Origin of the sequence: Marinobacterium rhizophilum DSM 18822 (genome assembly GCF_000378045.1) — a bacterium.
Taxonomy (GTDB): domain Bacteria; phylum Pseudomonadota; class Gammaproteobacteria; order Pseudomonadales; family Balneatricaceae; genus Marinobacterium_A; species Marinobacterium_A rhizophilum.
In genome coordinates, this window is sequence record NZ_KB899095.1 from 137,544 (window position 1) to 195,214 (window position 57,671).

At 58.9% G+C, this 57,671-nt stretch carries 44 protein-coding genes (2 of these 44 cut by a window edge); 27 read left to right on the top strand and 17 right to left on the bottom strand.

The features are described 5' to 3' along the window. From F451_RS0109560 to F451_RS0109570, 3 genes are all read right to left on the bottom strand, one after another. Window positions 1–1,294, bottom strand: partial view of a sodium-dependent transporter gene (locus F451_RS0109560; RefSeq protein ID WP_020681146.1) — the 5' portion only. It extends 128 nt beyond the left edge of the window; only the first 1,294 of its 1,422 coding nucleotides appear in the window; its start codon is at window positions 1,292–1,294; its stop codon lies off the left edge, out of view. A gap of 145 nt (window positions 1,295–1,439) precedes the next feature. Next, window positions 1,440–2,522, bottom strand: coding sequence for a Glu/Leu/Phe/Val family dehydrogenase (locus F451_RS0109565; RefSeq protein ID WP_020681147.1), 1,083 nt, complete (start codon window positions 2,520–2,522; stop codon window positions 1,440–1,442). A 22-nt stretch (window positions 2,523–2,544) separates the two neighbouring features. Next, the gene (locus F451_RS0109570) at window positions 2,545–6,057 is read right to left on the bottom strand and encodes an indolepyruvate ferredoxin oxidoreductase family protein (protein WP_020681148.1); all 3,513 of its coding nucleotides are present in this window, start codon (window positions 6,055–6,057) and stop codon (window positions 2,545–2,547) included. A 1,122-nt stretch (window positions 6,058–7,179) separates the two neighbouring features. Here F451_RS0109570 and F451_RS0109575 point away from each other — a divergent pair. Both F451_RS0109575 and F451_RS0109580 read left to right on the top strand, forming a co-directional pair. Next, window positions 7,180–7,887 (top strand): P-loop NTPase family protein, encoded by a 708-nt coding sequence (locus tag F451_RS0109575; protein WP_020681149.1) that lies wholly within the window; start codon window positions 7,180–7,182, stop codon window positions 7,885–7,887. A gap of 395 nt (window positions 7,888–8,282) precedes the next feature. Continuing rightward, window positions 8,283–8,684 (top strand): H-NS histone family protein, encoded by a 402-nt coding sequence (locus F451_RS0109580; RefSeq protein ID WP_020681150.1) that lies wholly within the window; start codon window positions 8,283–8,285, stop codon window positions 8,682–8,684. Window positions 8,685–8,989: 305 nt separating this feature from the next. Here the strand turns inward: F451_RS0109580 and F451_RS0109585 are convergent, their stop codons facing one another. The 8 genes from F451_RS0109585 to glnA all read right to left on the bottom strand — a co-directional run bounded on the left by F451_RS0109585 (window position 8,990) and on the right by glnA (window position 17,102). Further along, complete coding sequence (locus F451_RS0109585) at window positions 8,990–9,454, bottom strand: tRNA (cytidine(34)-2'-O)-methyltransferase (protein ID WP_020681151.1); 465 nt, start codon at window positions 9,452–9,454, stop codon at window positions 8,990–8,992. Between the two features lie 448 nt (window positions 9,455–9,902). After that, window positions 9,903–10,487, bottom strand: a complete 585-nt coding sequence (locus F451_RS0109595) for a histidine phosphatase family protein (RefSeq protein WP_020681153.1) — start codon at window positions 10,485–10,487, stop codon at window positions 9,903–9,905. A gap of 43 nt (window positions 10,488–10,530) precedes the next feature. Then, window positions 10,531–10,953: a PhnE/PtxC family ABC transporter permease gene (locus F451_RS25230; protein WP_020681154.1), complete on the bottom strand. Its 423-nt coding sequence runs from the start codon at window positions 10,951–10,953 to the stop codon at window positions 10,531–10,533. A 130-nt stretch (window positions 10,954–11,083) separates the two neighbouring features. Continuing rightward, window positions 11,084–11,710, bottom strand: coding sequence for a DUF1294 domain-containing protein (locus tag F451_RS0109605; protein ID WP_020681155.1), 627 nt, complete (start codon window positions 11,708–11,710; stop codon window positions 11,084–11,086). Window positions 11,711–11,902: 192 nt separating this feature from the next. After that, on the bottom strand, window positions 11,903–12,427 hold the full coding sequence (locus F451_RS0109610; RefSeq protein WP_020681156.1) for a hypothetical protein: 525 nt from the start codon (window positions 12,425–12,427) through the stop codon (window positions 11,903–11,905). A gap of 177 nt (window positions 12,428–12,604) precedes the next feature. Next, entirely contained in the window at window positions 12,605–14,041 is a 1,437-nt protein-coding gene (gene glnG, locus F451_RS0109615) for a nitrogen regulation protein NR(I) (RefSeq protein ID WP_026291641.1), read from the bottom strand. After that, complete coding sequence (gene glnL / locus F451_RS0109620; RefSeq protein ID WP_020681158.1) at window positions 14,025–15,110, bottom strand: nitrogen regulation protein NR(II); 1,086 nt, start codon at window positions 15,108–15,110, stop codon at window positions 14,025–14,027. Before glnL ends, glnG begins: the two co-directional genes overlap by 17 nt. 585 nt (window positions 15,111–15,695) lie before the next feature. After that, a complete protein-coding gene (gene glnA, locus F451_RS0109625; RefSeq protein ID WP_020681159.1) occupies window positions 15,696–17,102 on the bottom strand; it encodes a glutamate--ammonia ligase in 1,407 nt (468 codons plus the stop codon). A gap of 434 nt (window positions 17,103–17,536) precedes the next feature. Between glnA and typA the strand changes: the two genes are divergently transcribed. From typA to F451_RS0109640, 3 genes are all read left to right on the top strand, one after another. Next, on the top strand, window positions 17,537–19,345 hold the full coding sequence (typA, locus tag F451_RS0109630; protein ID WP_020681160.1) for a translational GTPase TypA: 1,809 nt from the start codon (window positions 17,537–17,539) through the stop codon (window positions 19,343–19,345). Window positions 19,346–19,643: 298 nt separating this feature from the next. Beyond that, a complete protein-coding gene (locus F451_RS0109635) occupies window positions 19,644–20,870 on the top strand; it encodes an AGE family epimerase/isomerase (RefSeq protein ID WP_020681161.1) in 1,227 nt (408 codons plus the stop codon). 116 nt (window positions 20,871–20,986) lie between these two features. Next, entirely contained in the window at window positions 20,987–22,603 is a 1,617-nt protein-coding gene (locus F451_RS0109640) for an MFS transporter (RefSeq protein WP_020681162.1), read from the top strand. Window positions 22,604–22,709: 106 nt separating this feature from the next. On the opposite strand, the gene F451_RS0109645 is transcribed toward F451_RS0109640, so the two are convergent. Both F451_RS0109645 and iolD read right to left on the bottom strand, forming a co-directional pair. Continuing rightward, complete coding sequence (locus tag F451_RS0109645; protein ID WP_020681163.1) at window positions 22,710–23,876, bottom strand: Gfo/Idh/MocA family protein; 1,167 nt, start codon at window positions 23,874–23,876, stop codon at window positions 22,710–22,712. 16 nt (window positions 23,877–23,892) lie between these two features. Continuing rightward, entirely contained in the window at window positions 23,893–25,743 is a 1,851-nt protein-coding gene (gene iolD, locus F451_RS0109650; protein ID WP_020681164.1) for a 3D-(3,5/4)-trihydroxycyclohexane-1,2-dione acylhydrolase (decyclizing), read from the bottom strand. Between the two features lie 267 nt (window positions 25,744–26,010). On the opposite strand from iolD, the gene F451_RS0109655 reads away from it, so the two are divergent. The 11 genes from F451_RS0109655 (at window position 26,011) to F451_RS0109705 (ending at window position 39,233) form a co-directional block, all read left to right on the top strand. Continuing rightward, window positions 26,011–26,910, top strand: a complete 900-nt coding sequence (locus F451_RS0109655; protein WP_020681165.1) for a sugar phosphate isomerase/epimerase family protein — start codon at window positions 26,011–26,013, stop codon at window positions 26,908–26,910. A gap of 180 nt (window positions 26,911–27,090) precedes the next feature. After that, window positions 27,091–28,035: a sugar ABC transporter substrate-binding protein gene (locus tag F451_RS0109660; protein ID WP_020681166.1), complete on the top strand. Its 945-nt coding sequence runs from the start codon at window positions 27,091–27,093 to the stop codon at window positions 28,033–28,035. Between the two features lie 100 nt (window positions 28,036–28,135). Next, entirely contained in the window at window positions 28,136–29,683 is a 1,548-nt protein-coding gene (locus F451_RS0109665) for a sugar ABC transporter ATP-binding protein (protein ID WP_020681167.1), read from the top strand. A 34-nt stretch (window positions 29,684–29,717) separates the two neighbouring features. Further along, window positions 29,718–30,755, top strand: coding sequence for an ABC transporter permease (locus F451_RS0109670; RefSeq protein ID WP_020681168.1), 1,038 nt, complete (start codon window positions 29,718–29,720; stop codon window positions 30,753–30,755). 379 nt (window positions 30,756–31,134) lie between these two features. Continuing rightward, window positions 31,135–32,190 (top strand): LacI family DNA-binding transcriptional regulator, encoded by a 1,056-nt coding sequence (locus F451_RS0109675; protein WP_020681169.1) that lies wholly within the window; start codon window positions 31,135–31,137, stop codon window positions 32,188–32,190. A gap of 404 nt (window positions 32,191–32,594) precedes the next feature. After that, window positions 32,595–33,587, top strand: a complete 993-nt coding sequence (gene iolG / locus F451_RS0109680) for an inositol 2-dehydrogenase (RefSeq protein ID WP_020681170.1) — start codon at window positions 32,595–32,597, stop codon at window positions 33,585–33,587. Window positions 33,588–33,720: 133 nt separating this feature from the next. Beyond that, on the top strand, window positions 33,721–34,926 hold the full coding sequence (locus F451_RS0109685) for a Gfo/Idh/MocA family protein (RefSeq protein ID WP_020681171.1): 1,206 nt from the start codon (window positions 33,721–33,723) through the stop codon (window positions 34,924–34,926). A 25-nt stretch (window positions 34,927–34,951) separates the two neighbouring features. Beyond that, window positions 34,952–36,688, top strand: a complete 1,737-nt coding sequence (gene araD / locus F451_RS0109690; RefSeq protein WP_020681172.1) for an L-arabinonate dehydratase — start codon at window positions 34,952–34,954, stop codon at window positions 36,686–36,688. Window positions 36,689–36,698: 10 nt separating this feature from the next. Next, window positions 36,699–37,583 carry an SMP-30/gluconolactonase/LRE family protein gene (locus F451_RS0109695; RefSeq protein WP_020681173.1) on the top strand — a complete coding sequence of 295 codons (885 nt, stop codon included), beginning with the start codon at window positions 36,699–36,701 and terminating at the stop codon, window positions 37,581–37,583. A 21-nt stretch (window positions 37,584–37,604) separates the two neighbouring features. After that, a complete protein-coding gene (locus tag F451_RS0109700; RefSeq protein ID WP_020681174.1) occupies window positions 37,605–38,390 on the top strand; it encodes an HpcH/HpaI aldolase family protein in 786 nt (261 codons plus the stop codon). Between the two features lie 72 nt (window positions 38,391–38,462). Next, complete coding sequence (locus F451_RS0109705; RefSeq protein WP_020681175.1) at window positions 38,463–39,233, top strand: SDR family NAD(P)-dependent oxidoreductase; 771 nt, start codon at window positions 38,463–38,465, stop codon at window positions 39,231–39,233. 99 nt (window positions 39,234–39,332) lie between these two features. Here F451_RS0109705 and F451_RS0109710 read toward each other — a convergent pair whose 3' ends face one another. Further along, entirely contained in the window at window positions 39,333–40,739 is a 1,407-nt protein-coding gene (locus F451_RS0109710) for a YjiH family protein (protein ID WP_020681176.1), read from the bottom strand. 235 nt (window positions 40,740–40,974) lie between these two features. Further along, the gene (speB, locus tag F451_RS0109715; RefSeq protein WP_020681177.1) at window positions 40,975–41,949 is read right to left on the bottom strand and encodes an agmatinase; all 975 of its coding nucleotides are present in this window, start codon (window positions 41,947–41,949) and stop codon (window positions 40,975–40,977) included. Between the two features lie 134 nt (window positions 41,950–42,083). On the opposite strand from speB, the gene F451_RS0109720 reads away from it, so the two are divergent. The 3 genes from F451_RS0109720 to dtd all read left to right on the top strand — a co-directional run bounded on the left by F451_RS0109720 (window position 42,084) and on the right by dtd (window position 44,668). Then, entirely contained in the window at window positions 42,084–43,028 is a 945-nt protein-coding gene (locus F451_RS0109720; protein WP_020681178.1) for a LysR family transcriptional regulator, read from the top strand. 103 nt (window positions 43,029–43,131) lie between these two features. Continuing rightward, a complete protein-coding gene (pip, locus tag F451_RS0109725) occupies window positions 43,132–44,082 on the top strand; it encodes a prolyl aminopeptidase (protein ID WP_020681179.1) in 951 nt (316 codons plus the stop codon). 148 nt (window positions 44,083–44,230) lie between these two features. After that, window positions 44,231–44,668 (top strand): D-aminoacyl-tRNA deacylase, encoded by a 438-nt coding sequence (dtd, locus tag F451_RS0109730; RefSeq protein WP_020681180.1) that lies wholly within the window; start codon window positions 44,231–44,233, stop codon window positions 44,666–44,668. Here the strand turns inward: dtd and F451_RS0109735 are convergent. Continuing rightward, window positions 44,665–45,360: a cupin domain-containing protein gene (locus F451_RS0109735; protein WP_020681181.1), complete on the bottom strand. Its 696-nt coding sequence runs from the start codon at window positions 45,358–45,360 to the stop codon at window positions 44,665–44,667. The genes dtd and F451_RS0109735 overlap by 4 nt on opposite strands. Before the next feature lie 44 nt (window positions 45,361–45,404). Here F451_RS0109735 and F451_RS0109740 point away from each other — a divergent pair, with 44 nt between their 5' ends. The 8 genes from F451_RS0109740 to F451_RS0109775 all read left to right on the top strand — a co-directional run bounded on the left by F451_RS0109740 (window position 45,405) and on the right by F451_RS0109775 (window position 56,874). Beyond that, window positions 45,405–46,025, top strand: coding sequence for a DUF2238 domain-containing protein (locus F451_RS0109740; RefSeq protein ID WP_020681182.1), 621 nt, complete (start codon window positions 45,405–45,407; stop codon window positions 46,023–46,025). Between the two features lie 738 nt (window positions 46,026–46,763). Beyond that, window positions 46,764–49,067, top strand: a complete 2,304-nt coding sequence (locus F451_RS25235; protein ID WP_020681183.1) for a putative bifunctional diguanylate cyclase/phosphodiesterase — start codon at window positions 46,764–46,766, stop codon at window positions 49,065–49,067. Continuing rightward, window positions 49,064–50,965, top strand: a complete 1,902-nt coding sequence (locus F451_RS25240; protein ID WP_020681184.1) for a putative bifunctional diguanylate cyclase/phosphodiesterase — start codon at window positions 49,064–49,066, stop codon at window positions 50,963–50,965. The genes F451_RS25235 and F451_RS25240 overlap by 4 nt, the downstream gene beginning before the upstream one ends. Window positions 50,966–51,075: 110 nt before the next feature. Continuing rightward, complete coding sequence (locus F451_RS0109755) at window positions 51,076–52,035, top strand: cytochrome-c peroxidase (protein WP_020681185.1); 960 nt, start codon at window positions 51,076–51,078, stop codon at window positions 52,033–52,035. After that, a complete protein-coding gene (locus F451_RS28385) occupies window positions 52,032–53,846 on the top strand; it encodes a DAHL domain-containing protein (protein ID WP_026291648.1) in 1,815 nt (604 codons plus the stop codon). The genes F451_RS0109755 and F451_RS28385 overlap by 4 nt, the downstream gene beginning before the upstream one ends. Window positions 53,847–53,960: 114 nt before the next feature. After that, window positions 53,961–55,121, top strand: coding sequence for a nitric oxide-sensing protein NosP (nosP, locus tag F451_RS0109765; protein WP_020681187.1), 1,161 nt, complete (start codon window positions 53,961–53,963; stop codon window positions 55,119–55,121). Next, a complete protein-coding gene (locus F451_RS25245) occupies window positions 55,114–56,208 on the top strand; it encodes an ATP-binding protein (protein WP_020681188.1) in 1,095 nt (364 codons plus the stop codon). Before nosP ends, F451_RS25245 begins: the two co-directional genes overlap by 8 nt. A 180-nt stretch (window positions 56,209–56,388) precedes the next feature. After that, window positions 56,389–56,874 (top strand): GreA/GreB family elongation factor, encoded by a 486-nt coding sequence (locus F451_RS0109775; protein WP_020681189.1) that lies wholly within the window; start codon window positions 56,389–56,391, stop codon window positions 56,872–56,874. 7 nt (window positions 56,875–56,881) lie between these two features. Here the strand turns inward: F451_RS0109775 and F451_RS0109780 are convergent, their stop codons facing one another. Then, window positions 56,882–57,671, bottom strand: the 3' portion of a protein-coding gene (locus F451_RS0109780) for a LysR family transcriptional regulator (protein ID WP_020681190.1). 92 nt of this gene lie beyond the right edge of the window; only the last 790 of its 882 coding nucleotides appear in the window; its start codon lies off the right edge, out of view; its stop codon occupies window positions 56,882–56,884.

Genomic DNA, 57,671 nt, shown 5'->3' on the forward strand with positions numbered 1-57,671 from the left:
ACCAGCCGACGAAGACAGCCACCAGCAGGCCACCGAGCGGCAACAGAATGTTGGCGGTCAGGTAATCCAGCAGATCAAAGATGGTCTTGCCTTCAAATACCGCGAACATGCCCAGCGGCGCAAAGCCCGACCATTCGTTCAGCGACAGGATGGAACCGATACCCAGCAGCCAGGCGGCGACACCGGCGCCCAGGGTGCTGACCATACGGTTCATGCCGCGACGCTCTTCGAGCCATTCCACCAGCGGCTCCAGCAACGAGATGGCGGACGTCCAGGCAGCAAAGACCAGCAGCACGAAGAACAGGGTACCGAACAGGCTGCCGAACGGCATCTGTGCAAAGGCCAGCGGCAGGGTCTGGAAGATCAGGCCAGGGCCGGCGCCGGGTTCAAGACCGTTGGCGAACACCAGCGGGAAGATGGCAAGCCCAGCCAGCAGGGCCACGCCGGTATCCATAAAGGAAACCAGAATGGAGGTGCGGGCAATGGACACGCCCTTGGGCAGGTAGGAGCCATAGGCCATCATCACGCCCATGCCGAGACTCAGGGTAAAGAAGGCGTGACCCAGCGCCACCAGGATGCCCTCGGTGGTCAGCTTGGAGAAATCGGGCTGGAACAGAAACGCAGCCGCCTGGCCGAAGTAGCCGGTGGTCATGGCATAGCCCACCAGCAGCAACAGCAGCACGAACAGCGCCGGCATCAGAATGGTAACGGCGCGCTCAAGGCCGCCGCGCAGGCCGCGGGCCACCACCAGCATGGTCAGCGCCATGAACAGCGTATGCCAGATCAACAGGGTGCCCGGGTCCGCCAGCAGGCCGGAGAAGATGGCACCAATGGCATCGCTGCCCTGGCCACTCAGTTCACCGCTGCCCGCCGTGCCCACGTAGGACAGCGCCCAGCCCCCGATCACCGAATAGAACGACAGAATCAGGAAGGAGGCCAGTACACCCACACCCGCCAGCCAGCGCCAGTTGCGGTGCAGGCGGTCACGTTCGCACAGAATGCGCATGCTGCTGATGGGACTGCGACCGCCACGACGGCCGATCAGCACCTCGGCCATCATGATGGGAATGCCGACAATGGCAATACAGAGCAGATACACCAGCACGAAGGCGCCGCCGCCGTTTTCGCCGGTGATGTACGGGAATTTCCAGATGTTGCCCAGGCCCACGGCCGAACCGGTGGCGGCCAGCACAAAGGCCATGCGTGACGACCAGAACGCCCGTTTCGGCGAGGTCGCAACCGTGGCACCGGAGGCGGCACCCGTTACGGCAGCTGAAGTGGCAGATTGACTCATGTGATTCTCCGTGTTGCTGTTTTTATAGGGAGGAGCTTTCGTTTTTCGCAGGTTGGGTGGAGGCCGAAGGCCGCAACCCAACATCTCGGCACCGTGTTGGGTTTCGCTGCGTTACACCACAACCTGCGTTCGGTCTATCCAGGGCTCAGGCCACCTGCCGGGCACCCTTGCCCTGCGCCGGCTTGAAGCGTTCTTCCGCCAGCCGGTTGGCGATGATGCCGGTGGGCTGCTGGCTCAGCGTGGCCCGGGCGAAGATTTCGCTCAGCGTATCGCCAATGGTTTCAACATGGCGGCGCACGGCCTCGGCATCGTGACCGTTACGCTCATAGCAGACATCGATAATGCCGCCGGCATTGATGACGAAATCCGGCGCATAGAGAATGCCGCGCTGGCTCAGTGCCGCATCGTGGTGTGCCAGTTCCAGCTGGTTGTTGGCCGCACCCGCCACCACCTTGGCCTGCAGGCCGGCAATGCTCTTGTCATTCAACACCGCCCCCAGGGCACAGGGGGCAACCACGTCCACGTCCAGCCCGAGGATCTCGTCCCCCGCCACGGCGATGGCCCCCAGCTCGTCAACCGCACGCTGCACGGCATCGCTGTGGATGTCGTGTACCCAGAGTTTGGCGCCGGCGTCACTGAGCAGCTGCGCCAGGCGATAGCCGACATTGCCGATGCCCTGCACCGCCACTGTCAGGCCGTCGAGGTCCGAGCGCCCCAGCTGATGCGCCACCGCAGCCTTGAGGCCGACAAAGGTGCCATAGGCCGTGGCCGGTGACGGATCACCATTGCTGGGCCGGCCATCAAAGCCCGGCCGCGCCGACACGCCGGCAACATGGCGGGTATGGCGCCCCATCACCTGCAGGTCGGCCACGCTGGTGCCGGAATCCTCGGCGGCAATATAGAGGCCGCCAAGCTGTTCCAGAAAACGCCCCATGGCTTCGAGCAGGGCTTCGCTTTTATGCGCGCGCGGGTCGCCGATAATCACCGACTTGCCGCCGCCCAGATCCAGGTTGGCCAGGGCCGACTTGTAGGTCATGCCTCTGGACAGGCGCAGCACATCGCGCAGCGCCGCTTCGTCGCTGGCGTAGGGGAACATGCGACAGCCGCCAAGCGCTGGCCCGCGGTTGGTGTTGTGCACCGCGACGATGGCCCGCAGGCCGGTTTCTTCATCGCTGACAAAAGACAGGTGCTGATGGTTATCAAATTCCGGATGACTAAATACAGACATGCTTGTTCTTCCTGTGGATAACTTAAACGGCGGCGCCGCTAACGGCATCGATAATCAGGGGTTCAGGGGCCTTGGCGCGCGCCGGGGTACACAGCTGTGTACGCAGTCGCTCACGCTCGGCCTGCACCTTTTGCCAGGCGGCTTCCTTCACCGGACCGTAGCCACGTACCTGCTGAGGCAGTTGGGCCAGGGCCCGCGCGACGACGAGATTGTCGGCGCTCAGGTGCTGCACAATGGTATCGATATCGGCTTCATAGGCGCGGATCAGCGCCCGCTCCAGGCGCCGGTCGGCACTGTAGCCAAACGGGTCCAGCGGCGTACCGCGCAGCACCCGGGCCTTGGCGAGCAGCCCGAAGGCGGACTCCATCCAGGGACCGAAGGTACGTTTGCGCGGCCGCCCGTTGGCCGCTTTCCTACCGAAAAGGCGGCCGAAAAATTTGCCGTCAAGCAGCGGTGGCGCCAGGTTGAACTCCAGCTCCACCTCACCGTCGAACTGCTCCGCCAGCAACTGGCGGAAACTCCCGTCGCTGTACAGCCGCGCCACTTCGTACTCGTCCTTGTAGGCCAGCAGCTTCGAATAACTTTGCGCCACCGCCCGCAACAGCGTGCTGTCGTGCCCAGCAACCTGGCCAATACGCGTCTCGACACGGCGCACCAGCGCCTCGTAGCGTTTCGCCAGTGCCGCGTTCTGATAGCGGCTCAGGTGGGCTTTTTCCCGCCCAATCAGCTGCTCGGGCGTTTCGACGATTTTCAGCGGTACCGCCGTGGGGTGGGCCAGTTCACGTACCCGCGCCAGATCGTGGGCGGCACGCCGGCCCCACAAGAACGCCTGCTTGTTTTTGCTCACCGCCGCGCCATTGAGTTCGATGGCCCGTTCGATGGATTCGGCCTTGAGCGGCAACAGCCCCTGCTGCCAGGCAAATCCCAGGGTGAACAGGTTCACCGCCATGGCATCCCCCATCAGCGCCAGTGCCAGATCCGATGCATCGAGGAAGAAGCTGCCGTCCTGGCGGCAGGATTCGCGAATGCTACGCTCCATCGCCTCACCGGGGAATTGCAGATCCGGCTCGCGGGTAAAGGCTGCCGGCATGGCTTTCTGGGTATTGACCACGGCACGGGAGAAGCGGCTGTCCAGCTTGGCCAGCGCGTCGAGGCTTGCACCCACCATCAGGTCAAAGGCGATCATAAGATCCGCCTCCCCCGCCGGGATACGCACCGCCTGGATATCCTGCTGTGAGTGCGCAATCCGCACGTGACTCACCACGGCGCCAAACTTCTGCGCCAGGCCTGCCTGATCCAGCACCGCCACACCCTTGCCTTCGATATGGGCAGCCATGCCCAGCAGCGCACTGACGGTCACCACGCCGGTGCCACCGACGCCGGTGAGCAGAATGCCGTAGGGGTTGTGCTCACCGGCAAACACCGGCTCCGGCAGGTCGGCAAAGGCCACGTCGGTGCCAATACCGGCGGGTTTGCGCAGGGTTCCGCCCTTGACGGTGACAAAGCTGGGGCAGAAGCCACGCACGCAGCTGAAGTCCTTGTTGCAGGCAGACTGATCGATGGTGCGCTTGCGGCCTCGTTCGGTTTCCAGCGGCAGCACCGACAGGCAGTTGGACTGCACACCGCAGTCGCCACAGCCTTCACAGACCGCCGGGTTGATCAGCACCCGCTTGTCCGGGTCCACCATCGTGCCGCGCTTGCGACGCCGGCGCTTCTCGGCGGCACAGGTCTGGTCGTAGATCATGACCGAACAGCCTTCGATCTCGCGCATCTCGCGCTGCACCGCATCCAGGTCCTCGCGCGGATGAAAAGTGGTGCGATCGGCGAAATCCGCCCGCGACGGATACTTGGTGATATCGTCGCTGACCACGGCAATGCGACGCACACCCTCGCCGTACAGCTGATGGCTGATCTGCTGCACCGTGAGCATGCCGTCCACCGGCTGGCCGCCGGTCATGGCCACGGCATCGTTATAGAGCACCTTGTAGGTAATGTTGGCGCCAGACGCGATGGCGGCACGAATGGCCAGCAGGCCCGAATGAAAATAGGTGCCATCCCCCAGGTTCTGGAACACGTGCTTTTCGTGGGTAAACGGTGCCTGGCCGATCCAGGTCGCGCCTTCACCGCCCATCTGGGTAAAGGTATCGGTTTCGCGATCCATCCAGGTGGCCATGTAGTGGCAACCGATACCGCCCAGCGCGCGGCTGCCCTCGGGCACCAGGGTGGAGGTGTTGTGCGGACAGCCGGAGCAGAAGTGCGGCGTGCGTTCGAGCAGTTCGCGCGGCTCGGCGAGGCTCGTTTCCTTGGCGCTGAGAAAACTCAGCCGCTCGGACAGGCGTGCACTGCTATAGCGGTGCTGAATGCGCGATGCAATCGCGCGGGCAACCATCGCCGGCGTCAATTCGGCAATGGAGGGCAGCAGTTCGATGCCATTGCCATCACGCTTGCCAACGATACGCGGCGCGTTTTCAGTACCGTAGAGCTGTTCCTTGAGCTGCTCCTCGATCAGGCCACGCTTTTCCTCCACCACCAGCACTTCATCAAGACCGGCAGCGAATTCACGCACGCCTTCAGGCTCCAGCGGCCAGGGCATGGCCACCTTGTAAAGCCGCAGGCCGATGGCCGCACACTCGGCTTCATCCAGGCCGAGGTCCGTCAGCGCCTGGACCACATCCAGGTAGGATTTGCCGGTGGTGATAATGCCAAAGCGCGCATCGCTGCTGGTAAAAATCACCCGGTCGAGCCGGTTGGCCCGACAGAAAGCCTTGGCGGCCTCAAGCTTGTAATGGTGCAGACGCTCTTCCTGCTGCAGCGGCTTGTCGGGCCAGCGGGCATTAAGTCCATCGTCCGGCAGTTTGAAATCCGTTGGCAGCACGATCTGTACCCGGTGCGGGTCAAGATCCGCGGAGATTGAGGAGTCCAGCACCTCGGCCAGCGCCTTGAAACCCACCCAGCAGCCGCTGAAACGCGACATTGCCCAGCCATAGAGCCCGTAATCCAGCATCTCCTGAATGCCGCTGGGGTGCAGCACCGGCATCATCGCATCGCTAAAGGCGTAATCGCTCTGGTGCGGCAGCGTGGAGGACTTGCAGGCATGGTCATCACCCGCCACCGCAAGCACGCCACCAAAGCAAGAGCTGCCTGCCGCATTGGCATGTTTAAGTACATCGCCGGTGCGATCGACGCCCGGCCCCTTGCCGTACCACAGTCCGAACACGCCGTCGTACCTGGCCCCCTGGAACAGGTTCACCTGCTGCGAACCCCACACGGCGGTGGCGCCTAGATCTTCGTTAATACCGGGCTGGAAATGAATGCGGTGTCTGGCCAGGTAATCCTTGGCCTCCCACAGGGTCTTGTCGAAGTTGCCCAGCGGCGAACCGCGGTAACCGGAAATAAAACCGGCGGTATTCAGGCCTGCGGCCTGGTCCCGCTGTGCCTGCAACATGGGCAGGCGTGCCAGCGCCTGACTGCCGGTGAGATAGACGCGGCCTGCGTCCAGCTCCCATTTGTCACTGAGACTGATGTCATGACTCATACAGATTCACCCTGGCCTGCAGCAACCTGCACCCGCAACGGGGCCGGTGTTACAGACGATCAACTGCCAAAAATGGAAGTGCGCCAAACGACGGATTCAAACCGTGGCGCTGCGCCTTGGATCAGTGATGGGGAAACAGAATGCGGGCTGGGCCGCCAGTGGAGAGATGCGCACAACGGCGCGCTTTTAGAAGGTGCTGCCAGATAATCATGTAAAGTCCTCGTCCCTGGCCGGATCACGGCAAAGGAGCCCAATCTTGTTGTTATTGTCCGGCGGGGATAGCGCCTGCCGGCTTTTTTGATTTCCGGTATCACTGCCTTGTGGGAAGTGAAGTCGGACCATACTAATAAGGGTTTACGCGTACGTCAACATGAAGTCGTGGCGAGTTTAATAGCTCACAGAAACGGGCCCCGAAAGATTGAATAAATCTAATTCAGAATGAAAACACATTAATTTAAATATTATATATAACAGCTAGTTAGGTAAATTAACTGTCATACCCAGGGGCCAGGCACCCCCAACAGGCTGAAATGACCTCATTCAGCAGGCAGGTCGAGCCCCTGCAATTCGCATTGGCATGACGGACATCCAGCACAACCGCTCACCCCGAAATTCTGTCGAGCATCAGTCAGTGACTGTGACGTTTGCGTCATGCAGTGGCCGGTATTGGCAGCAATGTCAGCGTCATGCCGCCAGCTTGGCGACAGTCTCTCTATAATTGGTGCGATTGATGCATTTAGCCAGCGGGCATCAGTTGCGGAACTGGCGTAATTACTCGCCAGACAGCGTAATGCCGCCGATTAGCGGTAGCACCTGAAACAAAGTTGATGCAGTATCAAGACCGGATGGATCGCGATGGAAACGCAACAATACACCCATGCACCAGTGCGGTGCATTTCGGTACTAATCCACAGGGAGCCCGCCCATTGTCTTTCAGTATCCTGCAGCTTTCAGTTACCACCGCGGGAATCCTCCCGCCGGTTCTCGTCCGGCTTGCGCTGTGTCGTACCATCGAAGGTCGCAGGAACGGAAGTCAGGCCTGCCTGCGTGTCTGCCACGATGATCCCGGCAGCTTATTATAGCCCTACAGTTTAACTGTGATATCAACGAGGAATATGATTAATGAGTACCATCCATTTTATTGGCGGAGAGAAAGGCGGCGTCGGAAAATCTGTGCTGTCTCGTTTGTTGTCGCAGTATTTTCTCGACCGTGGAATGCCCTATCTCGGATTGGATGCCGATCAGTCCCACGCCACACTGACCCGTTTCTACCCCGAGTTCACCCGCCCGATCAATCTCGATTCATTTGAAAGCACCGACCAGGTCATGGAGGAGGCGCTGGAAAACGACGCGCAGATACTGATTGACCTGCCGGCCCAGAGCGAGCGCTTTCTGGATCGCTGGATCGACCAGAACGGTGTACTGGATATGTGTGCCGAGCTGCAGATTCCATTGGTGTACTGGTACCTGGTTGACGATGGCCAGGACTCGGTCGCACTCATGGAAACCTTTTTGGCCAAATATGGCAGCCGACTGAATATCGCCATCATCAAGAACGAAGGCCGCGGTACCAACTTCGCCGCCATCGATGCTGTACTGCACGGCAGCGCCAGCAATAACGGCAACAGAACCCAGCATGCCGCTCTACCCGCGCTGCACCGGGAAACCATGCGCAAAATTGATGAATTAAGCTTCAGTTTCTGGGGCGCAGAAAACATCAAGGACAAAAATCTGGAACATCTAAGCCTGATGGAACGCCAGCGTACTCGGGTCTGGGTCAAAAAAACCTATTCCCTGTTCGATGACCTCTTTACCGGCCTGGCCTATTAAAACGGCTGGCATTCAGCTCGTTTGGTCACCAAGCGAGCTGAACCAGGTCCCAGCCAACGGCTCCTCTGCATTAATGGCCGTCGTCCCAGTGGCGATGACCGCGCAAAACCAATAATCGACGACAGTCTAATACGACCAGAAGTTCCCCACAGCAGAAACTCTATAGCTGCCTAACCCACTCCCAAAGATTGCCACAGGCAGATCGCCCCCCCTTTTTAAAGCACAGCCACACCAAATTTCCGATTGGTCTTAACCGGGAAGCTACGATTAAGCGAATCGTCCGGGCACGCTCTAATACTTTTTGATTTGAAACTTTACGTCCGCATTTAATTTGCTAATATAAAATTATTCTGTAGAATCCAGCACGTTCTCAACATGACACAGGTGGCTATTAAATGAGCGAAAACGAGTTCACTTCGACACTGCTGCGCAAAAACTCTCTGCGTAAAGCTGTAACTGAAATTTCTGTCGCTGAACTGGAGAAGGTTCTGTCCGACCTTCAGGAAATCCGCGACGAAAAAGTTGCTGCAGAAGAAGAACGCGCAGCCGCTGACGCAGCTCGCCTGGAAGCCGTTAAAAAGATCCAGGCCCAGATGGCCGAGCTTGGCCTGTCTGCTGAAGATATTTCTGCCGGCGGCGCAGCTGCTACCAAAAAAGCCTCGGTACCGGCTAAATACCGCCTGATCGACTCCGATGGCAAGCCGCACGAATGGTCCGGTCGTGGCCGTACTCCGCGCGTATTCCTGGAGCGTTTTGAAAAAGGCGCCAAGAAAGAAGACTTCCTGATCCAGCAGTGATCGGACACTAAAGCCGGAGAACGCCGGCTTTGAACGCGATTTATAAAAGCGCTGTATCCCCCGGGATCAGCGCTTTTTCTATAAGACAGGCGCACATCCGGGCCCCGCACAAAACTGCCTTCCCGCCTGAGCAGACATCATTCGCACACAACAGACACAAGCACACCTAAACACAGCTTTCGGCAAAGCCCATATAAAGAACAAGGCCAATTACGGAGCGCATCCGCCCCTCTTATTCACCTTCCGGGTTAAGCCTTTATACAGTTTCAACCTTTCCCGGCATTATCATTGATCCGGATTCAGGCTCAGGATCCACCGGAAAACCCCTGCTGCCGCCAGGCTTCATAGCTGATTATCGCCACCGCATTAGACAGATTCAACGAGCGGTTATTCGGCATCATGGGAATACGCAGCCGGTCTTGCGGCGCGATACCTTGCATCACCGCATCCGGCAGGCCACTGGTTTCAGAGCCAAACAACAACACATCACCAGGGCGATATTCTATGCTGTCATGGGACTGAGTGGCCTTGGTGGTACATGCCAGAATACGCCGCTCCTGCATGGCGCTTTTAAACGCGGCAAAGTTTTCATAACGATGCAGACGGGCCAGATCATGGTAATCGAGCCCAGCACGGCGCAGGTTCTTTTCCTCAAGATCAAATCCCAAAGGCTCAATCAGGTGCAGCGTGCAGCCATTATTGGCTGCCAGCCGAATGATATTGCCGGTATTGGGCGGAACCCTGGGTTCGTAAAGCGCGATATGAAACATGCGGCCACAACCACCTTCAGCAATCAAAGGTGGTCATTATACATGGACCTGCAGATCGCCTGCAGTTCTAACACAGTACAGGCAGGACCTGAGCCCCATCGCGGCATGCGGGCGACTGAAGCAGGCGTGCCTTTTCCGAATTCCATTGAAGCCACTGTCGATTCCGTACGCAATCTGTTTGCATCGCTGAATACTGTTAACCGGGCTCACATTGGCCGTTGGCCAATGGGGGCGTGTCCTGCACCACCTGATTAAACCGGTGCTAACGACGTAAATTGCCACGGATTAATAGCTTCAAGACTCATTCGATGACTCTGTTCGACCTGGATGACTTCCTCAAACGGCTTAAACAATCAGCCGGGAAACACGACGGGCTGAATGAGCGCCGCGACGCCCCAAGGAAAATACCCTGGTGTCGCTATCTCCAAGGCAGAAAAGCCGCCAGTATCTAGAGCCGGTCACCGACCTGAACCAGCAGCCGTATCTCGGCGGTCTGGTGATGCGCTACGCAGCGGTGCTCGGCGGCGGCCAGCCCCGCAAATGCCGTTTGCAGTATCTGCACCAGGTCCCCGTGCGAGACCAGCAACAGCACTTCGCCGGTATAACGGGCTTCCAGTGCATGCAGTACATCAAGTGCGCGCTGCAGCACCGCCGCCACCGGCTCTACTGCGCCCACACCCTCTATTTTAGCGGCGTCCAGCGCCCAGACCTCGGCATAGCCGCTGTCGGCCTGGCCTTCCCAGCGACCAAAGAAACGCTCTCGCAAGCCCTGCTCCAGCGCGGGTTCCGGCAACTCAAAGTGAGCGGCGGCCAGTGTTGCGGTCTGGCGTGCACGCAGAAAGTCGGAACTGATGACTCGGGTCGGGCGCGAACCACTGAACTGCGCCAGGGACGCAATAACCTGGCGCTCCCCCTCGGCGGTCAGGCCATAGCCGGTGGTCCCCGCTGCCACTGCACTTACGACAATTCCGGCCACATTGGCCTCACTCTGACCATGGCGCATCAGGTAATAGCTGTTTCTGAATAGCGTCATTTCCTATCCCGTTCTTCCAGGCCCGCTGTCCTGCAGCACATGTTTAAATAAGCCGCTTGCGGATATTCACCACCAGAATTTCGGCCAGTATCACCACGACGAAGATCGCCAGCAGTGCCATAGCCACGCGCTGCCATTCAAACAGGTTCATCGAATCGCTAAGTACCACACCGATACCGCCCGCCCCCACCAGGCCGAGCACCGCCGACTCACGGACATTAATGTCCCAGCGAAACAGCACGATACTGAAAAACGCCGGCAGGATCTGCGGCCAGTAGCCCTTGAGCAGGATCGATGCCCAGGAAGCCCCCGTGGCAGTCAGGGCTTCGATGGAACCCATGTTGACCTCTTCGATGGCCTCCCCCAGCAACTTACCGACAAAACCCACCGAGCGAAACGCAATCGCCAGGAACAGCCGCCCGCCAATACCGAGCCGCTTCAATCCCGGAATAGCTCCCACCCGCATCGCGCCCGCCCCATTTTTTTATGATTATTATGTTCAGTTATACCGTCTCGGCAGGAATGAAACATGCAGCAAAGCACCGACCAACGCAAGGGAGGGGGTAAAAAGGCAACGCGACAACGACGGGAAAGTGTCAGCCGCCCAGGGCTGCGATCAGACCGAGAATGGGAGCGCCAGCAGGCGATAGCAGCCACAGGAGCAGCGCGCAGTTCACGCTGACCGTGAGCCAGAAGACAAAACGAAAGGAGGCTTTTTTCGACTTGTGACGCAGGATCTGCTGCGCAGCCAAGGCACCGGGCCAGCCGCCGAGCAATGCAAACAGATGCAGCGTGTTTTCCTGAATGCGCCACTGATCCCGCTGAGCCGCGGACTTGTCCAGCGCATAGGCAATCCAGGCGGCCAGGCTCATCAGCAGGTAGAGGCCGGCCACCAGCAACGGCAGCCTGCCCACCATCGCAGCGACGGCAACAAACCCCAGAAAGACACCCCCAAACAGCAACCCCAGCGTCCCGTTACCGGTCGAGCGCCTGGCCGGCCGGAGCTGGCGGCGCTCACCCGGATAGGCCACCTTCAGCGCCTGAGGGCGCCCCCGCTCGCCGGGGCCCAGCGTATAGGTGACGACATCCTGTTCCGACGGACGAAGCCGCCGACGGGTGAACGACTTGATATGTACAAACACCGGCTCGCCACCGCCATCGGGGGTGATAAATCCAAACCCCTGATCATCCTTCCAGCGAGTGATTCGTCCTTGAAACCGCATAGGTACCGTTCCTGAAAAACCTGTCGTGGCTATTCTAACCCGCGCCTGATGCGAAATTGAGAATTTTGGCCGGCAGCCTTGATCGCCAGCCGGAACTGACGACGCTATACACAGACGGGATACGCCGTTATATCGGCGTGGCAACCGAAAGGGGCCGCTAAACAGCAGAAGCACACAACAGGCAGACCAAGATCAGGGCGTTTTTTTCGCCAGTGTACCGCCAAACCAGTAGCTCAGTATCTGCACCACGCCCGCGGTCAGTACACCGAACAAAATCTGCAACTGGTCCATGAGCGAATTATCCCCTGTTTTCATATTGATCTCGTCACTGGTTTCGACATAGAAAATGCCCGCCAGCATCAGAAAATAGGCAGACAGAAACAACGCACTGATAATGACCTGGGGACGGATACCAAGGCTTTCTTTGCTCAGCATCATGGGTGGCGCACCGCCAGTGCTGTTTTCCAGCGATGGCAGGTCAACGCCCAGCTTTTGCATTTCAAGCAGGAATGGCTGATCCAGGCTCTTGATCAGCTGCAGGTTTTTCGCATCCGCAAGCAGCGTACCGAGTATCTCCTGCGGACTCGTACCGCTGACCTCGATACCTGCTGGCAGGTTATCCTGAATATAACGATGCGCCACGGCAGCAAAAGGCCCTTTCAGGGCTATCGCCAGCGTGGGTGCAACCTGTTGAAGAATAGGCGTTATTTCATTCATCCCTGATGCTCCGCAGTGCTCGCCGTAGATTCAGGCACAATCATCATGAAGCCCAATTGCGCCAACTCTTTCTGATCCTGCACCCGTGGCGACGGATGCACAATAGGGAAGCGGCAGATAGCCCTGCGATTTAGCGGGCTATTCGGCGAAGCGCATTTGCAGTTTTTGCATTAGCGCTTAGTCACCATCATCGACATCGTTACCGCTATCCATGCCCAGCTCCTTGATCTTGCGGGTCAGGGTATTGCGCCCCCACCCGAGCAAAAGAGCCGCATCACGGCGACGGCCGGCGGTGTGCTTGAGGGCGGTTTCAATCATGATGCGCTCAAACGCCGGCACCGCTTCATCCAGAATCCCCTGGCGACCGCACCCCAGCTGCTGATCGGTCCAGAGGCGCAGTGCCTGTTCCCAATTGGAGCTGACAGTGGTGCCCTGATCCTGCTGTTCCAGCAGTTCCGGTGGCAGGTCTTCGATCAGCACCTCGCGACCCGATGCCATAACAGTCAGCCAGCGACAGGTATTCTCCAGCTGGCGTACGTTGCCCTGCCAGGCCAGGTGGCTCATGAACTTTTCAGTGTCCGGTTTGAGCACCTTGGGCTCGACATTCAATTCCTTGGCCGAGCTGGCGAGAAAGTGCTGGGCCAGACGCGGAATATCTTCGCGCCGCTCCGACAGCTTGGGAATGTGGATGCGAATTACGTTGAGGCGATGAAACAGGTCTTCACGAAAGCGCCCGTCGGCCACCAGCGTTTCCAGGTTCTGATGGGTAGCCGCAATAATGCGCACATCCACCTGTACCGGTGTATGGCCGCCCACCCGGTAGAATTCACCTTCAGCCAGTACGCGCAGCAAGCGTGTCTGGGTGTCTGCCGGCATGTCACCGATTTCATCCAGAAACAGGGTACCGCCGTCGGCCTGTTCAAAACGTCCGCGTCGTGCCGCTGCGGCACCGGTAAAGGCGCCCTTCTCGTGCCCGAACAGCTCGGACTCGATCAGATCTTTGGGGATAGCCGCCATATTAAGCGGTATAAACGACTGACTGGCCCGCGGACTGTGTTTATGCAGAGCATGGGCCACCAGCTCTTTGCCGGTGCCGGACTCACCATTGATCAGCACCGTAATGTTGGACTGCGACAGCCGGCCAATAGCCCGGAACACTTCCTGCATTGCAGGAGCCTCGCCGATAATCTCGGTGGCCCGGACCGTCGCAGGCTCCGCTACCACACCCTGCTGCTGCTGCTCGCGGGCATGAGCCACGGCTCTGCGTGCCAGCGCGACAGCATCATCGACATCAAAGGGCTTGGGCAGATATTCAAAGGCACCGCCCTGATAGGAGGCTACGGCACTTTCAAGGTCCGAATGTGCGGTCATGATAATAATCGGTACTTCCGGATGCGTTGCCTGCACCTTGTCGAGCATGGCCAGACCATCAGTGCCGGGCATGCGGATATCGCTGATAATTGCATCCGGGCACTCACGCGTCAGACGGCGCAGCAGGTCGTCGGCATTATCGAACGAGTGGTTCTCAAGCCCGGCCTGGTCCAGCGCTTTTTCCAGTACCCACCGGATAGACCGGTCGTCGTCCACAATCCAGACGTTACCTGACATTCTCATGGTGTAGCTCCAGCGGTATAAAGAGTTTGAATTGGGTTTCTCCCGGCTCAGTCACACACTCGATCAGCCCCTGGTGCTGATTGATGATCGATTGGGCAATGGACAGTCCCAGACCCGTGCCATCGGCATGTCCGGTAACCATCGGGTAGAAAATGTTGTTGAATATTTCTGTAGGAATGCCTGGACCGTTATCACTGATAATCACACAGCAAACCAGGCGGTGACGCTCAGTCCCCAGCGTGACCTGGCGCATGGCCCGAGTACGTAGCTGCAGCGTAGGCTCGGACGTGCCGGCGCGCTGCAATGCCTGCATGCCATTGCGCACGATGTTCAGCACTGCCTGAATCAGCTGCTCGGCGTCACCGGTAAACTCTGGAATGCTGGGGTCGTAGTCACGCTGGATACTGAGCCAGCTGCCGCTCTCGGCATTGACCAGGCTGCAGACACGTTCAAGGATGGCATGGATATTGACATCGGTCAGCTGTGGCAGCTTGCGTGGCCCCAGCAGTCGATCCACCAGGTTGCGCAGCCGGTCCGCCTCTTCAATAATCACGCGGGTATACTCGTGCAAATCGGCGTCGTTGAGTTCCCGCTCCAGCAACTGTGCGGCACCGCGAATCCCCCCCAGGGGATTCTTGATTTCGTGCGCCAGACCCCGCACCAGATTGCGGGCAGCGGCATGACGGGCAAGCAGTTCTTCTTCGCGCTCAATGCGCATCAGGCGATCCCGCGCTTCCACTTCCACCAGCAGAGTTCGATCACCGCGGGACTGGGGAATGGTGTTGACGCTATAGTCCACGGTCAGCTCATGTCCGCCCATGGTCACCATACGCGCCTCACGCTTGGTATACGGATGCCCCGATGCCAGTGAATCCTGCAACACATGAAGCTCGTCGGGGCTCGCCGCCAACCATTCTTCAGCCCGCATGCCCTTGAGCCTGCGCATCGAGGCCTCGAACAGCATCTCGGCTGCCGGGTTCATGTACACAATGCGCAATGCACCGTCGAGCATGATTACGGCCTTGCTGAGATTATCGAGTATCTGCTTGTGCTGGGATGACCTGAACATGGTGGACTCTATCTCTGGACTGAATAAGTATTAGCAAAATCGGCGCCAACTTACTGATAGGGTCAAAACCGATTCCAGACCCTGTTTAGCGCCCTGCATCGAGCGCACATAGCGCACCGGGAGCAAAAGACAGCCCGACTTTTAGTTTAGCGCCCGGCGAGACATTGCACCATTACGGTGCGTACGATTGCACCATGACAATCTCGTGCTCCGGCATGATGCTCTACTTTCTGCACCGAAAACTTGCTCAAACCAGCTTTAATTAAAGCAACAGCCCTGGTCCTGCCCGCCAGACAGCGCGCAACCGGGCACAATCGGGCGATTCAGAATGATTCATCTCGGTGCATCGAGTGCCATCGGCGATACCCTGCCCGATAAAGCGACAAAGATCGGTGAAAACGCCGACCTGCCAGCTGCAAAATGCCCCATAAAAACAAGGTTGAATCACACAGACTGACCCGTACCTAAAGGTCTTGCAAAGATGGTGTTCGACTAAAGACATGCACGAACGGCAGGCACAAAAAAACCTCCCGAAGGAGGTTTTTTGTAATCCGTCAGATCAGCGCCGCCTCAGCGGCACAGGCCTTATACGGAGTAGTAGAGGTCAAATTCTACCGGGTGAGTCGTCATGTTGACGCGCGCCAGTTCTTCACGCTTCAGGCGGATGTAGGCATCCAGCATGTCGTCGGAGAAGACACCGCCTTTGGTCAGGAACTCGCGATCATTTTCCAGCGCCAGCAGAGCTTCATCGAGGCTCTCGGCAACGGTCGGGATCTCTTTCGCTTCTTCCGGCGGCAGGTCGTACAAATCCTTGTCGGCAGGATCGCCAGGGTGAATCTTGTTCTGAATACCGTCGATGCCTGCCATCAGCAGTGCCGCGAAGCACAGGTAGGGGTTGGCAGCAGGATCCGGGAAGCGCGCTTCTACACGACGGCCTTTCGGGCTGGTGGTGTAAGGAATACGCAGCGACGCGGAACGGTTACGGGCAGAGTATGCCAGCATAACCGGCGCTTCGAAGCCCGGCACCAGGCGCTTGTAGGAGTTGGTGGACGGGTTGCACAGGGCATTCAGCGCCTTGGCGTGCTTGACGATACCGCCGATGTAAAACAGCGCGGTATCGCTCAGGCCACCGTAGCCGTCGCCAGCGAAGATGTTAACGCCATCCTTGCTCATGGACAGGTGAACGTGCATACCGGAGCCATTATCGCCCACCAGCGGCTTGGGCATGAAGGTCGCAGTTTTGCCGTAGCTGTGGGCAACGTTGTGCACGCAGTACTTCAGAATCTGAACTTCATCCGCTTTTTTAACCAGAGTGTTGCCGCGCACACCGATTTCACACTGGCCGGCAGTCGCCACTTCGTGGTGGTGTACTTCGATGGTCAAACCCATGGCTTCCATGGCGTCACACATCGCAGCACGCAGGTCGTGCAGGGAGTCGATCGGCGGAACCGGGAAGTAGCCGCCCTTGACGCGCGGGCGGTGACCGGTGTTGCGACCTTCGAACTGTTTGTCGGAAGACCAGGCTGCTTCTTCAGAACCGATGCTGTAACCGCAACCACCGATACCGGCGTGCCATTCAACGGAATCGAAAACGAAGAATTCCGGCTCAGGGCCCAGCATGGCGCTGTCGGCGATACCGGTAGACTTCAGGAACTCTTCTGCACGGGTTGCAACGGAACGCGGGTCACGGTCGTAACCCTGGCCAGTCATCGGCTCTACGATGTTGCAGCGTACGATAACAGTGGCATCTTCGGCGAAAGGATCCAGCACGGAAGCACTGTCGTCCGGCATCAGGATCATGTCGGATTCGTTGATTCCCTTCCAGCCGGCGATGGAAGAACCATCGAACATCTTGCCTTCTTCGAAGAACTCGTCGCCCATGTCCGAAACCGGAATGGTGAGGTGCTGCTCTTTACCTTTGAAATCGGTAAAGCGCAGATCCAGCCAGCGTGCTTCGCTTTCTTTAATAAGATTCAGAGTATTCTCTGACATTTGCCTTTCTCCACTCTGTTGAAACTGTCAGACTCGTGGTTCTGCAGTCCTGTAAAAACGGCCTACAACCTCTTGGCTGTAACGCGAGCAATCTCCGTGCCAGCACTACGAATATCCTAAGTGCTTCATTTCCGGTCAATCAAGTCTAAAACCAGCCAACACAGTGCACCAAAAAGACGCACACGGAGACAGTTACGCACAACTATGAGGCATCCATAGTGTTTACCGCCTGGGCGGGCACCTGCGAATCCATCATACTGCAACGTATCCAAAGCTGTCTGCCTCAAAAAGGAGCCATAGGACATTTTTCGTGCATTCCCTATGTAATCCCAATCAGTTACTGAACTGAACACGTTTTGATCATATCCTGATCGCTTGTTCGGCTCCGCTCCCGTATAATGTCGCCTTTCAGATTTTCTTGAAGGTAAGAACTGGTGATCGAGAAGCTTAGAAACATTGCCATCATCGCGCACGTCGACCATGGTAAAACCACCCTGGTCGATAAGTTGCTGCAGCAGTCCGGTACATTGGGCCGGCGCGATGAAGGCGCTGAGCGTATCATGGACTCCAACGACCAGGAGCGTGAGCGCGGTATTACCATTCTGGCGAAAAACACCGCCATTGAATGGAACGGTTACCGGATCAATATCGTTGATACCCCGGGACACGCCGACTTCGGTGGCGAAGTGGAACGCGTCCTGTCCATGGTCGACTCCGTATTGCTGCTGGTTGACGCCGTTGACGGCCCGATGCCGCAGACCCGCTTCGTAACCCAAAAAGCTTTCGCTCAGGGCCTGCGCCCAATCGTGGTCATCAACAAGGTAGACCGCCCGGGCGCACGTCCGGACTGGGTTGTAGATCAGGTATTCGATCTGTTCGATAACCTGGGTGCCACCGACGAGCAGCTCGATTTCCCGATCGTGTACGCCTCTGCCCTTAACGGCATCGCCGGCCTTGAAGCCGATCAGCTGGCCGAAGACATGACGCCGCTGTTTGAAGCCGTGGTTGAACATGTATCTCCGCCGGCCGTGGATCTGGAAGGTCCGCTGCAGATGCAGATCTCCGCCCTGGACTACAACAGCTACGTTGGCGTTATCGGTGTCGGTCGCGTCAAGCGCGGCAAGATCGCGGTCAATGCCCAGGTCAAGGTTATCGACCATGAAGGCAAGGTCCGCAACGGCAAGGTGCTGAAAATCATGGGTTACATGGGTCTGGAGCGGGTTGAAGTCCCCCAGGCACAGGCCGGCGACATCATCTGCATCACCGGTATCGATGGGCTCAACATCTCCGATACCCTGTGCGATCCGTCCCTGGTCGAAGCCCTGCCGGCCCTGAGCGTCGACGAACCCACCGTCTCCATGACCTTCCAGGTCAACGACTCGCCGTTCGCCGGCCAGGACGGCAAGTTCGTCACCAGCCGCAACATCAAGGACCGCCTCGAGCGCGAACTGATCCACAACGTGGCACTGCGTGTTGAACAGGGCGAAACCCCTGAGAAATTCAAGGTTTCCGGCCGTGGCGAACTGCACCTGTCGGTGCTGATCGAAACAATGCGTCGCGAAGGCTTTGAGCTGGGTGTGTCCCGCCCCGAAGTTATCCAGAAGATCGTCGACGGCCAGATCCAGGAACCGTATGAAATGGTTCTGCTGGACGTTGAAGAGCAGCACCAGGGTTCGGTTATCGAAGAGCTGGGCAAGCGCAAGGCTGACATGACCAACATGGAAGTGGATGGCAAGGGCCGCGTGCGCCTGACCTTCATGATTCCGTCCCGCGGTCTGATCGGCTTCCGCTCTATGTTCCTGACCATGACCTCAGGCACGGGCATCCTGACCTCGACATTCGACCACTACGGTCCGGTCAAGGAAGGCGAAGTGACTTCGCGCATGAACGGCGTACTGGTTTCCATGGTGACCGGCAAGGCCCTGGGCTATGCCCTGTGGAACCTGCAGGAACGCGGCCGTCTGTGCGTAGAACCCAACATCGAAGTCTACGAAGGCATGATCCTGGGTATCCACAGTCGCAGTAACGACCTGGCGGTCAACCCGACCAAAGGCAAGCAGCTGACCAACGTGCGTGCCTCCGGTACCGACGAGAACATCCAGCTGACGCCGGCAATCCGCTTCACTCTGGAGCAGGCGCTGGACTTCATCGAAGACGACGAGCTGGTGGAAGTGACGCCTAAAGGCCTGCGCATTCGCAAGAAGCTGCTGAAAGAAAACGAGCGCAAGCGCAACAAGAAGTAAATTGCCCTTGCTATAAAAAGCTCATTATAAAAAGAGCGCCGAAAGGCGCTCTTTTTTTTGGTCTGTCGGCCAGAGGTAAAAAAGCCCACGATAGCGCTCCTGCGGACGGCATGCTCAAACACCTCAGCACCTTGCCGGCAGCACTGGTGTCTGCCGACGCCGCACATCGCCAGGCAGAGACTGGCGGCCTAGAATCACCAGTCCTCCTCAATACCCAGCCCCGCACCCCGCCAGCATAAGGGCCCATTCCATCTATACTCCGAGGCACTCACACGAACCCGCCTGACAAGAGGCCGCCATGCACAAACCCCCTTTTCATACGCCGCCATCGCCTGAGCGCGGCTTTCGCTCCCGCCGCTTTCTGCAAACGCATATCCGCGAGATCCTGAGCTTTTATCACCCCCGCTGTATCGACACAGACCTCGGCGGCTATTTCCAGGCATTTCGCGATGACGGCAGCATCTACGATACCCAGAGCCGACACCTGGTCAGCAGCACCCGCATGATCTTCAACTACGCCATGGCCGCCATCGAGTTTGGCGAGCCTGCCTACCTGGATGCGGTGCACCATGGCCTCAAATTCCTGCGCGAGAAACACTTCAACCCGAACACCGGCGGTTACCGCTGGGCGCTTAATGGCGAATCGACAACCGATGACACCAACCACTGCTACGGGCTTGCCTTCGTGCTGCTGGCCTACGCCAGCGCCCTGAAGGCCGGCATCGAGGAGGCAGCGCCCTGGATAGAGGAGACCTACGCGCTGATGGAGCAGCATTTCTGGGACGCCGAACACTGTCTTTATCGTGACGAGATCAGTGCCGACTGGCACACCGTGGCGCCTTACCGCGGACAGAATGCCAACATGCACAGCTGCGAAGCCATGATCGCGGCGTATGAAGCGACACAGGATACGAAGTACCTCGAACGCGCCATGACCCTGGCCCACAATATCTGTCTGCGCCAGGGTGCCCAGGCCAATGGCCTGATCTGGGAGCACTACGATGCCAACTGGCAGATAGACTGGGACTACAACCAGTCCGACCCCAAAAACCTCTATCGTCCCTGGGGTTTTCAGCCGGGTCACCTCACCGAGTGGACCAAACTGCTGTTAATGATTGCCCGTTATCACACCGACGAGTGGTTGGTGCCGACGGCGCGACGACTGTTCGACAGCGCCGTGGAAAAAGCCTGGGATCATGAAAATGGCGGACTTTTTTACGGTTTCGCGCCCGATGGCCGCATCTGTGATGACGACAAGTATTTCTGGGTGCAGGCCGAATCCATGGCCGCCGCCGCCCTGCTGGCCGAACGCACCGGCGACGACCAATACTGGCACTGGTACCAGCGCCTGTGGGACTACAGCTGGCAGCACATGATCGATCACCGCCACGGCGCCTGGTACCGGCTGCTCAATGCCGACAATCAGCGCTATGACGACATCAAGAGCCCGCCCGGCGGTAAATGCGACTACCACACCATGGGCGCCTGCCACGAAATCCTGCGCTGCACAAACCTGGAGGCCTGAATGAATCCGCGGTATTTAAGCTGAGATAAGATCCACCAGGGCTACGCCCGCCGCGCCTTCTCGCGTATTGTGAAAAGCTGTCTGGCGGGTGTTCAGTTTCGAAAAGGATTTGTCCCATGCAGCAAAAGCTCTTGTACCGTATCAGCCCTATTCTGTTCGCCATCACCGCCTACGCCGCCAGCCTCAACCTGTTCTTTGTGCTGCTGCCCATTCGCATGAACGACCAGGGCATCGCCACGTCGGAAATCGGTATCGCAATGAGTATGTATGCGGCCGGTGCCGTGCTGGCAGGCCTGTTCGCCTCCAGGGCGGTACACCGGGTCGGGCATATTCGCGCCTTTGCCAGCATGGCCGCGACCCTGGCCATCATCGCAGTGGCCCACAGCTACCTGACCAATATCTGGCTCACCGGGCTGTTGCGCCTGCTGGCCGGCTTCAGCTTTGTAACCGGCTTCATTACGCTGGAAAGCTGGCTCAACGTGCTGAGCGACAGCACCAACCGCGGCAAGATTTTCAGCATCTATCAGATCTGTATCGCGCTGGGTTTTGGCAGCGCTCCCTTTCTGCTGAATCTCTCGGTCGACAGCGACCCGCGCCTGTTCGGTGTCATCAGCATTTTCCTGTGCATTTCACTGATCATCATGTCCATGAGCCGCATCCCGGTGCCCGAAGCCACCGAACGCGCCCGCGCCATGTCGTTCAAGGCACTCTGGGCCTATTCCCCGTCCGGCACCCTGTCGAGCTTCTGTGCCGGTCTCATCAGTGCCGCCAGCGTGTCGCTGATCTCGCTCTATGCCTATGAGCGTGGCTTCACCGGCGTCTGGCTGTCACTGATTCTGGGCTCCTATCAGCTCGGCGGCCTGCTAACCCAGTACCCTACCGGCTGGCTCGCCGACCGCTATGACAAACGCTCCGTGGCGTCCGGACTGATGGCCCTGGGGATCATCAGCAACCTGCTGATTGTGTTCGATTATTTTGTCGGCCTGCCCACCGGGCTGCTGGTACTGGTGTTCCTGGTATCGGGCGGCTCCGGCGTGGCGCTGTTCCCGCTCGCAGTCACCCAGGTGTTCGATCACATCGACCTCAAAGACGCCATGCCGGCCACCAGCACGCTGCAGATTCTGCTGGGTGTCGGGGGTGTCATAGGCCCCGTCGTCGCGGGCTTCCTCATGAGCGCCTTTGAGAGTATCTGGCTCTACTATTACCTGATCGCTGTCCATGCGGCGGTGATTGTCTTCCTGCTGGTGCGAAAGCTCTTCATCCGTACCGAGCGCCTGAGCGCCAGCGCGCCCTACCGTGTCACCACCCAGCCCACATCCCTCGGGTCGTCCAAACTCGACCCCGGTATCGACTACAGCCTGGCCCAGATTGAAGAGCCAGCGCTCAAACTGCTGCTGGTGGCACTGCGCCAGCACCCCCGGGACCCGGCCGAACTCATACGCGTCGCGCTGGATAATGCCGATCTGCAGCCCAGCGATGTCGCCACCCAGATGGTCCTGACCCTGCCCAAGCAGTCGGGACACCTGATGCAACTGCTGGTCGAACTCTATCCCGAGCAGCGGCTGGATATCACCCGCTCGCTGCACGACCTGTTCGCACTGCACAAAGAACGCATCAACAGCCTGATTGAGGAAGGCCTGATCGCCGGCGCTACCGAGACTCAAGCCCAGGCAGTACGGGCCATCATCGAAGGTCACCGGGAACATACAAAGGAAGAGTCACTGACGGACTAGTGCTGTTGAGCTCGAATAAAGAAGGGGAGATTACAGACTCGATATCTCACAAGAAGCCCAGGACCAAAAACCTGGCCCCGGGTTGGTTTTCACCAAAGGTTGTCGCTTAGAATTTGACCCAACCGGACTGGTTATCGGCCGACTCTACACAGCATTCCAGCAAGCGGACGCCATCGATACCGGCATCAATATCCGGATACCAGAGATCGGGCTGTGCTTCACCGCGACTGGCGGCGTCCATAGCCGTACCGAAACGGTGATAGAGGTTAGCCCAGGACTCAAAGAACCCCTCAGCATGACCGCCTCCGATACGATTGCAGCTAACCGCATTCGAATCGTTGTGCAGGTATCCCATGCCCCGCTCCAGTACCCGCACAGGCTCGCCCTGCACTTCATAACGCAGCTGATTGGGCTGCTCGTCCCACCACTCCAGACTCGCTTTCTCGCCGACAATACGGATTTTCTGCTGATGCATGGAGCCTGCATTAATGGAGCTGGCCCACAGCGTTCCTACGGCCCCACCTTCAAACTGCATCATGACATGCGCATTATCTTCAAGCGGCGCCCGAGTCGGAACAAAGCTCTGGCGATGACAGCACAGGCGCTCTACCGCCAGACCTGTAATCAACTGCGCCGCATAGAAAATATGCGTACCCAAATCACCCAGGACGTAGGTCGGGCCGGAAACTTCCGGATTCATTCGCCAGCGGGCACCAGGGCTAGTCTCTTCGACGGCCAGGTTGTGAAAGCCATGGGCAAACTGCATGTTCACCACACGCACTGCGCCAATCTCGCCGCTACGCACCATTTCACGCGCCTGATGAATCATCTGAAAGCCGGAATAGCCATACATGACACCAAAGACCAGATTACGCGCCTGCGCACACTGCTTCAGGTCTTCCGCCTCAGCTACGCTGAAGGTCACCGGCTTCTCGCAGATAACGTGCAATCCCGCCTCGAGCGCCGCCCGACTGATGACATAGTGACTGCAATTGGGGGTCGCGATGGAAACGGCCTGAATACCGTCTTCACGCTGCGCCTCAGCGGCGAACATCTGGGTGTAATCCGCGTAGCAACGCTGCGGATCTATGCCCAGGCTCGTACCGAAGTCCTCGCAGCGCTGCGGGTCGAGATCAAAGGCACCTGCCGTCAGTTTGTACAGGTTATCGCGCTGTGCCGCAGCACGGTGCGCATAACCAATCTCACTACCGCGCCCGCCGCCGACCATGGCCCAGCGAATGGGCTGGGAAAAACGTTTTTCTTCGTTAAACATGACTCAGAGCCCTCTCTTATATGCCTTGTCGCTGATATTTACGACCCAACCCAAAATCACTGACAGCCTTAGCGGTGCGCTCATTGCGTGTCACTTCAGGCAAACCGACATCCCACCAGCAGTCACAGGAGGACCACTTGGTTGAGTCAATGTCGAGCACGAGCACGTAGGTCCGATCCGATGCTTTCGCCCGTGCATAGGCCGCATCGAAGTCAGCCAGGCTGGCGACTTTTTCACTGCGGGCACCCTGCGCCTGCGCATGCATGACAAAATCGACGCGGGCGAGGTCCGGCACGGTGCGACGGCAATCCTTCAGCAGATTATTGAAGGACTCATTGCCAGTATTGTTCTGCAGCTTGTTGATAACCGCATAGCCCCCGTTGTCGCATACCACGACGATCAGCTTGTGGCCGCTCAACACAGAACTGTAGATATCCGAGTTCATCATCATGTAGGAGCCGTCCCCGACCAGCACGACGACCTCCGAATCCGGGTTTGCCATCTTGGCACCCCAGCCACCCGCGATTTCGTACCCCATGCAGGAGAAGCCAAACTCGATATCGAACTTGCCCAGCTGCCGAGACTGCCAGTTCATGTTGAGCTCTGCCGGCAATCCACCCGCCGCTGCGAGCACGGTATCGCCGGGTTCCTGCAGGCGGTTTACCGCCGCAATAACCTGGGCATAGGAGGCATCCGTTCCGGGTATGACCTCAGCCCGCTGCGCGCACAGTGCCTTCCACTTTTCCGCCTCGTCAAACGCACTTTGCGCCCAAGCATCATCTGCACGGTAGTCGCCCAACAGGCTATTCAGTCGGGCCATCCCGCTCCTGGCATCCGCAATCAGCGGCAGTGCAAAATGCTTGGTGGCGTCAAACCGGGCAACATTGAGCGAAACAATCTTCAGATTCGGGTCACGAAAAACGGACCAGGAGCCGGTGGTAAAGTCCTGCAAGCGCGTACCGATCGCTAGTACCACGTCGGCATGGCCGGCCAGATAGTTGGCTGAATTGGACCCCGTTACACCGATAGGGCCGCCATTAAGGCGATGGCTTTGCAGCAGCGTTGCGCGCCCGGCAATGGTTTCCACTACGGGAATATTGTGCGCTTCGGCCAGCTGCAACAGCGCGTCACAGGCATCGGAGTAATGCACTCCACCACCACTGATAATCAGTGGCCGGCGTGCCGACTTCAGAATTTCAGCCGCAGCTTCAAGCTCCGTCTGCTCAGCTTCAGGCCGGCGGATACGGTGTACGCGCTCAGCGAAGAACGCTTCGGGATAGTCATAGGCCAGCCCCTGAACATCTTGCGGCAGGCTAATGAAAACCGGGCCACAGGTGGCGGGATCCAACATGGTTTCGATCGCCTGGGGCAATGTTTGCAGCAGTTGCGCCGGGTGCACCACCCGATCCCAATAACGCGTAACGGCCTTAAAGGCGTCATTGACGGTCAGCGCCGGGTCATGAAAATGTTCCGTCTGCTGCAGCACCGGATCCGGCAAGCGGCTGACATGGGCATCACCTGCAAACATGAGCAGCGGCAAACGGTTGGTATGCGCAATGCCGGCAGCCGTCAGCATATTGGTCGCCCCCGGGCCGATGGAAGCAGAGGCAATACCAATGCGCTGGCGCTTGTTCGCCTTGGCATACGCAATCGCCGCTGTTGCCATAGACTGCTCGTTCTGGCCGCGCCAGGTGGGAATCGTATCCTCAATGTTTTTCAGCTGCTGCCCAAGGCAGGTCACATTGCCGTGACCAAAGATGGCAAATGAACAGCCGAACAGCGGAACCCGCTCTCCCTGTACTTCAATTTTCTGCGCCGACAGATAGCGCGCAAGCGCTTCGGCCAAGGTCAAACGTACGGTTTCCATAGAGGCTTACCTTTTATTATTACGATATGCACCCGTGACTAGGTACTGCAGACGACAGTCGCCAGAACCCGTCCCTCTTGGATCGAACTATCAATGAGCTAAAAAAATTTTGCAAACGTTTTTACTAAATTTCAGAAGAAAACCCGAAATAAGCAAAATATTTGGCGTTTAACGCCTGAAAATGGATTTTAATGGTTGCAAATATGATAACGTTTTCATATAAAGATTGCAGACCCGACGACCAACCCGCTCACAGGAATAATAATCATGCAGCTTCGCCTGTCTAACGCCCCCTGCTCCTGGGGTATCGAGTTCGCTGACAATCCGAGCAATCCGAAGTGGAGCCTGGTGCTCGACGAGATTGCCCAGGCCGGCTATAAAGCGACTGAGCTAGGACCGCTGAACTACTTCCCTACCGATGTGCAGCAGCTCAGGGCGGAACTGGCTCAGCGCGACCTGCAGCTCATCGCCGGCACCATATTCAAGCACCTGCACGACCCCTCCCGTCGACAGGAAATCCTTGATTACACCCATGCCACCTGCAAGGTCCTGCAACCCCAGAACGCCAAGTACATGGTTGTTATCGACCACGTCTCTTCACCGCGTACGGACCAGGCTGGTCAGATTCTGACAGCAGACCGCCTGCCGCCAGAACAGTGGAAAGGCATGATGCAAACCATCAATGAGCTCTCGCGCATCTGCCTGAACGAGTACGGCATCATTCCCGTACTGCACCCGCACGCAGGCACCTACATCGAATACCGCGACGAAATCGATCGCGCCATGAATGACCTGGACGAGAGCATCGTCAAGCTGTGCATCGATTCAGGCCACTGCACATACGCCGGTATCAATCCCTCGGAACTGATCCGTGCCTACGCCGATCGCGTCAAGTACCTGCACTTCAAGGACATCAACGGCAAGGTTCTGGAACAGGTCGTGGCCCAGGGAACTGACTTTTACAAGGCCATTGGTCAGGGCGTTTTTTGCCCCCTCGGCCAGGGGTCTGTCGACTTCCAGCAACTGCGCCAGACACTGCTCGACCTCGCCTTCGATGGCTGGGTGACCGTAGAACAGGACGTGGATCCTGCTGCGCTGGACAACAGCTCGCTGGAAAATGCACGCCAAAGCCTGTCCTTTATTCAGGATGCAGTCCTGCGCGGCTAAGCATCAGGACCAGGAGTGCCGTCTGACAGCACTCTTTACACCAGCCTTGGCGAACGGACGGTCCGTTCGCCCCCAAAGCGTAAAACCAGAAAATTAAAGTAAGACCAGGGCGATCACCGCCCTACAAGGTCAATAAATAAAAACAAAACCGTCCAGCCGGACGGAACCCCGGAGAAAGTCATGATCAACGCAAAAAAAATAATGAAGCACACCCTTTTGGCCACCCTGATCGGCACCTCCTCAATGGCAATGGCTGCTGAGCAACTCAAAATCGGCGTTGCCATTTCGGTATTTGATGACAACTTCCTCACCGCACTGCGCACCGGCATGCAAAGCTACGCTGACGACATCAACGTAGAGCTTCAGGTTGAAGATGCCAAAGCCGAAGTGGGCAACCAGCTCAATCAAATTCAGAACTTCATCGCCTCGGGTGTCGATGCCATCATCGTCAACCCAGTGGACACCGACGCCACCATTTCCATGAGCGATGACGCCGCCGCCGCCGGCATTCCCCTGGTGTATGTGAACCGCCAGCCAATCAACGTTGACTCGCTGCCCGAAAACCAGGCCTTCGTGGCCTCCAACGAAGTAGACTCCGGCACTCTGCAAACCAAGGAAGTCTGCCGCTTGCTGGGTGGCAAGGGCAAAGTCGTGGTCATGATGGGCGAGCTGTCCAACCAGGCCGCCATTCAGCGCACCAAGGACATTCACGATGTGATCGCCACACCGGAATGCGCAGGCCTGGAAGTGGTCGCCGAGCAGACCGCCAAATGGTCCCGCACCGAAGGCAGCGACCTGATGACCAACTGGATCTCGGCCGGTATCGAGTTTGACGCCGTGATTGCCAACAACGATGAAATGGCCATCGGCGCCGTTCAGGCACTCAAGGCCACAGGCCGCGCCATGGACTCCGTCGTGATTGCCGGCATTGACGCCACCCCCGACGCACTGGCCGCCATCAGGGCAGGCGAAATGGACGTAACGGTATTCCAGGATGCTGCCGGACAGGGCAAAGGCGCTGTGGATGCCGCCATCCAGCTGGTCGCCGGCAAGAAAATTGAGCAGAAAGTATGGGTTCCTTTCGAGCTGGTGACCCCCGCCAACTTTGAAAAGTACATGCGCTAACAGAGCCCACTATCCGCAGGGACTGTTGATGCCGGCGGCCAGGTTCTGCCGCCGGAAGCAACAGCCCCCTCACGCTCAATTAAACAGGAGGGGCTGCGTTATGGTTAACGCATCACAGCTGGAAGAGGCTCCATCAAAGGGGGCAATAGCCCAGGCAAAGCCTTACGAATACGTGCTTGAAGTCGTCAACGCGCGCAAGGAATTCCCAGGTGTAGTCGCGCTGGATAACGTCTCGCTGCGCGTACGCCCGGGCACCGTACATGCGCTGATGGGTGAAAACGGTGCCGGCAAATCAACCCTGATGAAAATCATTGCCGGCATCTACCACCCCGACGCCGGTGAAATCCGGCTGCGCGGTGAAGCCGTGCACCTGGCCACCCCGCTGGCGGCCCAGGAAGCCGGCATCGCCATGATTCACCAGGAGCTGTTGCTGATGAATTCCATGACGGTGGCAGAAAACATCTGGATTCGCCGCGAGCCGCTCAATGCCTTCGGACTGGTGGATCACGCCAAGATGCACCGAATGACCACTGAACTGTTTGAACGTCTGAATATCCAGCTAGACCCAGACGCCGAGGTGAGCGAACTCTCGGTGGCCAACCGCCAGATGGTGGAGATCGCCAAGGCGGTGTCCTTCAACTCCGATGTCCTGATCATGGACGAACCCACCTCGGCCATTACCGAGAAGGAAGTGGCACACCTGTTCGAGATCATTCGCGGCCTGCGTGAGCGGGGCATCGGTATCGTCTATATCACCCACAAGATGAACGAACTGTTTGAGATCGCCGACGAGTTCTCGGTGTTCCGCGACGGCCATTACATCGCCACTCACCCGTCTTCCGAGGTGACCCGCGACGACATCATTCAAATGATGGTCGGCCGTGAAATCACCCAGATGTTCCCCAAGGAAGAAGTGGAACTGGGCGACGTGGTGCTGTCGGTGAAGAACCTGACCCTCGAGGGCGTGTTCCACGACGTCTCCTTCGACGTGCGCGCCGGTGAAATCCTGGGCCTTGCCGGCCTGGTCGGCTCGGGCCGCTCCAACGTGGCCGAAACCCTGTTCGGGGTGACACCCGCCACCTCCGGCACCATCGAGATCAATGGCAAGGAGGTATCGATCCAGACCTCCCATGATGCCATCAAGCTGGGCATGGCGTTCCTCACCGAGGACCGCAAGGAGACCGGCTGCTTCCTGCCGCTGGATATTCAGGAAAACGCCCAGATGGCCGTCATCCACGATGACTTCGTGAAGTATGGTTTCGTGCAGGAGGCCAAACTCGAAAAGGTCTGCCGGGAAATAAGCCAGAAGTTGCGCATAAAAACGCCGAACATGCATGAGTGCATCGAAAACCTGTCCGGCGGTAACCAGCAGAAAGTACTGATCGGTCGCTGGCTGCTGACCAACCCCAAGATTCTGATCCTCGACGAACCCACCCGCGGCATCGACGTCGGTGCCAAGGCCGAGATTCACAGCCTGATCACGCAATTGGCCCATAACGGGGTCGCGGTGATCATGATTTCTTCCGAGATGCCCGAAGTACTGGGCATGAGTGACCGCGTTCTGGTCATGCACGAAGGGCGCTGTACAGGCATTCTGGATCGCACAGATGCCGACCAGGTCGCCGTCATGGATTTGGCTGCCCAATAATAATGAACCGCATCAGGAAAATAAGAGGTCGATTATGACTACCCACACTGCAACAACGCCTAATGCCACGCTGGAGGCGCCCTCCAAAAGGCGCCTGCCCCAGGAGTTCAGCATTCTATTGGTCCTGTTAGGTATCGCCGCCTTCTTTGAAGTCCTTGGCTGGTTTCTCGTCGGCCAGAGCTTCCTCGGTAACATGAGCCGCCTGCAGATCATCATCCTGCAGGTCTCCGTGATCGGCATCATCGCCGTCGGCGTGACCCAGGTCATCATCACCGGCGGCATCGACCTGTCCTCCGGCTCCGTGGTGGCCATGAGCGCCATGGTCGCAGCCACCTTCGCCCAGGACGCCAACTGGCCGAAAATCATCCATCCGGCGCTGGTGGACCTGCCCTGGTTCGTCCCGCTGACCGTGGGCCTGGCCGTGGGTGCCGCCGCTGGTTTCATCAACGGCTGGCTCATCACCAAGACCAGGATTCCGCCCTTTATCGCCACCCTGGGCATGATGGTATCGGCCCGCGGTATCGCCCGCTGGTACACAGACGGCAGCCCGGTATCCGGTTTCACCGAAAGCTTTGCCATGCTGGGTAACGGCATGGGCCGCTGGGCACCGGTGGTCATCTTCCTGGTCGTCGCCGCCGTGTTCCATATCGTTATGCGCTACACCCGCTTCGGTAAGTTCACTTACGCCATCGGCGCCAACCCCCAGGCTGCCCGCGTTTCGGGTATCAACATCGAGTCGCACCTGATCAAGGTCTACATGATTGCAGGTCTGCTGGCCGGTCTTGCCGCCATGGTCGCCATTGCACGCATCAAGACTGCCCAGGCGGGTATGGGCCTGATGTATGAACTGGATGCCATCGCCGCTGCGGTTATCGGTGGCGTATCGCTGTCCGGTGGTCGCGGACGCATCACCGGCACCGTGATCGGCGCCCTGATCCTCGGCGTGATGCTGTCGGGCTTCACCTTCCTGCGCGTGGATGCCTACTACCAGGACATTATCAAGGGAGCCATTATTGTTGTGGCCGTGGTGGTCGACATGCACCGCCAGAACAAGCGCAGCAAGAAAACCTGACGACGCACGCCACAGGCCCACGCCATGACAAGGGGTGACATCATCCATCGTTGTGGTCGCCGCCGCGGACATGCACCGCCAGATCAAGCGCAGCAAGAAAACCTGACGACGTACGCCATAGGCCCAGGCCATGACAAGGGGTTCCTCATCATCCATTGTCGTGGTCGTGGTGGTCGACATGCACCGCTGCGGCAAAGACCACGCAGCCTGGTGTTGACATAAAATACGCGCAGGGACATTGTGCCCATTATGCCCCTGCGCGCTGTATACCAATTTGGCGCCCGCGCCAGTATAGTAAACCAGCAAACTCAGAATGTGGCTTCAATGCGAGCATCAGCACTGGAGCAGCTGCACAGCCCAGACTCTTCAGGAAATTTTTTTGAGCAGCCCAATCAAGCCATCACAAAAGCTCAGCCCACATCCGGACAACATCACCATCACCGAGGTCGCGGCTGAAGCACAGGTTTCAATATCCGCGGTATCCAGAGCTTTCAACCCCACAGGCAGCTGCGCGCCCAAAACCCGGGCCAAGGTCTTCGCTGCGGCGGAAAAGCTGGGCTACAAACCGAACCGCCTGGCCCGCGGGCTAAAATCGAATTCCAGCCTCATTGGCATCCTGATGACGGACTTCGAAAACCCCGCTTACCTGTCCATCCTCAGCGATTTGACCTCCGCCATTCAGGCACACAACTGCCACAGCCTGCTGATCAACGTCGGACCGCAAAAAAGCGTCACCGAGGCGGTCGAGCTGATCATGGAATACCACGTCGATGGGCTGATCGTGACCTCATCCTCCCTGCCGGATGAGCTGATCAGCGCCTGCCAGCGCAGAAACACACCCGTGGTTATCTTCGGTCATCACTCCCGCAATGCACCGGCAACCATAGTGTCCTGCGACAACGTGGCGGGCGGGCGCATGGCGGCGGACATGCTGCTTGATGCGGGCTATACAAGGCCGGCGTTTGTCGGCGCCACCACCAGCGTCTCGACCACTACCGACCGGCAGCGAGGATTCATTACCCGGCTCATTGAGCGCGGCTGTACGGAATGGACGACGACCGAGGGTAACCGGCACAGCTACGATTCCGGCTACGAAGCGACCTGCAAACTGTTCGCCTCCCCCGACAAGCCCGACTCGATCTTTTACCTTGATGACATCATGGCCTGTGGCGGCATGGATGCCATCCGTTACGAGTTCGGGCTCAAAGTACCTGAAGATGTTGGCGTTATCGGCGTCGATGATATTCGCCTTGCCGCCAGCCGGGCTTACGATCTGACCACGATTCGCCAGCCATTCACCGACATGGTTAACACCGCCGTCACCGCGCTGTTCGCACAGATCAAGGATGCCTCCCTCGAGCCGCAAAACTTCACCCTGCCCTGCACCCTGGTAACACGGGGCTCGACCCGGGCTATCTCCACCCAGGCCGAATAGCGCCGACGCGCCTGCGTCGAGCGCTGCGTCACCGTTCGGCCGACCTTGCTCATCGGGCGCCTGTGCCACCGCCCATCAACCGCTACTCATCCCCCCGCACGCACTTTGACCGCTCCTCCCCGCTCACTCAGACCCCGTACTGAATTGCTGCGCCCAACCCCAAAACAGAAAACGTTTTCACAAAAATAGCGCAGAAAACAAATAATCACCCACAAAACGGACAATTACTGTTGCATTTGTGAAAATGTTTTCATTTAATAGCAGCAGGCTCATTGAGGTATCGCGACTCGACCCGGCAGGCGCTTGCGCCTAACCCGCACGACAGGCAGCGCTGCCCAGCTCACCCAACACGATCGATTCATCACAATGGTCGACTTATAACAACAAAGGATGGAGTTTCCCAGATGCTTAATATTGCCTTATTCGGTGCAGGGCGCATTGGCAGAATGCACGCCACCAACATTGCCGCCCATCCGCACGCCAGCCTGGCCTATGTATTTGATGTCAACACTGCGGTCGCCCAGGACGTTGCCTCCCAATACGGCGCAACCGCTATTGAAACCGTTGAACAGGCCCTGGCTGACCCCAAGGTCCAGGCCATCCTGATAGCCACGCCCACAGACACCCACGTTGACCTCATCATTCGCGCTGCCAAGTCCGGCAAAGCCATTCTGTGCGAAAAGCCGATCGATCTGGATATCACCAAAGTCGATCGCTGCCTGGACGAAATACAAGACTGTGATGTGCCAATTCAGATGGGCTTTAACCGTCGTTTCGACCCCAGCCACAAAGCTGTGGAACGCGCGGTTCAAAGCGGTGAGATGGGCCAGCTTGAAAGTCTGATCATCACCAGCCGGGACCCTGGGCTGCCGCCGGCGGAATACCTCAAACATTCGGGCGGCCTGTTCCGCGACATGATGATCCATGACTTCGACATGGCGCGTTACATCATGAACGATACGCCTGTGTCGATCAGTGTCATGGGCGGAGTCCTGGTCGACAGGGAGCTGAGCCGTTTCGGCGATGTTGATACAGCCATGGCCATCATCCAGTTTGCCTCAGGCGCACTGTGCCACATCAACTGCTCGCGCCGCGCGGTCTATGGCTATGACCAGCGTATCGAGGCCTTTGGCTCGGCGGGCATGATTCTGTCCAACAACCAGACCCCCACCTCGGTCACACGCCATACGGCAACCGCCACCTCTGCCCGTGAGCCACTGCAGGACTTCTTTATCACCCGCTACCACGACTCCTACAGACTGCAGCTCGATGCCTTTATCGCCGCCGTGACTGAAGGCAAGCCGGTATCGCCGTCGTTTCAGGATGGCAGGCTTGCGCTGCTCATGGCCAATGCGGCCCAGCAGTCCCTGGAAACAGGACAAATCGTCAAACTGTAACGCCAGCCGCGCCTCGCCAGCCACCGCCGTGCGAACCCGGACAGACGGGGTCGCGCAACGGGGCAAAACCCAGCCGCGCTGTCCCGCTATTCGTTTGAGCGCCGCGGCCTCAAACGCCACAGGAGAAACCTAGATGACCAGCAACCCAGTCATGAAGAAACTCGGACGCCGCCTGCGCCTGGGTGTTATTGGCGGCGGCCCGGGCTCCTTTATCGGCAACGTACATCGCGGCGCAGCCGTGCTTGAGGAAATGTATGAAGTGGTCGCAGGGGTGCTGTCATCCGACCCTGAGCGTTCGCTGTCTGCGGCCAAGGAGCTGGGCATTGCTCGCGCCTACAGCAGCGCTGAGCAAATGTTCGCGGCAGAAGCGGATCGCGCCGACGGCATGGACCTTGTCGCCATCATGACACCGAACAACAGCCACTACACACTTGCCTGCCAGGCACTGGAAGCCGGTTTTCACGTCATGTGTGAAAAACCCCTGACCAACGATCTGGACGAAGCCCAGGATCTGGTCAAACGGGTTCAAGCCTCGGATCGCCAGTTCTGCGTCGCTTACGGCTATACGGGTTACCCCATGGTGCGGCAGGCCCGCGCCATGATTGAGGCCGGTGAACTGGGCGAGATCCGCATGATTCAGTGTGAATATGTGCAGGGGCACCTCGCCGAGCTGACCGCATCCGAACAGCGGGGGCAGAACTGGCACATGGACCCGGCCGTAGCCGGCCCCTCCCTCATCCTGGGCGACATTGCGACCCACTCCTACCACCTGGCGTCCTATGTCAGCGGCATGGAGCCGGCACAGATCAATGCGGATGTAACCACGGTTGTACCTGGGCGCGAAGCCCATGACTACGCCGGCATTCAGCTGCGCTATGCCAATGGTGCCCGCGGCATGCTGTGGATAACACAGGCGGCGGCCGGTGCCACCCACGGTCTTTACCTGCGCATTTTCGGCAGCAAGGGTGGGCTCGAATGGCATCAGGAACAGCCCAATGAGCTGCTCTATCGGCGCCTGAATGCACCCGCGACCACCTATACCAAGGGTGGGCCGGGCCTGAGCGAGGCGGCGAATCGCGTCACGCGCATAGCCATCGGTCATCCGGAGGGCTATCGCGAAGCCTTTGCCAATCTGTACTCCGACCTCGCCGAAGCCATAGTCGCCACCGAGACAGCCAGCGCGCCTGAGCCGCTGTCGCTCTGGTACCCCAATGAGCAGGACGGCGCCAGCGGCGTGCGTTTTGTACAGGCGGCCCTGCGCTCCAGCGAGAATGACGGAAGCTGGGAGCCCTGCGGCCCGGACCTTCAGGCCCGCATGCCGCTGCCAGATCACCGATGAACAAGGCGATTAACAAGGTAAAGCCATGACTAATACACATAAAAAAAAGCCGGAAGATCTGCGCAGTAACCGCTGGTTTGGTCCTGACGACCTGCGTTCCTTTGGCCACCGTTCACGCGCCAAACAGATGGGCTACTGGAGCGAGGAATTTGTCGGGCGCCCGATCATCGGCATCGTCAATACCTGGAACGACCTCAATACCTGCCATTCGCATTTCCCCGAGCGCATCAAGGACATCAAGCGCGGCATCACCGCGGCCGGCGGATTTCCCGTCGAGCTACCCGCGCTCTCGCTCGGCGAACAGCTGATGAAGCCCAGCGCCATGATGTATCGAAACCTGCTTGCCATGGAGGTCGAGGAAACCCTGCGCAGCTATCCCATAGACGGCGCCGTGGTCATGGGCGGCTGCGACAAGACAACGCCGGGCGTGCTGATGGGCGCTGCCTCGATGAACCTCCCGACAATCTATGTCCCGGCCGGGCCCATGCTGCGTGGCAACTGGCGCGGCAAGGCGCTGGGCAGCGGCACCGATGTCTGGAAATACTGGGATGAGCGTCGCATCGGCAATGTCAGCGATGAAACCTGGTCCGGCATTGAAGACGGCATTGCCCGCTCGCCCGGCACCTGCATGACCATGGGGACCGCCGCCACCCTGATGTCCATCGCCGAGGCGCTGGGCATGTGTCTGCCGGGGGCCTCCTGTATTCCGGCCGTCGATTCGAACCACAACCGCATGTGCTACGCCAGCGGTGCCCGGGCGGTGGAGATGGTATGGGAAGACCTGAAGCCCACCGACATCCTGACCGCCGAGGCATTCGATAACGCCATTGCCGTCGACATGGCCATTGGTGGCTCTACCAACGCCATAATCCACCTGATTGCACTGGCCAAGCGTGTCGGCGTGCCGCTGGATCTGGAGCACTTCGATCGCATCGCCGCCGGTGTTCCTCTGCTGGCATGCATCCAACCCTCCGGCGAATATCTGATGGAGGATTTCTACTATGCCGGCGGCCTGCCTGCGCTGATGGCACAGCTGAAATCACGCCTGCACCTGAACGTCGTTACCGTGAATGGCAGCACCCTGAAAGACAATATCAAGGATGCCGAAGTCTGGCGCCCGGAAGTTATTCGCTCGCTGGATAACCCGGTGCAGGAAGCCGGCGGTACTGCGGTGCTGCGCGGTACCCTGGCCCCCGGCGGCGCCATCATCAAGCCGACCGCAGCCGACCCACGGCTGTTAAAACACAGCGGCCCAGCACTGGTGTTTGAAAGCATCGCCGAGCTTAAGGCCCATATCGATGACGACGACCTCGATGTAACCGCCGATACCGTACTGGTGATGCAAAACGGCGGCCCTGTCGGCGGGCCCGGCTTGCCCGAATGGGGCATGCTGCCGATACCGAAAAAACTGCTCGAACAGGGCGTGCGCGACATGGTGCGTATCTCGGATTCACGCATGAGCGGCACCAGCTATGGCGCTTGCATTTTGCATGTATCACCTGAATCCGCGGTGGGTGGGCCCCTGGCACTGGTACAGACCGGCGACATCATTGAAGTCGATGTGAGCGAGCGCCGCCTCGATTTAATGGTGGCCCCTGCGGAGCTGGAGCGCCGGCGCAGCGCTTGGAAAGCGCCGACCCCACGCCATACCCATGGCTACGCCTCGCTTTACCGTGCCCATGTCACTCAGGCCGATCAGGGCTGTGATTTCGACTTTATGAACGGTGCCCCCGGCTCAACGCCGGAGCCGGACATCTACTGAGGAATCAGCCATGAGCGCTATCACCTGCGTGCTGGATGCCAAAGCGCAACTGGGGGAATCACCGGTCTGGTGTGCCCAGTCGCAAACCCTGTTCTGGGCGGACTTGCTGGCGCCCGCCATCCACAGTTTCACACCGGCCAGTGGCGCGTCCCGCCACTGGCCGATGCCGGAAACCCTGGGCTCCTTCGGCCTCTGTGAGCAGGGTGGCGCTGTGGTGGCACTGCGCTCCGGGCTCTATCACTTTGACTTTGAACGCCAGCGGCTGCGTCTGATCAATGTGCCAGCGGGAGAGCCCAAGACCCAGACCCGCTTCAACGATGGCAAGGTATCGCCGGACGGGCGCTTCTTTGTCGGCACCATGGATGAGCAGCAAAAAAGCCGGCCTCTTGGCGCGCTCTATCGGCTGGACCCCGATGGCAGCAGCCACAAGGTGCTGGACGAACTGATCGTTTCCAATGGACTGGCCTGGAGCCCCGACGGCCAAACCCTCTATCACGCCGACACCCGCGCGAACACAATATGGGCATGGGACTATAGCGCGCTGGATGGCAGCCTCAGCCACAAGCGGCAACTGGTGCGTACCGACAGCGCCATGCATGGCATGCCCGATGGCGGCGCGACCGATATGGAGGGTTATTACTGGAGCGCCGGTGTCTTTGCCGGGGTACTGAATCGCTGGTCCCCCGATGGCAGGCTTGATCGGCAGATTGCAGTCCCCTGCCAGACCCCGACCATGCCCTGCTTCGGCGGGCCGGACATGAAAACCCTGTATCTCACCTCGTTAAGTACCGGCCTGCAGCCACAGGCGCTGAAAGATTACCCGCAGGCGGGCGGCATTTTCGCCCTGCGTGTCGATGTGCCCGGCGTTCCCATCGCAAAATTCGGTGGCGGCTAACCCACCACCAGGAGAGCTTTCATGCGCGCAAACCAACTCAGAGCCATCTGGCAGTCCGGTGGCTGCGTCATTAACAGCTGGCTGTCATTACCCAGCAGTTTCGCCGCCGAAACTATGGCACATCAGGGCTGGGACAGTCTGACCATCGATATGCAGCACGGGCTTATCGACTACCAGAGCGCCCTGCAGATGCTCACGGCCATATCAACCACACGGGCAGTGCCCATTGTGCGTGTACCTTGGCTGGACCCGGGTTTCCTGATGAAAACCCTCGATGCCGGTGCCTATGCCGTCATCTGCCCGATGATCAATACCCGGGCGGATGCCGAACTGCTGGTCAGTGCCACCCGCTATCCGCCCCAGGGCACGCGGAGTTATGGACCCATCAGGGCCTTTCTCTATGGCGGTGCCGATTACCCGGCACAGGCCAACGACACCATAGTGCGCTTCGCGATGATCGAAACCCTGGAAGCACTGGAAAACCTGGACGATATTCTGTCTGTCGAGGGCCTGGATGCGGTCTATATAGGCCCGGCGGACCTGTCCAGCGCCCTGGGCTACGCGCCACAATTTGATCCCGTCGAGCCCACCGTCGTGGATGCTATTGATCATATTCTGGCGCGCGCCAAGGCCCATGGCGTTATCGCCGGCATCCACAACGGTACGCCCCAATATGCACAACAGATGATCGACAAGGGATTCCAGTTTGTCACCATCGGATCCGATGTGCGCATGCTGGCGTCGGGCTCCAAACAGATCCTCAAACACTTTAATCCGGCGGGCAACGACGCTCCCGCCGTTTATTAACTTGGCGCAGCACACACACCCAACCGTTTCTGGCGTGCAGCCCGATAGACAAGACCGACCTGGAGACCCGATATGAGCACTGAATACAGCCGCTATCCCAGCCTGAAAGACCGGACTGTCTTTATCACCGGCGGTGCTACAGGCATAGGGGCTTCCATGGTGGAGCATTTTGTCGCCCAGGGATCCAAGGTCTGCTTTGTCGATATCGATCAGGCGGCCGCGAATGAACTCTGTACACAGCTTGCCGGCAGCGGCAGCTGGGACCCGCTGTTTATCGCCTGCGACCTGACCGACATACCCGCACTACAACAGGCGATAGCAACGGCCAGTGAAACCCTGGGGCCCATCCGCGTGCTGGTCAACAATGCCGCACAGGATACCCGGTACGCTTTCAAGGATATCGACGTTGCCGCCTGGGATGCGATGCAGGCAGTGAATTTGCGCCATGTGTTTTTTGCCTGCCAGGCGGTTCACGACGACATGACCGCCAACGGCGGCGGTTCAATCATCAACTTCAGCTCGCCGAGCTTTATGCGCCGCTCCGCCAACATATCCCCCTACGCCACCGCCAAGGCTGGCACTATCGGCCTGACGCGAACCCTGTCTCGTGATCTGGGACACTCGAACATCAGGGTTAATACGGTACTGCCGGGCTGGGTCATCACGCCGCGCCAGAAGGATCTCTGGTGGGATGCCAAACTGGAGCAGGAAGTACTGGCCAATCAGAGCCTGCATCAGAAACTTGAGCCCGGTGATGTATCCCGCATGGTGCTGTTTCTAGCCGCCGATGACAGCAAAATGATCACCGCTCAGACCTATATAGTTGATGGTGGCCTTGTTTGAGCGCACAAAGCCCGCAGCAAAAAAACCGGCGCTGCTAAGGCGCCGGTTGAGGTGAGCGATGACGACAGCGGGAGCTAATCCCCAATGCCGCCCCTGACGCTAGGCTCTAAACACGACCAGATGGGCAATCAGCGCGATAACGGGGAGTGAAATCGCGGTTCTTACCAGAAAGATTTTTACCAGATCAAAGAACCCCAGTGGAATCCGCGATTTAAGAATCAGTACCCCGACCTCCGACATATAGATCAGCTGTGTGATGGACACGGAAATAATCACAAAGCGCGTCAGCTCGCTCTCGATCCCTGCAGCCACCACGGCGGGCAGGAACATCTCGGCGAAGCCCAGCAGCAAAGCCGGCGCGGCCTTGTCTGCTTCAGGCAACTGCAGCAACTCCAGCACCGGGATCAGCGGGTAAGACAGCCAGGTCATGATCGGCGTGAACTCGGCGATCACCAGCCCTGCGGTGGCAATTGCCATCAGCGCCGGCATAAGCCCAAACCAGATATCGGCAATGTTCTGCAGCGCGGATTTCACCAGGGCACCAGGCCCTGGCGCATTGCGCGCCTTGTTCATCGCCTGTTTCAGGCCCCAGGCAAACAGGGTACTGCCAGCCGGCACTTCTTCATTCAGCTGCTTGCCGCCCGGCGGGTAATAGTCATGCCCCATGCGCGATAATGGCGGTAGGCGCGGCACTATCATCGCCGCCACTACACCGGCCGCCACCACGGTCAGGTAATACTCGATAAACAGATGACCCAGACCCACAAACTCGGCGATCACCAGGGTGAAGGGCACAGACACTATGGAAAAATTAGTGGCAATGACCGCCGCGTCCCTGGCCGAATAATAGCCCCGCTCATACTGTTGCGAGGTAATCAGCACGCCCACAGCCGCCGATGAAAGCCAGGATGCTGTGGCATCAATGGAGGCGCGCCCGGGAATACAGAACAGCTTGCGAAATATATTGCGAAACAGCGTACCCACCAGCTCCATCAGGCCGTAGTCCGTGAGTAATGGCAGTAACAGGGCCGCAAAAAGGAAAATGGTGACTATGGCCGTCGCCAGATCATTCAGTACCACCTGCCCGGTGCGGCTCGACCAGATCCATTGCGGGCCGGCCTGGAAGTAAATCAGCAGCGTCGTCACCAAACCGCCCAGGCGCAACAGCAACCAAGGCATGCTGACCCTGAACAGCTCCGCCATAAACGACTCCGGTTTTACCCAGGCTGGCCGCAACAGCGTGATCCAGGTACTCAGCAACGCTGAAATACCCACAATGATCACCACCAGCAGGATCATATAGTTCGTCAGCGCGGTCTTGAGCTCCGTTGCCAGAACCGCCATCAATATAGTGATCTGCCCATCCACTTCGATGGGAAACAGGAAAGCCAGTACTCCTATGAGTGACGGCACCAGAAACTTGCACAGGAGCCCATAATTGAACCCCTCAGCCTGGCGTTGAGTATCGCCCCCAACGCCCAAACCATGATTACCTTCGTTTGCCATGTTTCGCCCCTATTATAATTATTAGCAAATGACGCTATTACACTGGAACCTGACTGCTAGCAGCCTGTCGGACTTGGCCGATCGTAACGAGGGAAAGACCGGTTTGCGGCAGTTTTTGAGCTCTTTTGAGGCGAATAGTGGTTCTATTTAACAAAAAAGAACTCAGAAAATGACCCCTCTTTACTGGAGAGAATCGGCTTTTCCGCAGTAGATCAGTGGTAAATCCGACAGGCTGCTAGCCACGCTGCCTTGAAGACTGCTCCGCCAGCATGCACAGGATTTCCCACATCAGGGTTACGCCCACCAGCGCAGTGTTTCCGCTGGGATCAAACGGCGGTGCCACCTCAACCACATCCCCGCCCACCAGATCGAGCCCGCGCAGGCTGCGCAGCAAGCGCTGGGCATCGTGTGTACTGATACCGCCGACTTCCGGCGTACCTGTGCCCGGGGCATAGACGGGGTCGAGGCAATCGACATCAAAGCTGACATAGGTTTTCTCTGTGCCCACAACACGGCGAATCTCCTGGATCACCGCCTCAACACCGAGATCAAAATATTCCTCAATACGGATTACGCGAATTCCCTGCTCCAATCCCCAGGCATCATCATTTTCACTGTACAGCCCGCCCCGAATACCAATCTGCACAATACGCGTTGGGTCTAGCAGGCCTTCTTCAACGGCGCGGCGAAACGGAGTGCCGTGGGTATATTTACAACCACCAAAATAACGATCGAAAGTATCGGTGTGAGCATCAAAGTGCACCATGCCCAAGGGGCCATGACGGGCTGCCAGAGCCCGCAGAATAGGCAGGCTGACCAGGTGATCGCCGCCAGCCGACAGGGGCACAATCCCCTGCTCCACCACCTGACGATAAAAACGTTCGACTCGTTCCAGGGTATCTTCAATCACTATAGGGTTGACCGGCGTATCCCCAAGATCAGCACAGTTGGCCAGCGCATAGGGGTCAATGCCAAAAGTAGGGTGAAACCTGCGCATCAGGGACGACAGATCCCGCATTTGTCGGGGCCCGTGTCGGGCACCGGCCCGGTTTGTCGTACCACCGTCCCAGGGCACACCAATCAGACCAATATCCACACTGGCAGCATCGGCCAAGGTGACGTAGGGCAGTCGCATGAAGGTTGCTATACCGGCGTAGCGCGGCGTGGTGTTGGAGTCGATGGGTGTAAAACTATTGTATTGCTCTGCCATGGGCGACCTCTTGTTTTCAGCCAGGGTTTCTGCGGGCCCACACTGCGACGGGCCCGGTTTGACAAAGTATTGGGCAAAGCATACGTTTCAATAAATTACGAATAACTCATATTTAGATTACAAAACTTGCAACTATGAAATCGACCACAAATGCCCTGAGTGGACTAATCAGTGATCTGGATCTGCGCCTGCTGCGTGTTTTTAAAACCGTGGTGGAATGCGGTGGTTTTTCCGCCGCCGAGGTAGAGCTCAATATAAGCCGCTCCGCCATCAGTCGCTATATGGGAGACCTGGAAACCCGTCTGCACATGCGCCTGTGCTACCGTGGCCGTTCCGGCTTCGCGCTAACCGACCAGGGGCGGCTGGTGTACGAGCATCTATTGCAGTTGCAAGTCGATCTGGAGAAATTCCGCAGTAATATCAATGCCGTACATAACAAGCTGGTTGGCGAACTGCACCTTGGGCTAACCGACAACACCATCACAGACCCTCAATCGCTTGTGCCGCAAATGATTGCCAGCCTCAAACAGCTGGGGTCCGGGATACGGATTGTCACCCAAACGACCTCACCCAATGAGATTGAACGCGCCCTGATCGAAGGCCGCCTGCATGTGGGTATCATCCCCTGCCACCAGGAATTGCCCGGGCTACGCTACTACCCGCTGTACCTTGAAAGATCACGCCTTTACTGCGCCCAAAGCCACCCGCTGTTTAATCAGGAAGACGCCGGCCTGCTTCCTGAGAAGCTCGCTAGCTTCGACTATGTCAGCCCCGGCTACAAACCCGATGTGCATTTGCTGGAACTGCAGAGCCTGCTCAAAACCACGGCTCATGCCTATCAGATGGAAGGCATCGCCACCCTGATACTCAGCGGACAATATATTGGGTTTTTACCCGAGCACTATGCGCGGCAATGGGCCGGAAAAAACATGATTCGCCCCGTCCTGCCCGAGCAGTTCTTTTTCGACACCCCCTTTAATGCAGTCTGGCGCGATGAGGCCCAGTCCAACCTGTTGCGCGAAGCCTGCCTGAGCGAACTGCGCCTGGCTTATGGCAATGATGCTCCCGCGCAGGTCTGAACCTGCACCATTACAGAGCAGTAAGATTCGGATGCAGCTGACTGTGGACAACCCTATACTGAGTGACTGACTCAGTCCCACACACGCAACGAAAGGCCAAGTCATGCGCTCCCTGCACCCCGACTTCCCACCCTACGCAGAACACCGTCTGCAGGTCGACGATATCCACAACCTCTATGTGGAAGAGAGTGGCAATCCGCAGGGGGTTCCAGTGCTGTTCGTGCACGGCGGCCCGGGCGGGGGCTGCAGCGCAAGCCACAGGCGCTTCTTCGACCCCGCCAAGTACCGCATTATTCTGTTCGATCAGCGTGGTTGCGGCCGCTCTCGGCCCCATGCATCCCTGAAGCACAACACCACCGCACACCTGGTGGACGACATGGAACAGATTCGCCAACGCCTGGGCGTCGATCGCTGGCTGCTGTTTGGTGGCTCTTGGGGATCGACCCTGAGCCTGGTGTATGCCCAGACGCATCCCGAACGCGTCTGCGGCCTGATTCTGCGTGGCATTTTCCTGTGCCGCGACCAGGACCTGCAGTGGTTTTATCAGCGCGGCGCCAACGCCCTGTTTCCCGATTACTGGGAGCAGTTCGAGCAGCCGATACCGCCGGAGGAGCGCGGCGACATGCTGAGGGCCTACCACCGCCGCCTGACCGCCGACAACGAAATTGCCCGTATGTCCGCGGCCAAGGCCTGGTCCATCTGGGAAGGCCGCTGCTCGACCCTGGACCCCAACAGCCAGGTGGTGGATCACTTCGGCGATCCCCATGTGGCCCTGGCCATGGCGCGCATCGAGACCCACTATTTCGTCAACCAGGCCTTCCTTGAACCCAACCAGATACTGCGTGATGCCCGCATTATCAGGGACATTCCCACCGTCATCGTGCAGGGGCGCTACGATGTCGTCTGCCCGCCGGAACAGGCCCATGCGCTGCATCGTGCCCTGCCCCGGGCCGAACTTCACCTGGTAAGGGATGCCGGCCATTCGGCGTTCGAGCCCGGTATCATCAGCAACCTGGTGGAAGCCACCGACGACTTCGCCCGCAGTCTGGCCTGAGCGGCACCGCCTGTGGGAGCTCACTCTGTGAGCGAATCATTCGGGCACCCTCGCGGTACCGAAGCCATGCGCCCGGAGACCGGGCTCCCACTTGTTCTGGCACATCGGCACCGTTAGCATGCCCTATTTTTATTCCGGGATGACAATAATGAAGGCTTTGATACAGCGGGTCAGTCAGGCTCAGGTGATGGTGGGCGACGAGTGCACCGGTCGCATAGGAGCGGGCATGCTGATTCTGCTCGGAATCGAACGTACCGATGATCAAGCCACAGCCGACAAGCTGCTCGGCAAGGTGCTGGGGTACCGCATTTTCAGCGACGCGGATGGCAAGATGAACCTTAATCTTCCCCAGTCCGGCGGCGGCCTGCTGGTGGTCTCCCAGTTCACCCTGGTGGCAGATACACGCAAGGGCCTGCGTCCCGGCTTTTCCTCCGGCGCAAGCCCGGAATTGGGCGAACAGCTGTACGATTATTTTCTGCAACAGGCGCGCCAGCGCCATACAGAGGTCGCCTGTGGCCGTTTTGGGGCCAACATGCAGGTGTCACTGACCAATGACGGGCCCGTGACTTTTTTGCTTGAGAGCTAAGCGCTTTCCTCCGTCAACGGTACCGAGCGCAGTGCCGCGAGCCCCCCTTCCTTGATATAGAGTGTGCAGCCGGTTTTGCTGGCCGGGCGATGCGTGGATCCGGCGGGCAGACGCAACCAGTCATGGCTCTGGTAATCGCCCTGCTCGTCATTGAAGCCCCCGTGGATTACCAGTATTTCCACACCGCCGGGATAGCGGCGCGGTCCTGCCAGGGTGCCGGCCGCCCAGCGCTCCAGACGCATGGTCTCGGCATGTTCCGGTTCCTTGTACAGCATCTTGAGTTCAATGCCCGGTGCCAACGGCTGCCAGCTGATCGCTTTCGCGGCCAGGCTGATATGATGCCGCATCCCGGCATACTGGCGCAGCTTGACGAACAGCAGGCAGCCCGTTTTCGATGAGGGGGCATGCTGAAACCCTGCGGGGTTCAGCAGGTAGCTGCCGGCGGGCCAGTCGCCTTCCTGATCGGTAAAGACACCGTCCAGCACCAGGATTTCTTCGCCGTCGGGATGGGGGTGCAGCGGAAATTCGGCCCCCGCCGGATAACGCACCAGCGATGTAACTTGACCACTCTCGGGCATGCCCACCAGATGCAGCCGCTTGCGCAGAACTTCGCCGCCCGGGCTTGGCACCCAGGGCTCGGCATCCGTGTGGACATGGACCCGGCGGGCCATATCGCCATTGACTGCTATCATGATCGCACCCTCTTTTTAAGAGCCCCATTGGCAAGGAGCCTGATATGCAACGTTATTCTCGGCACAGGGTCCCTGCACTGCTGTGGCTACTCGTCTTTGGGGCCGCGCTGCTCTGGTCGGCCATTGCCCCGAAGGATCGCCTGACCTGGTGGCTGGAGGTGATGCCGGCGCTGGTCGCCCTGGTGTTACTGACTGTCACGCGGCGGCGCTTCCCCCTCACGCCGCTGTGTTACGGCCTGATCCTGTTCCATTGCATCATCCTGATGGTAGGGGGGCATTATACATATGCTGAAGTACCACTATTCGATCAGATTGCCGAATGGACCGGCAGTTCACGCAACAACTACGATAAAGTTGGCCATTTTGCGCAGGGGTTTGTGCCCGCAATGGTCGCGCGTGAGCTGCTGTTGCGCCTAAGGGTTATCAATGGCGACCGCTGGCGCGCCTTCCTGATCGTCTGCTTCTGCCTGGCGCTGAGTGCCTTTTACGAACTGATCGAATGGTGGGTCGCACTGCTGAGCAACGAAGCCGCCGAGTCTTTCCTGGGCACCCAGGGCTACATCTGGGATACCCAGTCCGACATGTTCATGGCGCTGGTCGGTGCGATCTGTGCGCTCGGTCTGCTGGCCAACCTACACGACCGGCAGTTGCAGCGGCTTGTCTGATGCCGGCTATTCCGGCATCCAATCGGATCGATCAATTTACTTCGCTCAGCCCTACGGAGCCGCACTAATGAGCATTGAGGCAATCCTCTGGGCCGATTGCTAATAGCCGCAACCGTAACGCAGGCAGTTTTCAACAGCCCGCAACTGCGGACACAGCCCGTGGGACCGCCGAACACCTGGAAACGAACAACAGCCCAGATCGCACACAACCTGTTCCAGAGGCCTTGCAGTATTACCCCCCCTAGCATGCAGAATGGGCGACTGATGCCCACTGCTTTATATCAGGCGCCAACAGGGTTAAACCTTTCTCTGGCCACTAATGGAGAAAACCATATAGTGTGCTTTACTAAAGGCATATAACTACGTGCTACAAAGAGGCTATTGGGCCTACCAAACCAAAGGAACTTGTAGGATGCATTTTGTTCCCCAGGGAAGGTTATGGAGTCATGCGCGGGACAATACCCCCATCAATTATTTACGCCTTCCGGCAATCGAAGACTCGACAGCGACCGTTTTTTCCTCACGGAGAGAACGTGGCCAGACCCTGCACACTGGAAGAGCAGCTCACCGCGTCAGTAATCGACGTCCACAGCCCCAGGTCCCGGCAACCAGATCCGCTCACCCTCCGTCTGGCCAAACACGGCGTCTATGGCCACCGTACCGGAGCCTTGGAACGGTCGTTAACTCGAACAGACGCTATCGACTGAAAACACTCCGTCTATTGCGGGAGCAAACCCTGTGAGCCAGCTGCCAACCACCCGCAACCAGCGCATTCTGGTGGTCGACGATACCCCGTCGATTCACCAGGATTTCCAAAAGATACTCGGTGGCAGCCCGGATAATCAGGACGCACTGGCGTCGGCCGAGGCCGCGCTGTTCGGCGATGTGGCCGTACAGCGAGAGTGCTTCGAACTCGAGTCTGCATTTCAGGGGCAGGAAGCCCTGACCAGGGTCGTCGCGGCGCTGGAGCAAAAGCGCCCCTATGCCATGGCCTTCATCGACATGCGCATGCCTCCCGGCTGGGACGGCCTGGAAACGATTGAGCGCCTCTGGCAGGTCGACCCTCGGCTGCAGGTTGCCCTCTGTACCGCCCACTCCGATTATTCCTGGGAACAGATGGCGGAACGCCTGGAGTTGGGAGACCGACTGCTGATTCTGAAGAAGCCGTTCGACAGCATCGAGATTCGTCAGATGGCCAGCGCCCTGACCGTGAAGTGGCAAATGACCCAGGACGCAGCCTTCAAGATGAGCTGCCTGGAGCAGGCCGTTGAGGAGCGGACCAAGGAGTTGTCGGACGCCAATATCATCGTTCAGAACAGCCCAACGATACTGTATCGCCTGCGTGGCGAACCCTCCTTTCCGCTGATGTACATCTCCCACAACATCACCAAGTTCGGCCACGATGCCGCCGCGCTGGTGGCATCACCCGACTGGGCGCAAGTGCTGATCGATCCCGACGATCGCGCCATGGTCGATACAGCCATGGCGCGAGTACTGGATAAAGACGCCCAGGGCGCCTCGATCGAGTTTCGTCTACGCACCGGCGATGGAGCTCACCGCTGGGTCGAGAACCGCTATATTCCGGTGCGCGGCAAGGACGGCCGGCTCATTGAAGTCGAAGGCATCATTCTCGATGTCACCGAGCGCAAGGTCGCAGAAGAGAAAATCGCGCTGCTCGCCCGCACCGACGGACTCACCGGCCTGGCCAACCGCGCGACCTTTATCGAACGACTCAGCCAGGCCTTCGCCGCCAGCAAACGGGGCGCTACAGCATTCGCCATTTTTTACCTGGACCTCGATCACTTCAAGCAGGTCAACGATACCCTGGGCCACCCGGTGGGCGACCTGCTGCTGCAGGAAGTTGCGGTACGCCTGGGGAACTGCACCCGCAAGAATGATGTGATCGCGCGCCTGGGCGGCGACGAATTCGCCATACTGCAAATGGACATGAACGAGCCGGCAAACGCCGCCGTACTGGCGGCCAAGCTGCAAACCACGCTGGCGCACCCCTACCAGCTCAACGGCAACGAGGTGCGCATCTCGGCCAGCATCGGCATCTGCCCGTACGCACCCGGCAGCACCGCAGCAGACGCCATGCTGGCACAGGCGGACCTGGCGCTCTACCGCTCCAAGGAAGAAGGCCGCAACCAGTACCACTTTCATTCCGAGGATCTCGATCAGGAAGTGTTCGACCGGGTAACGCTGGCGAACGATTTGCGAACAGCGATGGAACAGAACGAGCTGGAGCTCTATTACCAGCCGGAGGTGGAACTGTCGACCGGAAAAATCCTCGGCATGGAAGCACTGGCGCGCTGGAACCACCCCGAGCACGGCCTGCTCAACGCCGACGCCTTTATCCCCATTGCCGAGAAGACCGGCGCCATCGTGGCGCTCGGCCATTGGGTACTCGAACAGGCGTGCCAGCAAATGCACCGGTGGCGCAACCAGGGCACGGCGCCACCGGTGATCACGGTCAATCTGTCGCTGGCACAGATCAAAAGCGGCGACGAGCTGGTGCGGGATGTCTCCGCCACCCTCGCCAAATGGGGGCTGCAACCATCCGATCTGAAGTTCGACGTGACCGAAGCCACGCTGGCACAGACCAAATGGACTCGTAATGACGTACTGCCACAACTGCGCGAACTTGGCGTGAAGATCGCCATAGACGATTTCGGCACCGAATACTCGTCGTTCGACTACCTCAAGACCTATCGCGTGAACCACCTCAAGATTGCCCAGACCTTCATTAACGCGGCCACCGACGACGCCGACAGCGCCACGACGGTCCGTGCCATCATCAACTTTGCCCGCGAGCTCGGCATCGGCATCATCGCCGAAGGCGTCGAAACCAAGGAACAGCGCGCCCTCCTGATCTCGGCCGGTGCCACAACGCAGGCGCAGGGCTTCTACTTCAGTGAAGCGGTAGACAGCCGCCGCGCCAGCGAACTGCTCCAGTGCGGCAGCATCCTGCCGAATAAGCTGAGTGACCCGGCACCCGACTCCACCAGCCTACCGAAAACACCGCCAAAGGGAGTCCCATGAATCAGCAAGCCAGCGGTGGCAACCGCCGCATCCTGGTGATCGATGACAATCCCGCCATCCATCGGGACTTCCGCAAGATACTCGATCCGGGTCCCGACAAAGATGAGGCTCTCGCCCTGTCCGAGGCAGCCCTGTTCGGCACGACCCGCGTTGCGCGCCCGACCTATGAGCTTGATTTCGCGTTTCAGGGGCAAGAAGCGCTGAACATGGTCGAGCACGCGCTGCAGGACGGCAGGCCCTATGCCATGGCATTTATCGACATGCGCATGCCACCCGGGTGGGACGGCGTCGAGACCCTGGAATACCTCTGGCGGGTCCAACCGCTGTTGCAGGTTGCCCTCTGTACCGCCCACTCCGATTATTCCTGGGAAGAAATGGCGGAACGTCTTGATCTGGGAGACCGGCTGCTGATCCTGAAAAAGCCTTTCGACTCCATCGAAATTCGCCAAATGGCCAGCGCGCTGACGGCAAAGTGGCAGATGTCACAGCATCTGGCCCTAAAAATAGACAGGCTGGAAACAACCGTTGCGCAAAGTGCTTCCGCGCTGCAGGAAATGACCCGTCTGCTTCACTACGACGACCTCACCGGCTTGCCAAATGCCGCATTACTGCAGGATCGCATGGCGCAGGCGCTGGCCATCGCCGCCCGGCAGCACAAAAGCCTGGCAGTGATGTACATCGGTCTTGACCGCTTCAAGCTCATCAACAATGCCCTGGGGCACCCGGCCGGCGATGCATTGCTCATAAAGGTTGCTGAATGCCTGGTGGCAACGGTGCGTAAATCCGACTCCGTTTTCCGCTACGGCGGGGATGAATTCGTGATTGTGCTGCCCGATTTGGTACTCCCGCAACAGGCCATTTATGTTGCAAACAAGCTACTGACCACACTCAGAAAGCCGCGATCCATCCAAGGGCAGAACCTCAATACCACCGCTAGTCTGGGTATCAGTACCTATCCGAACGATGGCGATAATGCGGATGATCTGGTCGCTAATGCGGAAACCGCGATGCACAATGCCAAAGAAAATGGCCGTGATGATTTCCAGTTTTACAATCCGGCTATCAACCTGCGTGCCCGCGAGCAGCAATCGATCGAAGCCGGGCTGCACACCGCCCTGGAAAAGCGGCAATTCACCCTGTTCTACCAGCCGAAGCTGAATCTCGAAACCGGGACGATTACCGGCGTCGAGGCACTGATCCGCTGGCAACATCCGGAGTGGGGAGCTGTGTCCCCCGCCCAATTTATTCCTGTCGCCGAGTACGGTGGCCAGATTATACCGATCAGCCGCTGGGTGGTGCGTGAGGCCTGTCGCCAGGCCAGAGCCTGGCGGCAAGCCGGGCTGCCACCACTGATCATGGCGGTCAATATCTCCGCCGTCGAGTTTCGACAGCCGGGTTTCCTGGAGAGTATTCGTACGGTCTTGCAGGAAACCCGGCTGGAACCTCGCTTGCTCGAGCTCGAGCTCACGGAAAGTGCTCTGATTCAAAATATCGAGTTTACGGTCTCGATCCTGCTGCAACTCAAGGATCTGGGCGTGCGGATCTCCATTGATGACTTTGGCACCGGTTATTCCAGCCTGAGTTATCTGAAGCAGTTTCCAGTCGATGTACTGAAAATCGACCAGTCCTTTGTGAAGGATATCGGCAAACCGGATAGTGACGCCATCGTCAGCGCCATTATCAGCATGGGCCAAAGCCTCAGGTTTAAAATCATCGCCGAGGGCATCGAAACACGGGAACAGCTGGACTTTCTGCAAGCCCGCCAGTGTGAAGAAGGCCAAGGCTATTACTTCAGCCGGGCGGTGACCGCTGAGGCATTTGCCGCGCTACTGGCAGGCGGCATAACGGTGGGGGCGGAAGATGAGGGTGGCCCGCCGGTCTGTGAACTCCATCGATAGGGGCATTTCCAGGTGGTGTAAAGCGGCGCCGGGCCGTTCCTGGCGACGCACGTAGGTTAAGCAACACAGGGCCGCCATTCATATTTGGTCAAGAGTAAGGAAGAACCCGAATGCCCATGCGTTCTCTGTCATGTAGCCTGGCGTTGCTGCTCCTGCTGCCGACCCCGTTGAGCGCCTCCCCGCGGCATGAACCGATCACGCCAATTTCCCCGATTCGAACCGCAGACCCGGCGCGGACCGAGCTGGGTAAGCAGCTGTTTCACGATGTTCGCCTTTCTGCCGACAACAGTGTGGCATGCGTCAGCTGCCACGATCTGAGCCGCGGCGGTGCCGACAGCCGCGCCCATTCGCTGGGCATCGGTGGCAAGCCGACCGCCGTGAATACCCCGACCGTGTTCAATGCGGCGCTGAACTTCAGGCAGTTCTGGAACGGCCGCGCCGACTCGCTGGAGGCCCAGATTGATGCTGTGATCGAGAACCCCGATGAAATGGGCTCAAAATGGCCGGACGTGGTCGCCAAGCTGGTACAGGACGCCAACTACAAGGCGGCTTTCAGCCTGGCTTACCCCGACGGGGTGACACAGGCCAATATCCGCAACGCGATCGCAACGTTCGAGCGTACGCTGCTCACCCCAGACTCCCCCTTCGACCGCTATCTGCTGGGTGATGCCGACGCCATCAGCGCCGACGAAAAGGCCGGGTATCTGAAATTCAAGCAATACGGCTGCGTTGCCTGCCATCAGGGGGTGAACATTGGTGGCAACATGTACCAGAAATTTGGCGTCATGGGGGACTACTTCAAGCAACGCGGTAACCCGACCGACGCCGACCTGGGCCGTTTTCTGGTCACCCGGAACGAAGAAGACCGGCACGTTTTCAAGGTGCCAAGCCTGCGCAATGTTGCACTCACCGCGCCCTACTTTCACGATGCGTCGGCCAGAACGCTGAAGGACGCCGTCGATGTCATGTTCAGGTACCAGCTGGGCCGCGCCGCGTCGCAGGAAGACAAGGCGTCGATCATCCGCTTCCTCAAAACGCTGACCGGTGAGCTGAGGGGTAGCCTGCAATGAAAAAGTCCTTACAACGGCGTATGGCCATCCTGGGGCTGGTATTCGCGACGCTGCTGGTGTTTCTGTACATCAAGAACCCGGCGCATGACGCCACGCCCTACTTCGAAAGCATCGCGCTGTTGCGCCAGATCAAGCAGCTGGATGCCCGCCGGGAGCTCGACGCAGTGAAATCGAAGCTAGGCGTAAACAGCAGCTATGACCCGCTGGTCAACGCGCTCAGCGAGCTGGACACACTGCGTGGGCAAGTGAATCAGCTCGGCATCCAGCAACTTCAGGCCACCCCGGCCGACTGGGACCGCAGTTTCGGCGCCTACCGTGACACGGCTGAATACAAAACCGGCCTGATAGAACAGTTCAAAACGCATAATGCGGTGTTACGCAACTCCCTGGCTTTTCTGCCTACAGCGGCCAGCGATATCCGCAATGTGATTCTCCCTATGGCCCACCAGGAACAGGACGAAAACCGCGAGGTGCTGGAACAGCTGACAGCGCAGGTGGACGGCGTGTTACTGAACAGCCTGGTCTTCAGCCAGTCCGCCACCGACGGCCAGGTGTCGGAGATCCTCACGGGTCTGGATAAGCTGGCCGCGGTGTCTATGTCGCTACCCCCCGCCGTCACTGACGGGCTGGACATCTTCATGGCCCATGTGCGCACCCTGATAGCCGAGCATAATCGGGTGAACGAGCTTCTGAGCACAATTGCTGCGGTGCCGGTCGCGGCGCACATTGACGATCTCGAGTACCTGCTCAGCAGCGTAGAACAGAAGGCCATAGCACGCACCCAGCAGTATCGGCAATACCTGCTCCTCCTCTCCGCCGTACTGGCGGGCCTGCTGCTGTACCTGGCCAGTCGGCTGGTACGCAGCTATGCGGTGATCAACCGGGTCAATCAGCAGCTCAAGGCCGCCAACGACAACCTGGAACAGCGGGTGCAGGATCGTACCCTCGAACTTCAGCAGGCACAGGGCAAACTGGTGGACTCTGCACGCCAGGCAGGCATGGCGGAAATCGCCACCAATGTGCTGCACAACGTGGGAAATGTGCTCAACAGCGTGAATATCGCGGCCGACCAGGCCATGCGTCAGGTGCGCACGTCCAAGGTCCAGGGCCTGGCCAGGGCCATGCAGATGCTGAATCAGCACGCCACGGATCTGGGCGAGTACATCACCCAGGACGAGAAGGGCAAGCTGCTGCCGGGATACCTGAATCAGCTGACTGAGGCACTGCAGGCCGAACAGCAAAGCATCCTCAACGAGCTTGGGCAGTTGACCCACAGTGTCGACCACATCAAGGAGATCGTCTCCACCCAGCAGGCCTATGCGGGCGCCGCCAACCTGGTCGAACCCCTGCAGATAGACAGTGTGATCGAGGATGCCCTGCGCATGAACAACAGCGCGTTCACCCGTCATCAGGTCACCGTGGTCAAGCAATTTTCCGAGGTACCGGTCCTGTTACTGGACAAGCACCGGCTGCTGCTGATCCTGATCAACCTGATCAGCAATGCCAAAAATGCGATGGCCGACCCGGCCGGGCATGCCCGCACCCTGACCCTGAGCGTGGCCATGGTCGACACGGCCACACTGCAGATCGGCGTGCAGGACGATGGCCAAGGCATTGAACCGGACAACCTGACGCGCATTTTTAATCATGGCTTCACGACCCGCAAGGATGGCCACGGCTTCGGCCTGCACAGTTGCGCGGTAGCGGCGATGGAGATGGGCGGCAATTTGACAGCCCACAGCGATGGACCGGGTAAAGGCGCCGCCTTTGTGCTGGAGCTGCCGGCCCAGGCCGTGCAGGAAATGCCATGAGACAGCATCGGCGTTGCCCGTCGGCAGGGACGCACAGTGGCTCAAACGAATGCGCAGGCACAGCCAGCCTGATCCGCTCAGGCAGCTGAGTCGTTTTAAACCCAGGAGTGCATCATGGAGCAGCAGAATTACATACGCAAAGCGCAGTCCCACGCCACCGACCCGCACGAGGCCGCGCAGGAATTCCATGCCCTGGTGGCGCAACCCGACATGGCGCTGGTGATCTTCTACTGCTCCAACCAGTACGATCTGGACGCGCTCGCCGATACCATGCAACGTCTGTTCGCCGGCGTGCAGGTCGTCGGTTGTACCACGGCCGGAGAAATCGGCCCTGCCGGCTGCCTGGAACACAGCCTGACCGGAGCCAGCTTTGCGGCGAGCCATTTCAGCGTTACCTGCGGCCATCTCGAACATTTGCAGCAATTCAATGCCGACAAGGGCGAGGCCTTCGCCCACGCATTGCTGCACAAGCTGCACGCCCAGGTCCCGCACAGCGACACGAACAACAGCTTCGCGCTGCTGCTGATCGATGGTCTGTCGATGCGCGAAGAGCCGGTAACCCGGGCATTCCAGCGCGCACTGGGCAAGCTACCCCTGATCGGCGGCTCGGCAGGTGACGACTTGGCGTTTGTCGAGACCCAAGTCTATTGGCAGGGCCAGTTCTGTTCCGACAGTGCTATTCTGGTTCTGCTGAGCACCCCTGTGCCCTTTCGGATTTTCAAGACACAGCACTTCGTTGCCACGGACGAGCGACTGGTGGTCACGGAGGCCGATGCAGCGTCCCGCGTCGTCAGGGAGATCAACGGACTGCCGGCCAGCCAGGAATACGCCCGAGTTTTCGGGATCGATACCTGCGCCCTCGATCCCATGCGTTTCGCAGCCTGGCCCGTGGTCTTGACGATCGGTGGCACGCCCTACGTGCGCTCCATCCAGAAAGCCAACCCGGATGGCAGCCTGACGTTTTTCTGCGCCATCGAGGACGGACTGGTGCTTCGGCTCGGGAAGGGCGTGGACCTGCTGCAAAACCTGGAACTGACGTTTGCCAGAATTCGGGCCGAAATCGGCCCGCCCTTGCTTACCCTGGGCTACGACTGCATCCTGCGCAAACTGGAGATTTCCGAAAGCCCCGACAGGCAGCGCATCGGCGAAGTGCTGATGCAGAACAACACCGTCGGCTTCAACACCTACGGCGAACAGTTCCGCGGCGTGCATGTCAATCAAACGCTGGTCGGAGTCGCGATAGGCGCACACACGCTGGAGACGAACGATGCCTGAGCCAACGGTACGCCAGGACCAGCCGGCTGAGCGATCCAGCGAGAGCGAAATCATTCGGCTCAACAAGATCATCCGCGCCCTGATGGACCGCGCCGAACGCAGTGCCAATGCCCAGGGCTCTGACTTTGGCCTGTTCCAGACCACGGTAATGCTGGAGGAGCTGGTGGCCAGCCGCACGGAGGAGCTGCAAACCGCCCTGGACGAGAACGAAGACATCACCCAAAAACTGCGCCAGACCCAGGGCGATCTGGTTGAATCGGCGCGTCAGGCAGGCATGGCGGAAATCGCCACCAACGTGCTGCATAACGTCGGCAATGTTCTCAACAGCGTAAATATCGCGGCCGATCAGGTCATAAATCAGGTGCGCTCATCCAAGGTCCAGGGTTTGGCCAGGGCCATGCAGATGCTGAATCAGCACGCCGCGGACCTGGGCGACTACATCACCCATAACGACAAGGGCAAACTGCTGCCGGGATACCTGAACCAGCTGACCGAGGCGCTGCAGGCCGAACAGCAATTCATCCTCGACGAGCTTGGGCAGTTGCTTCTCAGTGTCAACCACATCAAGGAGATCGTCTCCACCCAGCAGGCCTATGCGCGCACCTCCACGCTGGTCGAACCCTTGCGGGTCAGCGACCTTATCGAGGACGCGCTGCGCATGAACAACAGCGCGCTCGACCGCCACCGGGTCACGGTGGTCAAGCACTTTGCCGAGGTTCCGGTCCTGTTACTGGACAAGCACCGGCTGCTGCTGATCCTGATCAACCTGATCAGTAATGCCAAAAATGCGATGGCCGACCGGGCCGAGCATGCCCGCATCCTGACCCTGAGTGTGGCCATGGTCGAGACCGACACACTGCAGATCGGCGTGCAGGACGATGGCGAAGGTATTGAGCCGGACAACCTGACACGCATTTTTACCCATGGTTTCAGCACCCGCAAAGATGGCCACGGCTTCGGCCTGCACAGTTGCGCGGTGGCGGCAATCGAGATGGGCGGCAATTTGACGGCCCACAGCGATGGACCGGGCAAGGGCGCCCTGTTTACCCTTGCGTTACCCTGCGAGACAGAAGAGAGCACACGATGACCCCGAGGCGGCGACATCGCCTTTAGACCGCTGGGTCAGTCGCCACCTGTTGCGTCGATGGAGTGGCAACGCGCAAATGCGACACCCCGCTGCCCAAAGGCGTCCTCGGTACACCGGGTCACTGGCCTGATCCGGCAAAAATGGTTAGCGTAGGACAATCCACCTAATGATTCAGTTGCCATGAGCCGAGCCTTTGTAAAAGAAGACAGCGACCAGCCGGAACACCTGCCCGACCGTCCGTTGAGCCAGCATCCCAACTACATGACCCCCGACGGCTACAAGAGCATGCAGGCACAGTTGCAGCAGTGCGAGCAGGAAATATCCGCGCTCAGGAGCGGCGACGAATGGGCCGAAAATACACGGTTGCCGGCGCTGGAACGGGATCTGCGTTACTGCCGCGCCCGGCTGAAAAGTGCCCAGGTCATAGAGCATGCCGCTGGCGCAGCAGCAAAAGTGCGTTTTGGCTGCACAGTGCATTTTGTCGACGAACAGGATCTGCAGCACTGTTTTCGCATCGTCGGCGAAGACGAAGCCAATATCGCCCAGGGACGCCTCAGCTGGACCTCACCGCTGGCCAGCGCCCTGCTGGGCCGTGAGTTGGGCGACGTCGTACGCTGGCAACGCCCGGCCGGTGATCTTGACATAGAAATCACCGCCATCGACTGAAAGTCTTTCAGCGCAGGGATGCGATCATCTCCTGCCAGAAGGCCTGAGCCAGCTCACTCAATGGCAGGTCCCGCAGCCGGATCAGGTAGATCGGCACCCGACTGCGAAATGTGAAGTCTTCCACCTCCAGCGCCACCAGCTGACCCTTCTCCAGCTGGGTTGCCACCATCTGTGCCGGCATCCGTGCCCACCCCATGCCGGCCACCAGCAGGGCTTTTTTCATCTGGTAATCCCCCACATACCAGCGCTGTCCGCCCGGAATGACATGAACATGATCAAACGGGGACATCGACCCTGTATCGCTGAGCAGTATATGGGGACGGCCGCGCAGCTCGGCCTGTGTAATGGTGCGCTCGCCGGCACCGCTCAAGTAGGTCGGCGCCGCCACCGTCAGCATGTCGATATCGCCCACACGGACAAATTCAAACCGTTCGTCCAGGCCGGTATGAGGCCCCATGGCCAGATCCGCCTTTTCGCGCAGCAGCGACTCCAGCACCCCTGACAGGTGCTGGGTGTTGATGCTCAGATGCATTTGCGGGTAACGGGCACAGAACCCCTTGACGGTTTCCAGCCATAACGGATAGGCGCACATGGCACTGAGAGACAGGGCGAGCGAAGGCGCGGCACCTTGTGCCAGATGGTGCCCCAGGGTTTCCAGACTCTGTACCTGTCCCAGCACCTTCTTGGCCTCACGGTAAAATGCCTTGCCCGCCGGCGTCAGCGCGGGCCTGTAGCTGTCCCGGCTGAACAGCAGAAGATCGAACTCGTCCTCCAGTGCGCGTACTGCGGCACTCACC

Bases quoted from the DNA above. Each gene is read 5' to 3' on its own strand.
- F451_RS0109565 (WP_020681147.1), bottom strand. From the start codon at position 2,522: ATGTCTGTATTTAGTCATCCGGAATTTGATAACCATCAGCACCTGTCT.
- F451_RS0109570 (WP_020681148.1), bottom strand. From the start codon at position 6,057: ATGAGTCATGACATCAGTCTCAGTGACAAATGGGAGCTGGACGCAGGC.
- F451_RS0109575 (WP_020681149.1), top strand. From the start codon at position 7,180: ATGAGTACCATCCATTTTATTGGCGGAGAGAAAGGCGGCGTCGGAAAA.
- F451_RS0109580 (WP_020681150.1), top strand. From the start codon at position 8,283: ATGAGCGAAAACGAGTTCACTTCGACACTGCTGCGCAAAAACTCTCTG.
- F451_RS0109585 (WP_020681151.1), bottom strand. From the start codon at position 9,454: ATGTTTCATATCGCGCTTTACGAACCCAGGGTTCCGCCCAATACCGGC.
- F451_RS0109595 (WP_020681153.1), bottom strand. From the start codon at position 10,487: ATGACGCTATTCAGAAACAGCTATTACCTGATGCGCCATGGTCAGAGT.
- F451_RS25230 (WP_020681154.1), bottom strand. From the start codon at position 10,953: ATGCGGGTGGGAGCTATTCCGGGATTGAAGCGGCTCGGTATTGGCGGG.
- F451_RS0109605 (WP_020681155.1), bottom strand. From the start codon at position 11,710: ATGCGGTTTCAAGGACGAATCACTCGCTGGAAGGATGATCAGGGGTTT.
- F451_RS0109610 (WP_020681156.1), bottom strand. From the start codon at position 12,427: ATGAATGAAATAACGCCTATTCTTCAACAGGTTGCACCCACGCTGGCG.
- glnG (WP_026291641.1), bottom strand. From the start codon at position 14,041: ATGAGAATGTCAGGTAACGTCTGGATTGTGGACGACGACCGGTCTATC.
- glnL (WP_020681158.1), bottom strand. From the start codon at position 15,110: ATGTTCAGGTCATCCCAGCACAAGCAGATACTCGATAATCTCAGCAAG.
- glnA (WP_020681159.1), bottom strand. From the start codon at position 17,102: ATGTCAGAGAATACTCTGAATCTTATTAAAGAAAGCGAAGCACGCTGG.
- F451_RS0109635 (WP_020681161.1), top strand. From the start codon at position 19,644: ATGCACAAACCCCCTTTTCATACGCCGCCATCGCCTGAGCGCGGCTTT.
- F451_RS0109640 (WP_020681162.1), top strand. From the start codon at position 20,987: ATGCAGCAAAAGCTCTTGTACCGTATCAGCCCTATTCTGTTCGCCATC.
- F451_RS0109645 (WP_020681163.1), bottom strand. From the start codon at position 23,876: ATGTTTAACGAAGAAAAACGTTTTTCCCAGCCCATTCGCTGGGCCATG.
- iolD (WP_020681164.1), bottom strand. From the start codon at position 25,743: ATGGAAACCGTACGTTTGACCTTGGCCGAAGCGCTTGCGCGCTATCTG.
- F451_RS0109655 (WP_020681165.1), top strand. From the start codon at position 26,011: ATGCAGCTTCGCCTGTCTAACGCCCCCTGCTCCTGGGGTATCGAGTTC.
- F451_RS0109660 (WP_020681166.1), top strand. From the start codon at position 27,091: ATGATCAACGCAAAAAAAATAATGAAGCACACCCTTTTGGCCACCCTG.
- F451_RS0109665 (WP_020681167.1), top strand. From the start codon at position 28,136: ATGGTTAACGCATCACAGCTGGAAGAGGCTCCATCAAAGGGGGCAATA.
- F451_RS0109670 (WP_020681168.1), top strand. From the start codon at position 29,718: ATGACTACCCACACTGCAACAACGCCTAATGCCACGCTGGAGGCGCCC.
- iolG (WP_020681170.1), top strand. From the start codon at position 32,595: ATGCTTAATATTGCCTTATTCGGTGCAGGGCGCATTGGCAGAATGCAC.
- F451_RS0109685 (WP_020681171.1), top strand. From the start codon at position 33,721: ATGACCAGCAACCCAGTCATGAAGAAACTCGGACGCCGCCTGCGCCTG.
- araD (WP_020681172.1), top strand. From the start codon at position 34,952: ATGACTAATACACATAAAAAAAAGCCGGAAGATCTGCGCAGTAACCGC.
- F451_RS0109695 (WP_020681173.1), top strand. From the start codon at position 36,699: ATGAGCGCTATCACCTGCGTGCTGGATGCCAAAGCGCAACTGGGGGAA.
- F451_RS0109700 (WP_020681174.1), top strand. From the start codon at position 37,605: ATGCGCGCAAACCAACTCAGAGCCATCTGGCAGTCCGGTGGCTGCGTC.
- F451_RS0109705 (WP_020681175.1), top strand. From the start codon at position 38,463: ATGAGCACTGAATACAGCCGCTATCCCAGCCTGAAAGACCGGACTGTC.
- F451_RS0109710 (WP_020681176.1), bottom strand. From the start codon at position 40,739: ATGGCAAACGAAGGTAATCATGGTTTGGGCGTTGGGGGCGATACTCAA.
- speB (WP_020681177.1), bottom strand. From the start codon at position 41,949: ATGGCAGAGCAATACAATAGTTTTACACCCATCGACTCCAACACCACG.
- F451_RS0109720 (WP_020681178.1), top strand. From the start codon at position 42,084: ATGAAATCGACCACAAATGCCCTGAGTGGACTAATCAGTGATCTGGAT.
- pip (WP_020681179.1), top strand. From the start codon at position 43,132: ATGCGCTCCCTGCACCCCGACTTCCCACCCTACGCAGAACACCGTCTG.
- dtd (WP_020681180.1), top strand. From the start codon at position 44,231: ATGAAGGCTTTGATACAGCGGGTCAGTCAGGCTCAGGTGATGGTGGGC.
- F451_RS0109735 (WP_020681181.1), bottom strand. From the start codon at position 45,360: ATGATAGCAGTCAATGGCGATATGGCCCGCCGGGTCCATGTCCACACG.
- F451_RS0109740 (WP_020681182.1), top strand. From the start codon at position 45,405: ATGCAACGTTATTCTCGGCACAGGGTCCCTGCACTGCTGTGGCTACTC.
- F451_RS25240 (WP_020681184.1), top strand. From the start codon at position 49,064: ATGAATCAGCAAGCCAGCGGTGGCAACCGCCGCATCCTGGTGATCGAT.
- F451_RS0109755 (WP_020681185.1), top strand. From the start codon at position 51,076: ATGCCCATGCGTTCTCTGTCATGTAGCCTGGCGTTGCTGCTCCTGCTG.
- F451_RS28385 (WP_026291648.1), top strand. From the start codon at position 52,032: ATGAAAAAGTCCTTACAACGGCGTATGGCCATCCTGGGGCTGGTATTC.
- nosP (WP_020681187.1), top strand. From the start codon at position 53,961: ATGGAGCAGCAGAATTACATACGCAAAGCGCAGTCCCACGCCACCGAC.
- F451_RS25245 (WP_020681188.1), top strand. From the start codon at position 55,114: ATGCCTGAGCCAACGGTACGCCAGGACCAGCCGGCTGAGCGATCCAGC.
- F451_RS0109775 (WP_020681189.1), top strand. From the start codon at position 56,389: ATGAGCCGAGCCTTTGTAAAAGAAGACAGCGACCAGCCGGAACACCTG.